We start from the raw sequence: 57671 nt of genomic DNA, 5'->3' as shown, positions 1-57671 counted from the left end.
TTGTCTAAGCCCAAATATTCACGGATATCCATACCGATTGGTGCGTTAGCTGGCAATTCAAGCAAACCGTCTATACTGTCGGTTAAATCAATTTCAGAAGCACCGCAGAGCATACCGTTAGAATCGACACCGCGTAGGTTGCCATTTTTAATTGTGAAGCCTTTTTTGTCATCACTTGGCAAAACTGCACCAACAGTCGCAACAGGCACTTTCATACCAATAGTCACATTGGGTGCACCGCAAACGATTTGTAACGGCTCAGCTGCACCAATATTGACCTGTGTGACGCGTAGTTTATCGGCATCTGGATGCTGCTCAACGCTGATAACTTCACCAACGACCACACCACTAAAGGCACGGGCGACCGCAAAGCGATCATCAATCTCTAGCCCTGCCATCGTGAGTTGTTCGGCCAATTGCTCACTGCTATTGTTTGGGTTTACCCATTGACGTAGCCACTGTTCGCTAATTTTCATAAGTATCTCGGATCAGAATTTTATAATAAATATTTTGAAGTAAAGGTTGGCACATTAACTTGTTATATTAACAAGGAGCACTTTTTATATAAACAAAGAGCACTCTAGCCAAACTGCTTTAAGAAGCGTACGTCGTTTTGGAAAAACAGGCGCAAATCATCGATACCGTAGTACAGCATCGCAAAGCGCTCAATACCCATACCAAAGGCAAAACCAGTATACTTTTCGGCATCAATACCGCAGTTGGTCAGCACTTGTGGATGCACCATACCGCAGCCCATGACTTCAAGCCATTTACCATTATCATCTAGGATATCGACTTCAGCAGAAGGTTCGGTAAATGGGAAAAATGACGGGCGGAAACGTACGGTCAGCTCTTTGGCAAAAAACGCTTCCAAGAACTCACTAATCAAGCCTTTTAGCTCAGCAAAAGTGCTCGACTCGGTAACCATTAAACCTTCTAGCTGATGGAACATCGGCGAATGGGTTTGGTCCGAGTCATTACGATAGACGCGACCGGGACAAATAATACGAATCGGCGGCTCATTCTTTTCCATGGTGCGAATTTGCACGGGGCTGGTATGCGTACGCAGTAAATAATGCGCATCAAAATAGAAGGTATCGTGCATCGCCCGTGCTGGATGATGCGACGGAATATTGAGCGCTTCAAAGTTATAGTAATCGCTCTCAACTTCAGGACCAGTGGCTACATTAAAACCCGCTTGTATAAAATACTGCTGCATACGCTGGGTAATCATGGTCACGGGATGCAAATGACCTTTTTGACCACCGCGAGCAGGCAAGGTGATATCAATGCTTTCGCTTGCAAGCTTAGCATTTAGTGCAGCCACTTCTAGCTGCTGCTGCTGCTCTGTCAACGCATCTTGAATACGGCTACGGACTTGATGCAACCAGCCGCCGTAGGTTTTTTTATCGTCGCTGCTGAGTTTGCCCATCTGCTTTGACCAGCCAGTTAAGGGACTCTTTTTACCGGTCAATTGCACCCGCAAATCTTGCAACGCACGCACATTGGTTACTTGTAGAATCAAGGCTTCAGCGGCACTGGCCAACTCATTTAGCTGAGCTTCATTAAGCTCGCTTAGCTCTGTGGACAAGGTCGGTAGCGCCGACAAATCGGTGGTAGCAGCAGGGGTAGTCATAAGACGCATTCTTCCTGATTTAAACGGACTATTAATAATAGTGATAGGTAATTGTAGGGATTTGACCAAATATTGCAAATCATTTACCCATTCATGTGACGATAATTTCAATGATATGAATGGCTTGAATATTTAGACGATGATAAACGCTATCCTATAACAGCGTATGTGATTCTGGTACTAAAAGTGGGCAGTCAGACAATGTGATATAAAAAAAGCCACCGACCAGCGGTAGCTTTTATTAATATCAACCTATTAATCAATATTATTCCTATCCATGTAGATAACTACTTATCAATAATGATTTAAAAAGCAGCCTACCTAAAGGAAGGTTAATATTTATGCCAGTTCCGCTTTAGCTTTTTCGACCAACGCTGTGAAAGTCGCTGCATCATGCATAGCGATGTCAGCAAGTACGCGACGATCGATTGCAATGTTAGCTTTTTTCATGCCATTGATAAAGCGGCTATAGCTTAAGCCGTTTAAGCGTGCACCAGCATTGATACGTGCAATCCAAAGACGACGGAAAGTACGTTTTTTGTTGCGACGGTCACGATAAGCATATTGACCAGCTTTGGTCACTGCCTGTACCGCTACGCGGTAAACACGTGAACGGGCACCGTAGTAGCCTTTTGCACGCTTTAAGATTTTTTTGTGACGACGATTCGCCTGTACACCACGTTTTACACGGGCCATAAATTACTCCAAGATATTTTTAATCATTATTAAACGAATCACGATGTCATCAGATAATAGACATCGTTATCAAATTGCAAAGTCATATACTTTTAATTCAGTAGCTATTCATTAAACAGCGCTTAATTAAAGATAAATGACGATAGCCTATTAAATGTATGGGCACATACGACGAACTGCTGCTTCGTCAGACTTGTGCACCAATTTAAGACCACGCAACTGGCGAATACGCTTAGGTGATTTCTTGGTCAAAATATGGCTTTTGAATGCTTGCTTACGCTTAAAGCCGTTCGCTGTTTTTTTGAAGCGTTTAGCTGCACCGCTTCTGGTTTTCATCTTATTTTTCATGATGATTTGCCTCTTTTTCTGTTTTAGAACCTGGTCGTCAAATAGTCAATAATGATTAGTGGCTGTAAAAACAGGCACCAAACCTCTATTTGCCTCGAGGTGGGAGGCGACATTTTAACAGATCGTGCGCTATTTTGCCAAGGAAAGTTTTAACGCTGTTTAGCGTATGTTGTTCTTTCTAATCACAAATACCTTGCTGCTTATTTTCGTCTTCCAAACCTTGATTATTAGCCACTTAAAGCACACGCTTAGCAGCAAAAATTGAGCAGCCACAAGCGATAGCTAGCTGAAAACAAACTAGGCGAATTAAAAACACTGTTAATTTACAATTCTTGCTGTATCAAAATTCAGCTCGAGTATAATTGTGCTGTATTTACTGATTTAACATATTGAATGTCAGCTTAAGCTGTGTTTAAGTAGAGACTGCGTATTGATAAAGCGCTCGCATAAATGACAGATAGGCTGAATAACTATTATTTAGCGAATACTTAGCGACTTTTTATTATTTTCTACCTATAAGATGGCAACAAGATTATGACTTCACCTGCTTGGCTGGCTGCCGTAAATTTTAATGCAGATGGTTTGATTCCTGCAATTGCTCAAGATCATAAGTCTGGGCGTATTTTGATGATGGCGTGGATGAATGACGAATCCCTACAATTAACCGCACAAACGCAGACAGCGGTTTATTTTTCGCGCTCACGTGCCAAATTGTGGCATAAAGGCGAGTCATCGGGTCATACTCAGACCGTACATGATATTCGCTTGGACTGTGATGCAGATGTGATTGTACTTAGTGTCACTCAGGCTGGCGGTATCGCTTGCCATACTGGTCGCGAGTCTTGCTTCTATCAGCGTTTGGATTTATCAGGGCAAACGCCTGAGTGGCAAACGGTTGATAAAGTATTGAAGGATCCTGCTGATATTTATCATTCAAATACAGTAACACAAGCCACGCCTGAAATTAATGAAGCGGCGGCGGAAAATATAGACCATTCACACAGCCATCAAAATAACAGCCTTGCTACCACTCATTCCATTTTGCAGCAGCTTGATAAAGTATTAGGAGAACGCAAACAAGCGGATGCCGATAGCTCATATGTAGCAAGCTTATACGCCAAGGGTTTGAATAAAATATTAGAAAAAGTCGGTGAAGAAAGTACTGAAAGTATCATCGCTGCTAAAGACTTTGCCAATTGCAATGAAAATACGGATAAAGCCCAATATGACGAAGCGCGTCATGAGCTGATCTATGAAGTCGCTGATGTTTGGTTCCATACCTTAGTAGGTTTGGCTTGGTTCGATATCGAGTCAGAGGCAGTATTAAATGAGCTAGGTCGACGCTTTGGTCTCTCAGGTATTGATGAAAAATCCGCTCGATAGCGTTTTATAAGATTAGCCATTACCCTGTTTGATTATTGTTGCTTTCACCTTTTTGTCATAACAGCAGGTTATAATATAGTGACGTGTTACTTCGCATAAGCGGTCGATAGCTTTTGTGTACGATCACAATACTCTATACACTCAACATATTCCTATAAAGACTGAAAACCAAGATATAAGGATAGCATTATGGGCAGTTTTTCCATTACGCATTGGCTGATTTTATTGGTGGTGGTGGTTGTCGTATTTGGCACCTCCAAACTGAGAAATGCTGGTAAAGATTTGGGCGGTGCGGTCAAAGGTTTTAAAGAAGCCGTCAAAGATGAAAATACTGAACATGCCAAAAAGCAAGTGGTGCTTGACCATGATGGCAACGCACACACTGAAGAGCGCCCAACAACCAGTAAGGTTGATGACACGCATAATGTATAGCATCTAGACAGTGACATCGAAACATTATGTTTGATATTGGGTTTTCTGAATTATTGCTTTTTGGCGTCATTGCCTTAATCGTCTTGGGGCCAGAAAAGCTGCCCCAAGCGGCGCGTACCGCTGGGCAATGGTATGCCAAAATTCGCCGCACGGTTTCTACTTTACAATCTGAAATCGAAGCAGAACTTGACTTAGCTGAGACGCGCCAGCAAATGCAAAAAGAGCTGGCCAAAATTCGCCAGACTGAAGCAGAAATGCGCCGTGAAATGGCAGAAATGCGCGGCAGTATGCAAGAGTTTGAATCCTCGAAAAACCAGCATTTAAAGGTATCGCGTGATCTAGTCGATGACGCTAAGCCAAGACAAAGTAGCCAAGCCAGTAGTGAGAATGATGATAATCGACCAGTGAGCCCAAAATCCTTTGACTATGCCTACGATAGTAATAGACAGGCTGAGAAACCAGAAAGCTCTGAGCAGCCATCGGCACAAGGTGATAACGACAGTCTAAAAACTGACTTTAATGATAACGCCAATCCAGTGATTCAAACCATCATAACTAGACCGTGGGAAAACATGTGGTTTCGTCTTGGTGCTTATGATAAAGCGCGTCGTTTGCCGCAACCGCCTTACTTACCAAACTATAAAGCCGATATCTTACTCAACAGCCATCTAGACAGTCCTTTACCCAAACAGACTTCTGTTAATAAGCAGGAGAGTAATTAGTGGGCTTATTTAAACGTAAAAAAAGCCGTCAAGAAAAAGTCGCGGATTCAGATATCGAGACCTCAACAGCTACCATTAATGATAATGTCGACAGCAATACTGACGACTCTGGCGATATCCTAAACTCACTTGGCGATATGCCGATTACCGAGCATTTGATTGAGCTGCGTCGTCATTTGATTAAGATATGTGTTGCCGTACTGGTAATATTCTTAGCATTGGTCGGATTTTCCCGCGAGCTGTATGATTTTTTGTCCGACCCATTGGTTGCCCAGTTGCCTGCCAACTCAACGATGATCGCGACGGATATCACTTCCAACTTTATGGCACCGATACGCCTGACTGTTTTTGTCGCTGCATTCTTTGCAATGCCCTACATTTTGTATCAAATCTGGTCGTTTGTCGCACCCGGTTTATATAAGAAAGAGAAAAAAATCGCGATTCCCGTTTTGATGTCCTCTATATTTTTATTTTATGCGGGTGTGGCTTTCTCTTATTTTATTGTCCTTAAAGGGGTTCTCAAGTTCTTTATTATGTTCGCGCCGCAGAACGTCTTGCCGATGACAGATATCGACAGTTATTTAAGTTTTGCACTTAAACTCTTTATGGTCTTTGGTTTAACCTTTGAGATTCCAGTCGTCACCTTGCTATTGATATTGACTGGCGTCGTCTCCATTCAGAGCTTAGAAGATAAACGTCGTTATATTATTGTCGGCTGTTTTGCCGTTGCTGCGGTCGTTACACCGCCTGATGGGGTGTCGATGTTGATGCTCGCCATTCCGATGTGGTTACTATTTGAGCTAGGATTATTTTTAGCGAAAATATTAATTAAAGAAGAGCACAGTCCTGCTTTAGCAAGCAATACAGGGTTAAATAAAGAATAACATCACTTGTCAGACACTTATTCCAAAAACAGCCAACGCGCTAATCTGTTAATATAACCTACTTATTTCTACCTTTATTTTCTATGAGTTTTTGTATTATTGTCATGTGCACTTGCAAGTATTTTGCAATTTCATATGACGAGCCAGCCATTGTCTATACAGTGGCTTTTTTTACCCCCGTCATTTTTGATCCGTTTTACTCTTTTAGGTAATTTTTTATGTCCACATCTATGCCAGCTTATATGAGCGATCCCACTGATGAGCAACTGAGCGCTCTCAACATGGCGATGGATCACAAGTCATTTAAAGTGGTGGCTTATGCGGGTGCTGGTAAGACGACGACCTTAAAACTGATTGGTGAGCGTTTGCGTGGCCGCGGCTTATATTTAGCTTTTAACAAGACGATTGCCAATGATGCACGCTCAAAGTTTCCACCGCATGTGGAATGTCGCACTTTTCATTCGCTTGCTTATCGGCATGTCGCCCGTGATATCACTGCTAAGCTGTCGTTGCCGCGTTTTTCACCCAAACGTCTGGGTGATGATTTGGGCTTGCAACCCGTCCAAGTACGTCGGCAAATGGATGGTATAAATAAATACATTACGCTCACCCCAGCCCGATTATCGCGTTTTGTCAGTGATGCTGTCAGCAATTTTTGTAGCACCCATGCCAGCTACCCTGCACCAAGGCATATTGAATTTCCCAGCTGGCTCGATGATTCAGATGCAGAGCAATTACGTGAGATGCTCTATCCAGCCGTCGAGCAGCGTTGGCTACAGTCGATTGATGCGCGCCATCCAGCTGGTATCGGGCATGATATTTATCTTAAATTATGGGCACTGTCTAAACCCAGTATTCCAGCTGATTTTATTTTGTTTGATGAAGCCCAAGATGCCGATCCATTGATGATGGGAATTTTAACCCAGCAGCCACGGCAAGTAATTTATGTGGGTGACGCTCATCAGCAGATTTATGAATGGCGCGGCGCAGTCAATGCGATGAAAAAACTACCCTTACCACAAACCTTATTGACCCAGTCGTTTCGTTTTGGCGAACCGATTGCTGAAATTGCCAATACTTTGCTCAAAGCATTGCAAGAAGATGTCCCGTTAAAAGGCAATCCTAATAAGCAATCTTCTACTGATAAGGGTATGGTACACAGTAAAAAAGATGCCATCCTTTGCCGCACCAATGCGGCAGCAATGTCGCAACTATTGACTGGACTCAAGCTCGGTCACCGCGTGGCGCTACAAGCTGATACCGATCGTATGCTTAAATTTTGTCAGGCCGCCGAAAACTTAAAAAATGGCAAGTCTGCTTATGGCGTGCCTGAACTGGCATACTTTTATAATTGGGGCGATGTACAAGAGTACTCTGAAACCAATGAAGGCAGCGATCTAAAAACACTGGTGAAATTGGTCGATGATCATGGCACCAATGTCCTGAGCCAAGCTGTCAATAGTCTTACCAGTATCGAAAATGCTAACTATGTTATCTCCACTGCCCATAAGGCGAAAGGGCTTGAATGGGGAAAAGTACAGCTCGATGATGACTTCTATTATGATGTGACGACCAATGCCGTCAAGATAAGTCCAGAAGAGTTGCGTTTACTATACGTCGCTTGCACGCGTGCCCAGAGCAATTTGGACATCCATAATATCAAAGACTTGATATCAGGCTTACAGACAGGCAAAAAAGTGATTTTTGGTAATACTTAATCTTCCTAACTTCATCAATCTTTGTATTTGCCACTCTAAACCTCTAGCCTACCTTTCTTTATGTCAACCTTTTAATAGCAACCTTTTAGCAGTGAACAACAAGCATGAATACTAATCAGCAACTTCAAATACGTCAAAACACCATCCGTCAGTTATTTGCCAATCCTGTCCGCTTACTTGCGCCAATGGAAGGCCTAACCGATCCATTGATGCGGCAAATCCTCACGCAAATTGCATCAGACTTGGGTCGCCCTTATGATTGGTCGGTTAGCGAATTTATCCGTGTGACTCAGCATGTCTTACCCGCGCATGTATTCTATAAATACGTTCCAGAATTGCGTCATGATGCCAAGACTGCTTGTGGCACACCTATTCATATCCAGTTGCTTGGCAGTGAAGCGCAACTCATGGCAGAAAATGCCGCTTATGCTGCCGAGCTTGGTGCGCCAGCGATTGACATCAACTTTGGTTGTCCTGCCAAGACTGTCAATAGCCACCGTGGTGGTTCGGTATTATTGGATGAGCCCGAAACTATGTATCAGATTATCAGCGCGGTGCGGCAAGCTGTTCCCGCTCATATTCCAGTCTCGGCCAAAATACGTTTAGGCTATACCGATACCAGTCGCATGGATGATATCAAAGCTGCGATTAACGACAGTGGTGCTGATTGGCTAACTGTTCATGCACGAACCAAAACCCAAGGCTATAAGCCGCCAGCCTATTGGGACAAGATTCAAAGCTTTAATGCGCTTGATATTCCCGTCATTGCCAATGGCGAAATATGGAATGCAGAGCACGCACAAAATTGTATGACGCAATCGGGTACAGAGCATTTGATGTTGGGTCGCGGTGCAGTTACCCGTCCCGACTTAATTGCACAGGTTGATAGAGAACATAGTCAGACTTTAAATAATGAAACAACATTGTTATGGCAAGAACTGATTGCGCATCAGATTAAATTTCTGCAAGGCACGGCAAAAAGCGATATTGTATTGGTCGGTCGTTATAAACAATGGTTAGCGATGCTCACCAAAGGCTATAGCGAGGCGAAGATATTATGGGACAGTATTAAAAGAGAGAAAAATAAAGCAGCTATCATTAGCGCACTACAAATGAGTGCACAGTAACGTTAGCTGCTTTTATCTTATAAGCATTAGTTTTTTCAATCAGCTGCTACTATACACTGACTCGAATAGCTAAATAAAAGAGCATGAGACAGCAGGCAATAGAAAGACCCCAAAGGATAGAGCGGAACATCGCCAAATTAGTGATGTAAGCCACGCAAAAACCGATACGAATCAGCACGTATAGCCAAGCCAATGTATTTACAATCAGCTGTGGCACAAAAAACAGCATCGCTGCTAAGACTGCAGCTAAGAATACCGGTAAAGTCTCATAGCTATTCTGCTGCGCGGCATTAGCACGTGCAGCAGCGCCCGTCGTACCCTGTAAAAAATCTCGTGGATGGGAATTGTCAGCCAAATTAAAGCCGCCGAGCATTTTTGCAGTCAATGCCATTGTTAATGGCAGCAAACTGGCTACCACCATTGCCCAAATGGCTGACGATGCGGTATCAGAGACCAATCCTAAGAATAAATTCATCAATATACTCGCCTTTATCCTGCGATAACTTCAAAGTCATGCGTCACATTGACCCCGCCTTGTACCAACATACGACTGGCTGAGCAGTATTTTTCTGCGGATAATTTAATGGCTTTTTCTACTTGGCTGTCTTTGACATCTTGACCGGTCACGACAAAATGCATATGAATATCAGTATAGACAGCCGGTACGGTTTCGGCACGTTGAGCAGTCAGCTCACAACGTACGTCAGTCACATTTTGACGCGATTTCTGCAAAATCGCCACCACATCATAGCTAGCACAACCTCCAAGCCCTAGTAGAATCAGCTCCATTGGACTGGCGCCTTTTTCTTTATCAGCATCGATTTGTACATTATGCCCTGATGGCGATACACCCATAAAGGCTTTGTTCTCTTGCCATGTAACGCTTGCTTTAGATTCTGACATTTTTAATATTCCTAGTTTTATTTAATAATAGGTTCTTATTTGTTCGATATTATTGGTTCAATATATAAGAATAACTTTATCGATTTAATACTTTATCGTTGATTAAGATAAGCAAAATATGACTAGTGTAGCATAAGCTAAAACCCGCATTAATGAATCAAAAACTCGTATTATTACTTATATTATTAAGTAAGCACTTATAACGATAAGACACTAAAGCAAAAACTTTGACAACAAAATAACTTAGCCAAAAAATATACAAAAGTCTGCTTAAATATCTTTATATAACCCCTTGATTTTAAATCATTAAAGCTGTGAAACATTTTATAGCAAAATACTGTTACACATTTTGTTCTTTTCTTGGTTTAATGATGGTAATGAATCTTATTTTGCCAAAGTATCGATAGCAATCACCCTATAATAATTATGATTGCTGTCACTGTGCCTTGTTGAAATAAGCTATTTTTAAACATTTTAAAAGGTTACGTCATGATAGATGCAGACGGCTTTCGCGCCAATGTCGGCATCATCTTGGCAAATACACAAGGGCAAGTTCTGTGGGCAAAACGTATTGGTCACAACGCTTGGCAGTTCCCTCAAGGCGGTATCGACCGTGGGGAGACGCCGATGGATGCGATGTATCGTGAGCTCTGGGAAGAGGTCGGTCTACATCCGCGTCATGTCGATTTGCTAGCGGTGACGCAAGATTGGTTGCGTTATCGTCTGCCAAAACGCTATGTGCGTCATGGACAGTACCCTTTATGTATTGGGCAAAAACAGAAATGGTTTTTGCTACGCTTAGATGAGCCAAATACCCAACACATCCGCTTTGATGAGGGAAAACCAGAGTTTGATAACTGGCAATGGGTCAGCTACTGGTATCCACTTGGACAAGTGATTCACTTTAAACGCAGCGTATATCGTCGCGCCTTGCAAGAATTGGTGCCCGAGCTACCGCTTCAACAAGGGCTTATTATTCCGGAACAAAACAACCATTTGTTGGTGGAATAAAGTCACTAATTTTTAATGCAATTAGCACAATAATGAATACCGTTAGTGATATCTAATATCATTAGCGGTATTTTTTTCACTGGATTTTTATAAAAAGCTAATGAGAGCATTCACGGCTGACGATTTCAGCTTGAATGCCTGAATCTTTAATAGTATTTCGTCGTAACGTTAAAATACTTTGTGTCCTTGTACCGTAGCTTGGCACGGCATTATTGGCAGCCTCCTTACTAGCAATGCCAGTAAGATTGGCGCCTTCAATATAAATCGAAGACAGCGCTTGCTCTATTTTGATATCGATACCAGTATCTGGTAACTCTTCTTCTGGTGCTTGAGTATTATCGGACAATACCTTAAAAGCAGCGTCTTGCCAGTATTCAAAATCACTATTTTCGCTAATTAATGGCAATATTTCTTGACGTAACCTGCCACGCAAACGCTCTGTCTTAAACCAACCCTCTTCTGGCTGACCATTAGAGAATACGTGCAAGCCTCCATATAAGGATGTTGGTGCATGACCACGGTTATTAACGACAACCGCTTGTTTGCTATCGCCGATAATCAGATTAAACCCAGCATATTCTTGCAGACTGATTTTCCGTGCAAATTCCATCGGGCTTAAGCAACTGGTCAAAAAACCAGCGACCAATTCACCACGTGAGCGCTCATCATTACTTGCCTGCACACCATCGCGAAAGTTCAATACTGCCGCCCAGCGACCATTTTGCTTATAAAATTCAGCATGCTGCTCTTGGTGAATTCCTAACCACGTACCGCCACTTTGCGCATCACGCCCTGCAAAAATAGGCTTATCTTCCCATTGATGTAGTGGTTCTGTGGGGCGCTGTAAAAACTCATCGCGATTGGACAATAAAACCAAAGGCAGCTCATCAAATAACTGCCAAGCAATGGCGACAATACACATAGAATTCCTTTTATATGATTGTTATATAGTCATTTCAATATAAAATAGGCTCGTTCAAAATAGGGTTATGCTGGGATAAATTTTCCTCGCTTGCTGTGCGCTTCGCACTCCAGAGGCTTCATAAAATTTATCCCAGCAGCATTCCCATCAGGATTGTATTTTTTAAATTGAATCGATTATATGGTTCTGATTTAACATTAATTCGTGTTTAATTTTTTATCCGCAGGATAGCTAATTTGATAGATCGACTGCACAACTTGAGATTGTTGACTCGGTAAATCGAACTCCCACGCTACCATTCCTTTGTTATCATTCCAATCTTTTTTGCTAATCGCTGGTGTATGCGTCGCGGTTACTTTAATGCTGTCATCGCTACTCAAGGGTTCTGCGCCTAACACTTGCATGCGCATACTACGATTGTGCTGATTGGTAAATTGATACGCCTGAGTGATGGTCTTGGTTTGTTGACGATTAAATACGCCTTTATCGCCTTTTTTGTTTTCATCAGTCAGCGGTTTCACAAGTAAGCTCGGATCAACACCAAAACCAATCCCCTGCTCTTTTAGACTCTGATAATCATAGTGCGACTGACCAACATAGTTATCGTCGCGATACAGTTGCAATGAACCATCTGCCCAAGCTGGCGTCAAAAATGGCGCAGACGCATACCAGTAAGCGGCAGCTTCTACGCTCGGTGTACTCCGTAGCCACAGCTTACTGATGCCGGATTGTTCATCAATAATAGTGCGTACGCGTCTGCCATCACTTGGAATACTGACGCGCTGCGGCAGGCGATACTCGGTAATACCATTTTTATTTTGACTACTAACCGTAAAGCTCGGTAGCGGCGCCATACCACCTGCACCGCCATAACTGTCGCTGGCAGAAACAACAACCACTGGAGCAGCTTCCATCATTGGTTGTGCATAACGGCTCAACTTAGCTTGCTCTTCTTCATATAATGACAAACGTTCAACTCTTGGTAGCTGGCTGGTCGTCGTTTGATTGGGATTAACGGTACTTAAGATAACCGGCACGTTGTTCCAATTCTCGCCTGTTTGTTGGGCGATGATGGCAGAGGCGGTGATATTGAGTTGTTTATTATCGGTATTTAAACGCGCTTGATAAGTCGGCTCCCAGCTGGCACCGCGTACTTGATAATGCAATTTCACACTACTGGCAGAACGGCTGGCGGTACGCACACTGACTTGGGTAACATTATTTTGTACCGAGGTGGTACTGCCAGCAACCAGCTGATTTAAATCATCTTTAGCACGGGCTTCTCGTTTTTGTAGCTCTACTATTTTTTTGTTAATACTGGCGGCTTGCGTTTCTAAGTCGCGTGCATTATTGGCAAGGGTGCCAGCAGTAGTGATTTGCGTGACTTTGGTTAGGTTTTGCAAATAGGCTTTGGTCAGGCGTGCCGCTTCCAATTCGGCACTGATATCCGCTAGATTATTCTGCTGAGTCTGTACATTAGCTGCCCCTTGATACTGGCACTGCGCTGCTTGCTCGCCACTCAAGGTTTGAATACTGACTTCACCGATATTAACATTGCCCAGTGCTTGCACATTAATACTGTCGGGTTCAATCGCAGGCGAAAGACAGGAAAAAACCAGAGTCTGCTCACCTGTGCCACTGATGGGCAGTACACGCGTGACACTGGCTAAGCCTTGATAAATGGTAATTTGTTCGATACTACTGGTTGCTGCTTGCGCCGTCATTGGCACGAAAAAACTGAAGGTTGATGCGACTATACACAATAAAGATAATGACAATCTGTTTCGCTGAAGGTTTGGCGATTGCACATCAACTGCGGTAGTTAACCGTTTATCGTGCAAAAATGATCGTGATGATACGGTAGCAGACATGATAATTCCTTAGAAGTTGATGCGCTTTTTTTCATCTTATCGGTTTTTTTAGCGCTTTGCTATTCATTCAATAAACCATACATTTATCATAGTGTTCGCAAGGGATGAATTTTGCTATTATAGACAGCATTTAATTACCAATAATGATGATGCCCTTATGATAATTCATCCTCAGTATAATCCTGTAGCGCTGTCCTTGGGTCCAGTAGAAGTACACTGGTATGGCTTGATGTATTTGCTCGCATTTGCTGCAGCTTTTGGTCTGGCTTGGTATCGCAGCAGCAAACGTGACAATTGGACCACCGATATGGTGTCCGATTTGGTCTTTTATGGTGCGCTTGGTGTCATTTTGGGCGGTCGTATTGGCTATGTGCTGTTTTATCAATTTAGCGAGCTATTACAAAACCCGGCTTATCTATTAAAAGTTTGGGAAGGCGGTATGTCTTTCCACGGCGGTTTTATTGGTGTCATGGTAGGCATGTGGTTTTTTGCTCGTAAATATAAAAAAACAGCCTTCCAAGTATTCGATTTTATCGTGCCTTGCGTGCCGACTGGCTTATTATTTGGTCGCATCGGTAACTATATCAATGGTGAGCTGTGGGGGCGCGTCTCAGACGGTGGCTACAACTGGCTGACTTATTTCCCGCAAGCCGCTGCCTTTGATATGGAGCAATTACAGAGTAATCCACAATTGCAAGAGCTAATGATTGAGGTTAATGGTCAGTATGTGCTGCCGCGTCACCCATCGCAGCTATATGAAGCCTTTGCCGAAGGTCTGCTGCTATTTATCTTCTTATGGTGGTATTCATCAAAGCCGCGTCCACGTATGGCCGCCTCTGCTGTGTTCTTACTGGGTTATGGTATCAGCCGATTTATCATCGAATTCTTCCGCCAGCCTGATGTTGACCAAGGTTTTATTTTATTAGGTTGGATGACCAAAGGACAGCTATTGAGTGCACCGATGATTATCGCTGGTTTGATTATGCTGATTTATGCTTATAAGCGCGGTATTTATGACTGGGGTAAGCAAGCCGCTTATTAAGCTTTATCTTCTTCATGCACCACGTTAAGAACTATATTAAAGATGCGTTTTAATAGCGCAGAAGAGTAATTTTATGACCATGAACAGCTCTATCATTAAAAACGAGCAAGCCTATTTAGACCTGCTACGCCTTGTCCTTAACGAAGGCACGGAAAAAGGTGATCGTACTGGTACTGGTACGCTAAGCCACTTTGGCGCGCAGCTACGTTTTAATTTAGCCGATGGCTTTCCATTGTTAACCACCAAAAAAGTTCATCTTAAGTCTATCACTTATGAGCTCCTATGGTTTTTAAGTGGCAGTACCCACGTTGATTATTTGCAACAAAACGGTGTACGCATTTGGAATGAATGGGCAACTACAGAGCAAACTGCGCGTTTTAATCGTCCTGCTGGCGATTTGGGCCCTGTCTATGGTCATCAATGGCGCAATTATGGCGCAACCACAACTGCAGATGGACAGTATAACTCTGACGGTGTCGATCAAATCGCACAAGTGGTTGAACAAATAAAGACTAATCCTAACTCGCGGCGCTTGATTGTCTCTGGCTGGAATCCGGGTGAAGCAGATCAAGTTGCGCTGCCACCTTGTCATACGTTATTCCAGTTTTTTGTTGCGGATAATAAACTCTCCTGCCAACTCTATCAGCGCTCAGCGGATTTATTTTTGGGCGTACCGTTTAATATCGCAAGTTATGCCATGTTGACTCATATGGTGGCACAAGTTTGTAATCTAGAAGTTGGTGAATTTATTTGGACCGGTGGCGATTGCCATATTTATCAAAACCACCGTGAGCAAGTGGAGCTGCAGCTGACCCGCTCGCTTTATACGCTGCCGACATTAGCGCTTAACCCTAATGTAAAAGATATTTTTGCTTTTAATTATGATGATATCAGCGTTGATGGCTATGAGTCGCATCCAGCGATTAAGGCGCAAGTGGCGGTATAGCGCCTGTTTATTCGATTGTATTTAAATATATTTAAACATTAGCAAAGGATAATTTATGAGTTATGCCAACACCGAAGTTGCCCAAATCGCGGCTATCAGTAGCAATCGCTGTATTGGTAAAGACAATGAGCTACCGTGGCATATCTCAGCCGATTTGCAGCATTTTAAAAATAGGACAACCAAACCAAATGACGGTGCGATACAAGGTATCGTGATTATGGGTCGTAAGACCTTTGAGTCAATGGGCAGCAAGCCGTTACCTAAACGTGTGAGCTTTATTATCAGTAGCCAAATAGATTATGCTGAGCAAAAAGGCTTAGTCGGCAGTGATAAAGCTTATGTAATGCATAATTTAGACGATGCCTTAACCCAAGCAGCTAGCCTAGCGCATGGTGCGCATCTTGATACGATTTGGGTAATTGGTGGCGAGCGCGTGTTTAGCGATGCATTGCTGTACACCGACCGTATCGAACTAACTCACGTTGACACTGAAATCGTTGATGGCGATGCCTTTTATCCTGAGCTGCCAAGTGAGTTTGAAGTTGCGGAAGAATCTGAGCAGATGCATGATGAAAAAAGCGCGTTAGATTTTAGATTTGTAACTTATAAAATAAAAAGCGCTGAATAATAGTAAAATTTTAAACAAAACGTAAAAAGAGGCTATCCTAAATAACTCTAGGACAGCCTCTTTTTTCATGTTCAAATTTTATGAACATAAACCTAAATTTGACGAACATTACCTAGACTACTCATGCAGCACTTTATAAACAGTTTTCGCTAATACCGGACCAATTCCCTGCACACCTGCCAATTCTTGCTGCGAGGCACCAAGCAATTGCTGCATGCCGCCAAAGTGATTGAGCAAATCGCGGCGACGCTTTTCACCCAGCCCCGGAATCACTTCTAGCACCGACGATGAACGACGTTTATCACGCTTCTTACGGTGCGCTGTAATCGCAAAACGATGCGCCTCATCGCGGATATGCATTAATAAATGCAGCGCCTTGCTATCCATAGGCAAGTCAAGTGGCTCATGGTCAATAAAGTGCAGAACTTCAAGTCCAGCCTTACGACCTTCACCTTTTGCCACACTGATAAGCAAAGTATCACCAAGGATACCCAACTCAGTCAGCACTTCTTTAGCGATACCGAGCTGCCCTTTACCACCATCAATCAGCAATAAATCAGGCAATGGCTGCTTCTTATAACGCCGTGTTAACACCTGCTTCATCGCTGCATAGTCATCACCGCCGACAATGTCATGGATAGCATACTGACGATAATCACGACGACGCGAGCCACCTTGATCAAAGACCACACAGCTACCAATCGTCGCCTCGCCCATCGTATGTGAGATATCAAAACACTCGATACGGTCAATGGTACGATCCGTGACTTCGGTCAAGACATCTTTTAACGCCCCAAAGCGTGCATGTAACTCTAAATAATCACCAAGTTTGGTTTTTAGTGCATTATTAGTATTGAGTTTTGCTAAGTCTAACCATTCAGCACGGTGCTCACGTACGCTGGTTTTGATAACGACCTTACTACCAAAGTGTGTTGCCAACGCTTCACTCACTGCTAGCTGATCTGGTAATTCATCGCTCAATATAATCTCTGCTGGCAAATCATCCGTCACCTGAAAATAAAATGAGGTGATAAACGCTGATAAATTGTCTGCAAGAGGCTCACTGCTATCGACATCAGGGAAGTAGTTCTTACCGCCAAGCACGCGCCCACCACGTACCGTCAATACGTTGACACAGGTCATGCCTGCTTGACTGGCAATAGCAATCACATCTGCCTCACCCTGCACTGTATAAACGGCTTGCTTGGCTTGTACTTCACGCAGCATAGACAGCTGATCGCGATAAAAAACTGCCTTTTCAAAGTCTAGCTCTTCAGCAGAAGCTTCCATTTTTTCAATCAAAGCAGTATGGATATCACTAGAGTCACCTTTTAAGAAACGAATAGTATTATTGACGTCCTCGCTATATTCTTCTGGCGATACTAAGCCCACACAAGGAGCACGGCAACGCTTAATTTGGTATTCAAGACACGGACGCTTACGTTGCTTAAAAAAGGTATTGGTACATTGGCGCATTTGAAACATTTTTTGCATGAGCACCAGTGTTTCTTTTGCCGCATGCGCAGAAGGAAAAGGACCGAAAAAGCGACCCTTTTGGTGATTGCCTTTACCGCGACCATAAGCCAATCTTGGATAAGGCTTATCTGCTGAAATAAACACATAGAGATAGGATTTATCATCGCGCAGTAGCACGTTATAAGGCGGACGATATTCTTTAATCAGATTTTGCTCAAGTAACAGCGCTTCCGTCTCACTGCGGGTAATGATGGTTTCAATATTATGTATCCGTGCCACCAGTGCTCGTGTCTTAGGATGATCAATGGTTTTCGCAAAGTAGCTGTTCACACGGCTCTTGAGTGATTTAGCTTTGCCGACATATAAAATATCACCATTTTTACCCAGCATTTTATACACTCCCGGCAAGTTTGGCAGGCGCTGGATTAAATGTTTAAGACGGGCTTTCTTGTCATCGATGGGACTCGATTCTGAGACATTGACCATAGAATTTATTGCTCTCAAGATACTGATATACAGATGTTTATGGGGCGATGGTATCGGTTTTACAAGAACCCTTATCAGCTTAGCAATAACCATAAAAAAAGCCAGCACCAAGGCTGACTTTTTGCAGAAAAACAACCCTACAGTGCGACTAGTGACGGAAATTTGGTAATAGTGCTGGGATACCTGGCAACATACCGACGATAGCCATAACCCCGGTCAGTATCACAAAGGTGATCACAGGAATAATCCAGCGGCTCATTTTGGTTAGACTGGCACTACGCTCTTTAGAGCCAATTAATCCTAAATTATCAAGCACCAAAGTAATAGACCAACCGAAGGCAGGATTCACCAACGCAGATGCAAAGACGACAATGGCGGCAGACTGAGTAGTTTTACCCTCACGCGTCATCTCCATCCCAGCTTCAAGCAATGGAATGAATACCCCAACAATCAGTGCCACACACATCACTGGCTCCCAGATTGCCAAGTCCATAGGGTAACCCCAAACACCTGCAATAAGGCAGAATACTCCTGTCAAAATCGCACCAGCTGGAATGGGACGTTTGGCAATTGCTGCAGGTACGATATAAGTACCCCATGACGACGCAAAGTTCGCGCCACCGAGCACAGAACCTACGACCTGACGAAACGATGCACTGGTCATCGTATCATCAATATCCATCAGTACACGTTCAGTACGTTTGGGATAGCTGATTTTCTGGAAGACCTGATGACCTAAAAAATCTGGCGACCACATCGCCACTGCTAATACCGCAAAAGGTAATACCACGATAAAGCTCTCAACCGTCGGCAGTCCTAACATCCAACCAGTATTTTCGCCCCACCAATACATAGGGCTCATATGCGGTAGACCGGGTGCGGTTTTAAAGGCAAAAGGCGCGCCCATAGCGAACGCCACGCCACCACCTAACAAACAGCTCAGCGGCACAGCCAGCCAGCGCTTTTGAAAATTTTCTAACACAGCATACAAGATAATCGTCAGCAAAATTACCACAAAAGCAATATGCGCCATGCCAATGCCCTCTGCCCATGCAAACAAGTTTTTAACTTGTGATATCGTACCAATAAAGCCCAAGTAGAGCAGCAAACCACCGCACACGCCTTTACTGGTCAAATTTGCTAGTAAGCTGCCCCCTTTACTGATTGCCAATAATAACCCAAAGGCACCGATGAGCAGACCAAAGGCCATCGGGTGACCACCAGCTGCGACCACAATAGGAATAAGCGGAATTAAAGGCCCATGAGTACCCGCAAGGTTGGCGGTCGGTAGTAGAAAACCTGAGAATAAAATGACAAAAAACGAAACAATCAATAATTCATAACGGACGTTTTCTAAGATAAAAGCATCACCCAAACCGAGTGGCCCTGCAAAAGTCGCCGCAATAGCACCCACCATCACAACTTTACCAATGGTCGCAGCCATTGCTGGAATGGTATCTTCGTACTCAAAACGATAATCACGGAACGGTAGGTTGGCGCGCCAGCGTTTCGGCTGCATGATTTGTAATTCATGCTTGAGATAGGCATCACGATTTTTAAAACTTGAATAGGGCTTATGTAATTCTACATAACTACTTTGAACATCATTATCAGAAGGGGTTGGCTGCTGCGGATTGGCATCTAAAGGGGGAAGCTGCGTGTTACTCATCACATTTCCTTGTGTCGACCGACGTTTTAGTGACTGCTTATTCACTTACTACTCTTGCGATAAGTGTTAAGCCACTGAAGAAAAAATGCAGTCATTGTATGTCATGAGACTTTAGAACGCGAATGTATAACGATTCGAATAAACTATAAATATAGCGGCCATTAATAACATAAAGTTTCCTTTTAAAATAAATACAAACTTATTAACTACTTAGTTGCTAATAAAATAGTAGATTGTAGTCATTATGATGATGGTTCCTATAATTAATAATGCGTTATGGTACATAAACCATCGACAATCACGCATAGTCAAAAACAAAGCGCTAAGATTTGAATGAAGTTACGCTTTAGCTCTAGCGCCTTTATAAGTTTTTCACTATGATAAATACCTTTTTACCCATAACGATTGAATAATAGCAGTCTAAAAATCAAGAAGTACCCTAGGATAAGTTTATGAGTTTACTACCCAAAAATCTTGAGACGCTAAAACGTAATGCTAAAAAAAATATTATGCCATTGCTCACGCCTTATCTGCTCAAGCTACGTATCAACACTTATGCACCTTATATCGGTGCCGGCATCAAGATTGAGCACATAAACCTTGACCAAGGTTTATGTGTGGTCAATATGGGACTAAATAGTCTAAATAAGAACATTGTAGGGACACAGTTTGGCGGCAGCTTATATTCAATGGTTGATCCATTTTATATGCTCATGCTCATGCATCAACTGGGTAGCAGTTACGTCGTTTGGGATAAAAGCTCACATATTGAATTTATCGCGCCGGGTAATAGCAAAGTCACTGCTCGCATGAAAATCCCTAGCAGTGAGATTAAAGCTATTCAAGAGCTGGCAAAAGAGGGTGAACCCGTCTTTCGTGAATACCAAGTAGATATCGTGGACGATCAGCAAAAGACCATCGCTATCGTCACCAAGACGCTATACATACGCTTGCGTAAGTACAGCAAATCTAAAGACCAAAACAGCCGTATTGAAAATCTCGATGATTAAAGGCAACGTTTAAAGCCTTAATTTAATTCTGTGATTTAAAGTGCCAGAAACAAAAACCCCAATCTGGCATTCGCACAGATTGGGGTTTTGTCTTTTTTGGTATGACCCGCTTATTTATATGATAAACCTATGAATAAGGGTTTGTATCTACTATCGCCTTACTTTAATCGACTGTAAATCATACAGCTAACTAAAGATGGCAAACTTTTGCTTAAATACCAGGTGCAGTTTCAACTGCATCAGGAACGCGAGCATCAGTTTTTGCCTTAACAACTTTAGGCGCACGCGGAGCAAGCTTCTCGCGGATACGTGCTGATTTACCAGAGCGTTCACGTAAGTAGTATAGTTTCGCACGGCGAACAGCGCCACGGCGTTTCACTTCGATGCTATCGATAATTGGTGAATGCAATTGGAATGCACGCTCAACACCAACGCCACTTGAGATTTTACGTACGGTAAACGCTGAGTTTAAACCGCGGTTACGCTTAGCAATTACAACGCCTTCAAAAGCCTGTAAACGCTCACGCTCACCTTCACGTACTTTTACTTGAACCACAACGGTATCGCCGGGTGCAAAGCTTGGGCGCTCAATCAATTGAGCATTTTCGATGACCTGAACCAATGGATGCTTGTTGCTCATGAGAGTTATCTCCTCACATTAGATAATAGAGGCTTGACGCATATCACCTGTTTGTAATAATTAATTATATCTCTTTTTAATAAGACACAACGTAAGTAGGTTATGACAAACGGCCATTATGCTATGACTCGTTTTGTTATTGCTCAAAATTTTATTACTTAACTGTTTATCTTTTTAACCGCTATTTTTTATCAGCTTTTGCTAATGCCTTTAGCCACTTTGCTTGCTCTACCGTTGGCGTAAACGCCTGCCATAAGTCTGGACGACGCGCTTGCGTACGTTCGACTTGCTGACTAAAGCGCCACTTCGCGATATTGGCATGGTGACCTGAAAGTAACACTTCAGGCACTGCCATACCCGCAAACTCATGCGGCTTAGTATAATGTGGACAATCAAGCAAGCCATCGACGAACGAGTCTTGCTCAGCTGACTTATCATCACCCATAATATCAGGCAAACGACGTATCACACTATCCATTAGCACCATTGCCGGTAGCTCACCACCAGTAAGCACGTAATCACCAAGCGATATTTCCATATCGACATACTGCGACAGTAAGCGCTCGTCAATGCCTTCGTAACGACCGCATAATATAATCATGCCGTCATACTCGGTCATATCGACCACACTACTCTCACTCAGCGTCTGTCCTTGTGGCGACATATAAATCACCGGACAGTGCGCTTTGTCGACACGGCAGCCATGCTGACTTGCTCGTAGGCGCGCATCCTCAATCGCTTGGGATAATGGCTCAGCCATCATCACCATGCCAGGACCGCCACCATACGGACGTTCATCAATACGGCGATAGTTATCACTGGTAAAATCACGCGGGTTAATGCATTCTATCGTTACTTGCTTCTGAGTAACTGCCCGACCTGTGATTCCAAACTCACGAATCGTGGCAAACATTTCAGGAAAAATACTAATAACGGCAAAATACATCAGATGTCTACTTGCGCAGTGGCTAATATTGGCTAAATAAATCGGTGTTATTACTGATAAAGCTTAACCGCAAAGTTAAGATTATTATCAATAATCACTCGGCCATGCAACCAGCACTGTCTTTTCAGTCAGATCGACTTTCACTACAGTTTGCTTGTGCCATGGAATCAGGCGCTCATCGGCATCTAAGCTGTCTGTCGTTGCCGCAACCCGCATGATAGCGTGAGCGCCAGTTTCAAACATCTCAGTAATATCGCCTAGATATTCATCCTGCTCGTTCATTACGCGCAGGCTGACCAAATCCGACCAATAGTATTCATCTTCAGCAGGTTCTGGCAAGATGTCTTGCTCGACCCAAAGAGTTACCCCATTCATGGTCTCAGCAACATTGCGATCAGGAATCTGCTCAAACTGAGCCACAATTCCTGTGCCTTGCTCACGCCAAGCCTTTACTGTCAAAGGTTTCATACCGGTAGCGGTTTTCATCCACCAAGGCTTGATGTCAAATATCGCCGTACGATCGTCTGTTTCACTAAATACCCAAAGCCAACCTTTGATGCCATAAGGCTTTTTGAGCTGACCAATTTTCATAAGGGCACTAGCGTTTGGAGCAGACGACATAACGGCTAACCTAACAATGATAAAAACAGCGATGATAAATAAAAAGCCATTAAAAACGATAAACGTCGTTAAAAGCGATAAACAGTTAATGGCGTACCCTGGTTAGACCAGTTACGCTAGGTATTCTTAAGCCAACTGATGGATGCATAAATGCACTATCAGTCTATTGCAGCCAAAACTTAAGCAGTAGCTTCAGTTTGAGCAGCAGACTTATTATAAGCTTTTGCTAATGAAGCAACGCGATCAGAAGGTTGTGCACCTTTTGCGACCCACGCATTATACGCTTCCATGTTCAAGCGCACTGCTTCTTCAGAATCTTTAGCGAGTGGGTTAAAAAAGCCGATGTTTTCAATATAGCGACCGTCACGCGCGCGGCGTTGATCAGCAACAACTACTTGATAAAATGGGCGTTTCTTGGCACCGCCCCGTGCTAAACGAATAACAACCATGTGAATTCTCTCTTTCGCAGGTATACCAAAAAGGGCATAATTATACCACAGTCTTATTTTATTGAAAACATAAACTGTGCTTATTTAATTATTTATTAACAATAGCTTAAATCGTTCTGACTGTAAATAAGATTCATCATTCACGCTGCTAATATGATGGATACTCCTCTATCATATGCCTTTATCTTAAGCGGATGATATTGCCAGCGTTGTCGATGAAAGCTGGCAGCGTTATTAATGGGTTATGCTATCCTAACAATAGCATCTGTCACTGCCTCATTATAATTTGGATTCCTATGACCACGCCAAACCCACCATTGCCTCATAAAAGCTGGTTACCCCGCTCTTACTCTAATAGTCTGCTAACCACTCTAATGGTGGCTTTTATTGTTCTCATTAGCGTCGGGGTATCAATTTTGTTTTTTTGGCGCAGTCTATATTTACCCGAGCTCAAAAGCCATGCGCGCTATTTGACCAGCGAGCTTCGGCTGATGAACAGCGCCAATCGAGATTGGCGGGACAATCCTGAAGTCCGTCAGTGGATTTACCAGCACTCACATGTAGTAGTGGTGGATAATCCAAGTGACTTTCCAGAGGTTGCGGACAAAGCTTTTGTCAGTGTTTTTACGAATGTATTACAGCGAGAAATCAGTGCACAATTGGGGCGACCAGTTGAAGTATATTTTAAATTTAAACCAACCCCTCAGCTTTGGGTACAAGACAGTCGTGATAGCAGTTTTTGGATACGCGAACCTGTGGTCTATTACTCGCAGTACAGCCCTACTTTATTGATCTTGTTTTTGTTTGGGCTACCCATTTTGACACTGTTGACGATTATTTTATTAGCCCGTCAATTAAATCGTCCTCTACGTTATCTTCAACGTGCTGCTACCAACTATATTCAGTTGGGTCATGCAACAACGCTACCGACCCGTCATGGTCCTACCGAGATTCGCCAAGTAAATATGGCTTTTAACCGTCTGTTTACTACTCTCAACCAAGCGCAAAAAGAGCGCACGATAATGTTAGCCGGCATCTCACACGATTTGCGTACCCCGCTGACTCGTATGCGCTTAACTGCTGAAATGCTGCCCGATGATTTTTTTCGTGAAGGATTGATTTACGATATCGAAGATATGGATGCTATTTTAGAGCAATTTATCTCATTTATGAAAGATGGCTCCGATGAGCCTGTACGCCTTACCAATTTAGATACCATATTTAATGAGATTATGGTGCAATTTGCGCCACTAGAGTTTATTTATCAGTCAGAATGCAGCAAGCTTGTGCCCGTACGTCCTATGTCGATTAAGCGCCTGATTATCAATCTGGTGAATAATGCCAAGCGTTATGGTGAACCGCCTATTTATCTGTCTGCTGTTGTCATGCCAACCTTTGTAGAAAAAGAGGTAATAGAATACAGCGATGTCGTGACCGAAAATACCGTCAATAAAGAAGCAAAAGAGCAGTTAATTATATGTGTGCGAGACTGCGGCGATGGGGTGGCAGAAGACCAACTCGAGCGTGTCATGCAGCCGTTTGAGCGTGGCGAATCAGCGCGTACTACTCAGGGTAGTGGACTCGGCTTGGCGATTGTTGACCGTATCGCGCGCTTGCATCATGGAACAGTTGAGGCTATTAATCATCCAGATGGTGGTCTGCAAGTCTGTATTCGCATCCCTCTCATTTCAGAAGTTGCCGGAGAGCAGCGTTTGGATGTCGATCCCGCTACAAAGCCATTTATTGAGACAGTTGATATTAAATAAAATAGATACGTGATTTTATGGGGCGAGACTGGGACGAATTTTTCTCGCTTAATCATTTTTATATTGAACTGATCATAATAGTGCCAATCAATAATACTAAAAAAGCAACGACTGGCTATCGTTGCTTTTTTGTTATTTTTCTTTAGATATAAAAACTTCAACGGTTATAAAACTTATTACTTGTTGCCAATAGCAGGCGGAATATACTCAGCACTGTTAGTGAACGCTAAAGGCTGGGTAATCTCATCCTGCGCTACCTTTAGCGTCTGAGTAGTACTCGGCTGCTGTAAGAATAAATAATATCCTAGTGTCACAGCATTTAATACCACCAAACCCCCAAATAAATACGGCATCCGTTGCCCTCCTCCATTAAAGACTAAATAACTGATCATAAATAACTTGTTAGCGTCATTTATGATCAGTTAGAAATAACATAGCTACAAGTGAAATAGTATTTCGATAGGCGTTTTTATACCTTTGTAAAAGTCATCTTAACAGCACTGTTTTATTTCAAAAGTATATTAACGATGCTTATGCATCAAACTCACGCTCACTCTTATCTTGGGTTAATTCATCGGCTGCTAGAATTTGTGTCAGTGGCTTGATAGGCCATGTCATCACAAACCGCGCGCCACCAAGATCTCGGCTCTCATCAACCTTCATACGACCATTAAACCAAAAAGCAATGCGTGATACGATAGACAAGCCCAAACCATAGCCACCTGAGGCACGCGTCCGACTATCGTCTAAGCGGGAGAATGGAATAAAGACCTTTTCGCGATCTGCTTCTGGAATACCGTGACCATCATCTTCAACGCTGACAAAAGCATTGCCCTTTTTGACCCCAGCACTAATGATAATCGTAGTCTCCGCATAACGCAGAGCATTACCAGCCAAATTTTGAATCACGCGATGTAAGTAGCGTCTATCTGCTATCGCCTCTACTTTAGCATTTGGCAGTTTGGTGACAATTTTAATCGGTTTACCCAAGGCATTGGTTTCACGCTCAATCTGCTCAAGCAGCTCTCGAAGATTGACTGGTTCCAAATCTAGTTTGGGCGAGCCTTCTTCAAGTTTCGCATAGGTGAGAATTTCATCAATCAAGCCATTAAGCGCTTCGATATCTTCATCAATAAAGTCACGCTGCATAAAACGCGAATCTTCATCATCAGTATCTGCCAGCATATCAACAGCAAAGCGAATACGTGCAACGGGCGTACGTAGCTCATGTGACACCGCTCGCGTTAGCTCTCGCTGCGACTCAATCAAACGCTTAATATGAGAAGTCATGGCATTAAAGGTTGCAGCTAAACGGGCGATTTCATCTTGACCAATCACCTGTACTTGACTTTCAAGATTACCTTTACTGACCTCATTCACCCCGACCTGTATCAGTTGTAACTTGCGCTCAAGCGGGAAAATCAGTGCATATACTCCCAAACTGATTAAAAACATACTGATCAAAATCATACTGACGATCAAGTTTAGTGGGAACCAATTAAACAAAGGTACTGGACCGATCAAAATTGCCATATCACTAATTTCAGAGGGCACAATGACTTTGATAGATGAGTTACTTTTACTGGTATTGGTATCTTGCAACAAGATAACCACCTCATCACGGCGCAAGCGCGCCATCTGATCAGGATCCAAATTGAGCGCCGCTACTGCTTTAAATGCTAAAGGAAATGAAAACTTTTCTTCTAACTGTGCCAAACGTGCACGTTTATCAGACAAAGTAATATAATAGGACAAATCATCTAGCAAAAACACGGCGATGGCTCTGACTTGCTGTTCAGTCACTTGTGAGATACGCGCAGTCAAAACACCTTGATTGTCTGGTAGGCGATAATAGACATCGGCAGTGGTCAGTTGACTGATATAGCGTACGACCGTGTTTTCTTTCTCAAAACGGCGCAGCTCGCTGGCATTAAAATCCACCTCATCGATAGACACAATCTTAAATTCTGAGCCAAACAAACTACTGGCATCAGACAACCAATAATCACGTTGCGCCTCGTTTTCTTGGTGAGCCAACCCCTCACTCACGATATGAAACGCCCCTGTCGCCATATTTTCACGATAAGATTGGACGCGCTCTTTATTGATGGTATCCATCAATAGCTGGGCAAATAGTGCCACACACAAGCAGACTATCAATAGCCCTGCATAAATACGAACAAAAATACTGTGTTTAAGAGAAGAGACTAATGACATACGTGCCGTGACCAACCTGATGAATAAGCGTTATCAATAGAATAATACCTATTATAACCACTATAGGATAATATTTGCTGTGATATATATTTAATGATAATTAAACTGGTACATAAAATTATTGCTTAATTAAACCACATAACGCAGCAATTAAGGTTAAAAACTTAATATTTAAACCCTAAAAAACCAGCTTTACGCTGGTTTCTTATTGCATAACGAGGAACAATCAAGACTTATAGCAAAAGTCGGCGATTAGTTGCCTTCTTTTACGAACAGATAGCCTTTACTACGTACGGTTTTGATACGTTTTGGGTTTTCTGGATCATCACCGATTTTTGGACGAATGCGTGAGATACGGACGTCAATAGAGCGATCTTGACCATCATACTCAATACCACGTAGACGCTCAAAGATATCTTCACGTGACAAGATACGTCCAGCATTAGAAGCAAGCAACCATAGTAGATCATATTCTGCACTGGTGAAATCTACTAACTCATCACCTAGATTCACTGAACGACCACCATTATCGATAACCAATTCACCAAACTCTAGACGCTGTGGCACATCTTCTGACGGGGCGTTTTCTGAACGGCGCAATAACGCACGAATACGCGCTAATAAAACACGTGGCTGAGCAGGCTTAGCAACATAATCGTCGGCGCCCATCTCAAGACCCAATACTTGATCCATATCTTCAGTACGAGCCGTCAGCATTAAGATAGGGTTTTGGTAATGTGGACGTACTTCACGACAGACTGTCAAGCCATCGCTACCTGGAAGCATGACATCAAGTACAACCAAATCTGGCTGCTCACTGACAATACGACGAATGGCGCGATTACCATCCGTTTCAATCGCCACTTCTAGACCGTTTTTGACCAAATAATCTTGGGTCAACATGGCCAGACGCTCATCGTCCTCAACAATCAAAATTCGGGGGGTGTTGTCATCATCATTCGTTGTCATTGTTATATCCTCTAATACATCTCATTTAAAAGTAGTCAAAATAAGAGCAGTAAAATGAATAGCACTACAAAATAGTGCAACTGCTGTTTATATAGCTGTTACAAACTTGGCAGCACAGTATACTATTAATCCTGCAGCTTCTTATACTATAGCTTATAGTCGTTAACAAAACCTATAAACTACGACCATTAAAACTTTATTTTACGTGCAAAAATCATACCGTTTATCATATTCAAAAAGCGTCAAATAACTTTATTTGCTGATAACCGTTTCGCTATGTCTAAAGCTTTCAATCATAAGCCTGATCACTAAGTAAAGCGCATAAAACAACTCAACTCTATAAGTTAGCAAACTATTTTCCAACCCTTAATATAACCATATATTGCCGTTGTTGCTAGTAGCTTTTTGGCTAAAAGCTAAAAACCATCACTATCCAATAAAACTAACAGCCATAAAAAAACAGCCCATAAATGACTGTTTTTTTATGATTGCTTACAAGAGTAAATACTTACCCTTACAAGTAAAAAATATTAAGCACGGTTTTTATACTTACGGATGGTCTGTAGCTGAGCAACAGATTCCGCCAATGACGCCAAGGCAGCATTAGTTTGTACGGTATCAGACTGGTTGACCAGCATTTGCTCCGCTTTCTTACGTGCTTCAACGATTTTACTTTCGTCAAGATTGTGTGCACGCATGGCAGTATCAGCAAGTACGGTAACCATTTTTGGCTGTACTTCTAGTACGCCACCTGAGACGTAAATCACTTCTTCTTCGCCATTTGGCGTTTGTACGCGCATTGCACCTGGCTTTAGCAAAGTAATAAGCGGAGTGTGACCTGGCAATATACCAATCTCGCCTTCGGTACCACTAGCTATTAACATGCTAATTTCGCCTGAATACAACTCTTCACGAGCACTTACGACGCGACATTGTAACGTTGCCATACTTAATTCCTTACTATCAAAGCGCGATCAAAAACGCAACACGTTACTAAAGAGTAGATATAAAGTTTATATTACACCTACTTTTTAGCGAATACTAATACCACTTACGCAGCAGAAGACTTCATTTTTTCAGCTTTAGCAACGACTTCGTCGATACCGCCAGCCATATAGAAGGCTTGCTCTGGTAAGCTGTCATATTCACCTGCGATGATTGCTTTAAAGCTAGCAATGGTATCGCGTAATGGTACATATTTACCAGGTGCGCCAGTGAAGACTTCAGCGACATGGAATGGCTGTGATAAGAAGCGCTGAATTTTACGAGCGCGATAAACAACCAGTTTATCTTCTTCTGATAACTCATCCATACCCAAGATGGCGATGATGTCTTTTAGTTCTTTATAGCGCTGTAGAACTTCCTGAACACCACGAGCCACGTTGTAATGCTCTTCACCGATAACCAATGGATCAAGCTGACGTGACGTTGAATCTAGTGGATCAACCGCAGGGTAGATACCTTGTGAAGCGATATCACGGCTTAGTACCACAGTTGCATCCAAGTGAGCAAACGTCGTTGCTGGTGATGGATCCGTCAAATCATCTGCAGGGACATATACTGCTTGTACAGAAGTAATAGAGCCTGATTGCGTAGACGTAATACGCTCTTGCAGCATACCCATCTCTTCAGCAAGTGTTGGCTGATAACCAACCGCTGATGGCATACGACCAAGCAATGCTGATACTTCAGTACCGGCTAGTGTATAACGGTAGATGTTATCAACAAATAACAATACGTCACGACCTTTGCCAGTAGCAGGATCTTTCGTATCACGGAAATACTCAGCCATGGTCAAACCAGACAGTGCAACACGTAAACGGTTACCCGGTGGCTCATTCATCTGACCGTATACCATTGCTACTTTAGATTTGCTAAAGTCTTCGGTGTTTACAACGCCAGCTTCTTGCATTTCGTGATAGAAGTCATTACCTTCACGCGTACGCTCACCAACACCCGCAAATACTGATAGACCTTCGTGCTTAAGCGCGATGTTATTGATTAATTCCATCATGTTGACGGTTTTACCAACACCAGCACCACCAAACAGACCAACTTTACCACCTTTAGCAAACGGGCAAAGTAAATCGATTACTTTAATACCAGTCTCTAACAGCTCAGTACTGTTTGATTGTTCTGCATAGCTTGGCGCTTCACGGTGAATTGACCAGCGCTCATCTGCTTGTACTGGACCTTCTTCATCGATAGGACGACCAAGAACATCCATGATGCGACCTAGCGTACCGATACCAACTGGCACAGAAATTGGGCCACCAGTATTGGTAACTGGAAGGTTGCGCTTGAGTCCTTCAGTAGAACCCATAGCAATCGTACGTACGATGCCATCACCCAGCTGTTGCTGTACTTCTAAAGTAGTTTCGGTGCCATCAACTAGCAAAGCATCAAAAATCTTAGGTACTTCATTACGGTTGAACTCAACGTCAAGAACCGCGCCAATAATCTGTACAATACGACCGCTACTCATTGCGTTCTCCTGGAAATTCTGTATATATTGGGTTTTATAAAGGGTTTCAATTATGAAACAGCAGCAGCACCGCCAACGATTTCCGATATTTCTCGGGTAATCGCCGCTTGACGCAGCTTGTTATAAACCAACTGTAAATCGTTAATTAGGTCGCCAGCATTATCTGTCGCCGCTTTCATCGCAACCATACGTGAGGACTGCTCAGAGGCAATGTTTTCCATTACCGCTTGATAGACGATAGACTCAATGTAACGTCCAAGCAATTCATCAATCAATGTTTTAATATCAGGCTCGTAGATATAATCCCAACTAAGTTCTGTCTGAATGCCACTCTCTTCTTCACCAAATGCACTCTCTGGTAAAGGTACCAACTGATTGACCGTTGGCTTTTGGGTCATTGCATTGACAAACTTATTATAAACCACATAAATGCGGTCTATTTTACCGTTAGTATAATCGTCAAGCATTGCTTGAACTGGCGCATTTATCTGCTCAAAAGTAGGTTTATCACCATAATCAGTTACGGCTGAGGTGACTTTACCACCAAAGCTTTTAAAGAAGCTGACACCTTTAGCGCCAATGACAGCAAATTCAGCTTGTACAGACTGCTCTTGGTATTTCTGGATATTCTTAGATAAGGCTTTGAATAAGTTGATATTCAAACCACCCGCTAGACCACGGTCAGATGTGATGACAATATAGCCAACTCTATTGACTGGACGGCTTACCATATACGGATGTTTATAATCGGATGAGGCATGCACCAAATGCGAAATAACCCGGCGCATACTATCAGCATACGGGCGACCCACTTCCATGCGCTCTTGGGCACGGCGCATTTTACTGGCGGCTACCATTTGCATAGCGCGAGTAATTTTCTGGGTGCTTTGAATACTGGTGACTTTGGCACGTATTTCTTTTAAGTTTGCCATAATGATTCCAATATAAGAGGGTTAAAAAAGCATTGGCGCATGCAACAATATTTCAATATAAAACGGTATTCTCATTCACAATGTACCATTTAGCATTGCATCATTGTTTAAATGTTTTAATATCTTGTGGCATGACGCAACCATATACCATGAGTTGTGACTAAAGTGGCGCTGCTGTCTTAATAAAAAGCTTATCAGACAACGCGCCACTCCATAAGCTCTAACACTAAAGCCACAACAAAACTGGCTTAACCCGTTAAATTAATAACTGTGATTTTGTTTAAAAGTCTCTAAAGACGATTTTAAACGACCTGCGATATCATCGTTATAATTCGCAGTGTCATCAATCTCTTTCATTAAGTCAGCTTGCTCATCATGCATGTAGCGTAAGTAAGCTTCTTCAAAAGAACCGATTTTTTCAACTGGTACGTCTGCTAAGAAACCTTCGTTTGACGCATAGATAACAGCGGCTTGCTCAGAGATTGACATTGGCTGATACTGTTTTTGCTTCATCAATTCAGTCACACGCTCACCGTGGTCAAGCTGTTCACGAGTTACATCATCAAGATCTGATGCAAACTGAGCGAATGCTGCAAGTTCACGATACTGAGCCAGTGCGGTACGGATACCACCAGACAGTTTCTTAATAATCTTAGTCTGAGCCGCACCACCAACACGTGATACCGAAATACCAGCGTTCACAGCCGGACGGATACCTGAGTTGAATAGGCTTGACTCTAAGAAAATCTGACCATCAGTGATTGAAATCACGTTAGTCGGTACAAATGCAGATACGTCACCTGCTTGGGTTTCAATGATAGGTAGAGCAGTTAAAGAACCTGTTTTACCGACCACTTCACCATTGGTGAATTTTTCTACATACGCCGCATTTACGCGTGATGCACGCTCAAGTAAACGTGAGTGTAAATAGAATACATCACCAGGATACGCTTCACGACCTGGCGGACGGCGTAATAGTAGTGAGATCTGACGATACGCTACTGCTTGCTTTGATAAATCATCAAATACAATCAGTGCATCTTCGCCGCGGTCACGGAAGTATTCACCCATCGTACAACCTGAGTACGGTGCGATATATTGTAGTGCTGCTGGCTCTGATGCTGACGCTACTACAACAGTCGTATATTCAAGGGCGCCAGTTTGCTCAAGCTTACGTACAACGTTGGCAATGGTAGAACGTTTCTGACCGATTGCAACATAGACACACTTAATACCAGATGATTTCTGTGCAATGATCGCATCGATAGCCATCGCGGTTTTACCCGTCTGACGATCACCAATGATAAGCTCACGCTGACCACGACCGATTGGAATCATAGTATCAACAGACTTATAACCTGTCATTACTGGCTGATCAACTGACTGACGATCGATAACGCCTGGGGCGATCTTCTCAACTTTGTCAGTCATTTTGGCATTAATAGGACCTTTGCCATCAATAGGGTTACCTAAAGCATCAACAACACGGCCTAGCAACTCAGGACCTACCGGAACTTCAAGGATACGACCAGTACAATAGGCTTTTTGACCTTCTTGTAGTTTTAGGAAGTCACCCAGTACTACTGCGCCAACAGAATCACGCTCTAAGTTGAGCGCCATTCCATAGACTTCACCTTCAAACTCAATCATTTCGCCGTACATGGCATCTTCAAGACCATGAATCTGCACGATACCGTCAGATACTTTGACAATCGTGCCTTCATTCTTTGCAGTTGCACCCGCATCAAGGTCTTGAATGCGCTGCTTAATCAGGTTACTGATTTCCGCTGGATTCAATTGTTGCATTGCCTTGTTTCCTTTAATTTATGATAACCCGCCACTGACGTAAATGCTCTTATATCACGCATGCTTACTTAAGCTACGTTAATGATTGGCATTAGGCCGTTAGCTGTGTTTTTAACTGTTGTAACTTGCCGCGCATCGAATCATCGATGACTTTGTCACCGACTTTGATCGTAACGCCTGCCAAAAGACTGGCATCCACCGATTCATGAATCACTACGCTAGCATTTAGCGAAGCAGCAAGACGTGCTTGTAGCATATCACGCTGATCATCGGTTAATGGATAAGCAGAGGTCACATAAGCGTCAAGCTGCTTTAAGCTTACTGCCTTGTGACGGCGATAATGCTCATAAACTTCAGGAAGCAGCGCCAGACGCTCTTGTTCTGATAACTGTTTAACGAAGTTACTAAATGCTACTGATACTTTTGGATAGCTGGCGTTGCTGTCAGGGCGAACCCCTTTATTTGCATCTAATAACTGCTTAAAAGCAGAATCATTAGCGCTAGCTACTTGCGTATCATAAAGATCGACCAAAGCAGCTGACTTATGCTCAGCAGAAACAGCTGGATTGTCTAGCCAAGTACTGAACGACTTGTCATTGACAACGGTGGCGGCAACAAATAAGAAGTCTTCCCACTCATTTACTGCCCCGTTTTCATTGGCATAGTCAAACGCGGCTTTAGCGTACGGTCGTGCTAAGGTTGATAAGTCAGCCATTATATCCTCACAATTACAGCTTCGCCGCCAGTTGGTCTAACATGCTGGCATGTTTTTGCACATCGACTTTGTCTTGCAAAATCTTTTCTGCACCAAGTACCGCCAATTCAGCAACTTGGGCACGTAATGATTCACGTGCTTGATTGATTTCTTGGTCGATAGAGGCTTGCGCTTGTTGACGAATGCGCTCGCCTTCCACTTGGGCTTGCGATTTTGCATCTTCAACAAGTTGATTGGCGCTTTTATTTGCTTGCTCGATCAGAGCAGCAGCTTTAGTCTTTGCAAGATCAAGCTCCTGCTGTACATCTCGCTCCGCGGTCGCCAAATCTGCTTTTGCTTTTTCTGCGGCATTTAAGCCTTCAGCAATTTTACGCTGACGGTCATTAATTGCGCCGATAAGTGGTGGCCACACGAATTTCATGCAGAACATCACAAAGATTGCAAAAGCAATGGCTTGACCGATGAGGGTAGAATTGATATTCACGTGATCACCTCTTTGTTAATGAAAAATCAGTTTCATTGATCATATTTGATAGCCAAACTTTGGCTATGGTTAAGATACAAAATTTGACTACCAAACATTTACAACTGAGCTTTCTGATTAACCTGCTAGAGGGTTAGCGAACAACAATAGCATAGCAATACCAACACCGATCATCGGAATAGCATCAAGAAGACCTGCTACGATGAACATACGAGTTTGCAACTGTGAACCAAGTTCTGGCTGACGCGCAACACCTTCTAGGAATTTACCACCTAGAATAGCAAAACCAATACCTGTACCTAGTGCACCTAAACCGATAAGTAGTGCTACTGCGATAACTGTGTAACCACCTAATACTGGATCCATGGATGTATCCTCATTTACCTATTGAATGTCTAATTAATGTTCAGTTGATGATGCAAGTGACATATAAACTATCGTCAGCATCATAAATACGAACGCTTGAAGTGTAATAATTAAGATGTGGAAAATAGCCCACGGTACTGATAACGCCCATTGAATCCAAAACGGCATTAAGGCAATCAGTATGAAAATCAACTCACCAGCATACATGTTACCGAATAGTCGTAAACCTAAAGAGATAGGTTTCGCTATCAAAGTAACAAACTCTAAGATAAAGTTGATGGGTATTAAAATAATTTGTACGATAGGGTTTTTGGCACTAAACGGATGCAGTGTTAGCTCGCCAACAAAGCCGCCCAAACCTTTTTCTTTGATACTATAAAATAGAATCAGTATAAAGACAGAAAAAGACATGCCAAGCGTGATATTAGGATCCGTGGTTGGAACAATCTTAAAGTACACATGATGTGGATCATGTCCCATCAGTGCGCCGATTTGGCCAGCAATCATAGGGATAAAGTCGACGGGTAGTAAATCCATCAAGTTCATTAAGAATATCCATACAAAGATAGTCAACGCCAGAGGCGCAATCAGCTTTGAGGTACCGCTATACGAATCACGAACGTTGTTATCAACGAACTCAACGATCATCTCAACCGCAGCCTGAGTTTTACCCGGCACGCCTGAAGTGACTTTCCTAGCGACCATCCAAAAGATGGCACAGAAAACAATGCCTAGACCAATTGACCAAAGCATAGAATCAAGGTGGATAGCTTTAAAGCCCATTGCACTAGCTTCTTCAGCATTATAAGCAACTTTCCAACCTTCGCCCGGCAGATAGCCGTACGTCCAGTTCGTTAAGTGGTGAGAGATATATTCTGTTGTTGTTTGCTCGCCTGCCATAATGTCAGCTTCTTATTAATCAACGATTTAATCAACTACCAAAAATATGGTTGTCATCTGATGAGATTTTAGTATGTTTATCTGCCTTGCAACAAAGCAAGCAAATGACTCATGCTAACACGCTCATGTAACCAATAACATCCAACCCATAGTTCTATGACTCATGCTGATTTGATAGCGTAAGATAAATTTTAGCTATCAAAAAAGGGCTTATGATAGTTCAGTAATAGCCCTTTACATGTGTACGCAAAATTCTTATGTATATGTTTACTTATTATCACTGTGTTTTGACAGTCGACGCTTAATACAGCGCTGTTAAGTAAAATATTTAGCTGCATATATTAATGCAGGGTTGTATTCGTGTAAAGTCAATTGTGACTTTTTTATCCGCTGTATGAATAAGTTAGCTGCTAGTGGCGTTTAACACCGTTGCTTCGCATCTATAATTAAATTGTAAGAATTTAATTATAAATAGTAGTAAACGCTCATTTCGCGTTCCCCTACCCGCACATTACTGCACGCTACCTTATATCAAACGCTCATATCACGATAGTTGGTACTGTCCTAAGACAATTATTATGCTTCGACTTTCTAAAATCAGTCATAGAGAAGCTGGACGGCAGGGTGACTTGCTAAGCGCAATGAATACTGTAACTATGTATATAGTTATCATTTATTAACACTAGCGTATATGCCACAACATCCAACTGTGACTAATTTGCATTACCATAAAACCGATAAACAGCGCTGGCGCAGATAGGGGTTGTACGGTAATAAAAATTAGTGCGAAACCAAACACAGTCAATAGCCATTTGGCCATCTGACCCCGATAAAGCTGGCTAACAATATGTAAGCGCGCGCGATAACCGGTATACCAAAAGATAAAAAAGGCAAAGACCGCTTGTGTGGCAAAACTTAGCAAGGCACCAATAGCGGTGCTTTTTGCAACGGTTAGCGCACTGTGCAGCCACATCGTATCTACAAGCCAAGCAATAATAATAAGGATAAACAGTATCCATGCTTGACGTTTGATATAAATACCAATTTTATCTTTTTGTGTGCGTTTGGCAGGCTTGGTCATCGGTATTCCTATAGCCTTAAACATTTGGATTATATCGCTATCTAATATCATCGCGACACTATTATCCGTGAATGGCTCACTCTACAGATGTTACCTTTTAACCAAAATTAAACGCCACTTATTATAGGGAGCGAGCCCCTTTTAAGCAAGTAAAATATACCTTTTATCAGTCACCTAGCTCAATCATCAATAATTCAGATACTTAAGCGTAGATAACCAGTCTTTGACCGGCACTATATCACAGTCTTTAGGGATTCTTAATTAACAGTTTCAATCACTTATTCTAATAAGTCCATTATGATATACATTGGCGAATTTGCTGTGCCATCGTTTGCCACCCACTGACAAAGTCTTTACTATTACTCATATCTTCTGCCTGAACGGTGTCTTGAACGGGCTGTAACTTGGCAAGTAAACCTTTGGCAGGCGCACTTGGACTGACCAGACACATTTTCTTAGCGGGGCGCTGCTCGTTAAGCCAGAGTAATTGACTGGCTTTTGGTGCTAAATGATCGTCAGTACTTAAGCTGCCGATGAGCTGTAGGTTGATGCTGTTTTCCATATATTGATAAGCATCATGATAAGCCCAATACGGCAAAGGTTTTTGTTTAGCACTACTGTTTGCCACTGCTGCATCCATACGCTGGGCAAATTTTTGTGCATTGGCATGATAAAGTTTTTTATATTGCGGATTGGCATGACTATGTATGACGGCAAGCGCACGGGTAATGGCTTTGGCGTTGTTAGGATCCAACCAAATATGTGGATCAAGCGTGCCAGCGATAGGCTTGCCTTTGATATCACGCAAAGGATGGCGATTAAAAGCATCAAACTTAAATAAAGCGATAGAGTTAGGCGCGTCGTTTAAATTTGCTGCCAAGTTATTTTCTAGTGACTCACCAAACCAAACCACAAAGGTACTGTCCTGAATCGCTTTGATATCGCCGGGGCTGATACTACCATGATGCCCAACCTCCCCTGCTTGTAATAATTGCTTGGCAGGGGGTGCGCCTTCAGTAACTGCTTGGCTTAACAAAAATAATGGATAATTACTCACACTCACCGTTGCCGCTTGAGCTGGTAACGCCAAAAACCCTAACATCAACAAGCTACCTATTAAGAAGTACTGCTGTGTTAATTGCTGCATCTTATGCAAAAGGTTCTTTTCTTGAACGTTTAAGCTGTTATCTACAATCGGCGTGGCTTTATGAGCATTGGCAATCATGCGTTATTGATCCTATTAAGTCATTGAACTGCAATATCTTTAATATATTAAATTTCCAATCATTATGTTATACTATAACATAATGAAATCCTACTTTTATTTTGCATTTCAGCTATTCTGTTTTTGCTAACCGCAGTCCAACCTACAAAAGCGATGTTGACTAAAAGTAATAGTAAGGTTTGGCAAATCTACGTATTGCTATAGCCATTTACCGTTATACTGTGCGGAATTTAATTAAAACCGAATGCTTTCTGCATTTCTTGAAAATGCTTTTGGGAGTTTGTGCTATGCCGACCACTTCATCGAACTGTGAGCATGCCCATGACGTGCAAGATTTTACGCCACAGGATGTGACCGAGCGTCTAGAAGCAGCAAAAGAGCAGTCTCGTATGCGAGGTGTGCGTTTTACCCTCTTACGGCAGCAGATATATACGCTGGTATTGCAAGCCAATAAACCAGTGGGCGCTTATGATTTAATCACTCAGTTACAGCAAATGCGACTCTTAGATAATGACAGTGAGCTTGAGGGCACGAAAAATGTCGCACCGCCAACTGTATATCGCAGTTTAGAGTTTTTATTGAGCGAAGGTTTGATTCATCAACTGACCTCTATCAATGCTTATGTACCTTGCTGTCATCCACGCGCTCATCATACGGCAGCCTTTTTAATTTGTGAGCAGTGTCAACGCGTACAAGAGTGTAGCAGCTTACCTGTGCAAGAGATGATGAGCTTTGCTGAAGAAGATATCGGCTTTACCGTTGCTCGTAGTGTGATTGAGCTGAGCGGTCGTTGCCAAGCCTGTCAGTAAAAATTTAAATTACTGTTATATTTAAACCTATTCCCTATCCATATGCGCGGTCATCTGATGAATAATACAAGTAAGCTGCTGAACCTAAGCAATGTCAGCTACTATATTGGTCAACAACGTTTACTGTCTGATATTAATATTGACATTGCAGTCAATGAGACGGTAAGCGTTATTGGTCCCAATGGTGCGGGCAAGTCGACGCTGGTTAAGCTTATTTTGGGACTGATTGTACCAACATCTGGACAGGTCACGCCTTCTGAGCCTTTACAGATAGGCTATGTGCCGCAGCGATTTTCTGTGCCACCAATACTGCCATTACGTGTCAGCGACCTTTTAGCGCAAGCCCGTAAAAAACGCCTTACGGCAGAGCAGCGGCAGTTTATATTTGATAAATTATCATTGACCCATTTACTCTCGCGGCAGATGCTGCACCTCTCTGGCGGTGAAACTCAACGGGTATTATTGGCACGGGCGTTATTAGATAAGCCCAACTTATTGATTTTAGATGAGCCGATGCAAGGTCTTGATCCTGAAACGGAGGTTTGGTTGTATCAATTTATTGATGAACTACCGGAATTTTTACGCTGTGCTATGTTAGTAGTCTCGCATGATTTGCACTGGGTCATGAAAGGCAGTCGAAGAGTGATTTGCTTGAATAAGCATATTTGCTGTGAAGGTCAACCGAGTGAGCTTGCCATCAGCAGTGAGTTTCAAAAGCTATTCGGTCATCATTACGAGCAACCGTATGTCCATCAGCCGCATGCCTGCGAGCATCACGCACCAAGCTAGATATAATAAAAATCAAATGACTTAAATCAAAAACGACCTGACACCCTTTTTTATAAAAATTTACGGATATGTATTATGAGTGCTTGGTTAGCCATTATTGCGCCTGCTTGGATTGCCGGTAGTATTTTAGCATTGCTTTCAGCACCTTTAGGATGTTTGGTGTTGTGGCGACGTATGGCTTTTTTCGCTGATGCATTAGCACATGGGACATTACTAGGTGTGGCACTGGCGGTATGGTGGCAGATGCCAATGGGTATCGGTATTGCATTGGTCAGCGTGCTGGTGGTATTGGGACTGGTATTTATGGATGATGAACGCTTACCAGCCGATGCTGTACTAGCAGTGGTTGCCGTATCCTTACTGTGTCTGGGACTATTAACTTTAACCCAACTAACCGATCAGCAAGCAAACGTCTTAGGGTTCTTGTTTGGTAACTTGCTTGAGCTTGATTGGGCAGATTTGCCCTTAATTGCTGGCAGCGTATTGGTCGGTTTGGCATTGCTTATTTACATATGGCCTGCCCAAATTAAATTGGCAACCCATGAAGCTTTGGCACGTATACAAGGCATTAACCCTACTCGCCAACGTCTGTTTTTTATGGGCGTATTAGCAGGGTTCTGTGCCATCGCTTTGCAAGCTGTTGGCAGCTTATTGATCAGCGGCTTATTGGTATTGCCAGCTCTTACTGCCCGCCTGTGGTCAGCATCACCAAAACAGATGGTGATTATCGCCCTATTTACAGCACAACTTGGTGTGACACTCGGTGTATGGGGTAGTATTTGGCTTGATATCCAAACTGGACTCTCTATCGTCTTGGTCTTAGCCAGTTTGTTCTTTACCGCTTTAATCATCTCAAAACTGACCACATCAAAATCCATATTGGCAAAGTTTTGGTCGTCACGCCGTTAGAAGGTAGGCTATTTGCCATAACACACTATAGCCATTAGTAATGCTCTCAAATATCTCTTTCCCTTGCACAACTTTATTTCATTAAAATTGCTAAAGCTTTCATACGTTTAATGTTGTAAAATTTCACTAATGCTATCAATATGATAGTTAATGGCGCTTTACGCAAGAGGGAACACCCTTCTTATCAGCAGTCTAAAATGCGCTCTATAAAAACGACATTGAGAAATCAGGTGAGCTGCCATAGTGCATTTAATTATCTGAATATCCTAAAAGTGTTCATTGTTAGTCTTCGATAAGGGACAAAATTTAATGCCAAGCTATCCTGTGAGTGCCGTCAGCACGCCAGACGGACAGGTGAATGTATTGCAAATCACTGATTTGCATCTATCATCACATGTGCCGGCTTCTGCTGATGAAACCAGTAGTGAAGTCGCTGTTTGCCAATATAGTTTTGAGGCAATTATCAAGCAAGCATTGAGCAAAGAGATACGGTGTGATTTAATTATTGTAACAGGCGATTTGGTCAATAAAGTAGAGCCTGCTATTTATGACCATATTTTTACAGTATTGAAGGAGACGGGCATTCCTTTTGCCTGTATTGCTGGCAATCATGACGTGACTGATGAGATGGGTGAGGATTTACCTTTTTACCAACGGACGCTGATTGCGAGGGCTTCTGACCCACGTTTGCTTAGCCGTCATTTGATTGAATCTGAGCATTGGCAGCTGCTTTTACTAGACTCATCGATTACTGGCAAAGTAGAAGGCGAGATTACAGCGACCGACATTGATTGGGTACGTGAGCAGCTAGCATCTTGTGCTAAGCCCGCGCTCATCGCGCTCCATCATCATGTATTGCCCGTAGATTCCGAATGGATTGATAGCCATATGGCAGAGAATGCAAAGGAGTTCTGGCAGCATATAACCCCTTTTGAAAATCTTAGCGTTATTATCAATGGACATACCCATCAAGAGCAAACACGCCATCATCAAGGTGTTACTGTATATAGCACTCCTTCTACCTGCTATCAATTTAAGCCGTTTGAAGACAATTTTGCCTACGATAAAAATATGCGCCCAGGGTACCGTTGGTTGCAATTAGCCAACAATGGAAAGGTTGCAAGCTGGGTTGAAAGACTAGATACTTGACGACCAGTTTTATTGACTAGAATTGTTTACTTGTCTGACTATAATGGTGCTTTGAGCCTGTCGGCTATATTGTTCGCTGATTTTGCTTGATTCGTTATAGAATGGCTGGCACAGTATAGGTTGATATCAATATAACTAATCGCCTTTTTGTCTTGAGAGCTATATTTTGAAGACAGCATTACAAACGATAAATAGTGATAAAAATCACAACAGTTTAATATATCATTAGGCAATATTATAATAGCTAGGATGGCTACATCGACCACAATTTAAGTGTTCACAGTCAGTGACTTATTATTTTATTTAGGCATAACCATTTAAATATAAATATTTATGACAATATACTTGACCATTGATACGTCATTATCAGCATATTGAGACAAACATTTTAATCAGATCAGCTGTGTTACTAAGTGGTAAAACGTTTTATAAAGGGAAAATTTATAGCGTTTGGTAAATTGATAACGTCTGGTCTTTTGACAGCACGTTTTATTGAATTAATTTGAAAAAGTAGGATACCCATATGAGCACCCTGACCACGAATCCAAGTGATGTTAAGTTTACGCCTTATGCACCTGCCAAAGACGAAGAGTATATGTCTGATGAGCAGTTGGCACATTTTAAGGCAATGTTATTAGACTGGAAGCATCAGCTTATCGGTGAAGCGGATCGCACTAAGACTTATATTCAAGATGAGTCGAGCGCCATGCCAGACATCAATGATCGCGCCACTCAAGAAGAAGAGTTTGCGCTAACTTTGCGTACACGTGACCGCGAACGTAAGCTTATTCGCAAAATCGACAAGTCTATCTCAGAAATAGAAAATGATGATTATGGCTTTTGTGAAACCTGTGGCGTAGAGATTGGTTTGCGTCGTCTTGAAGCACGTCCAACAGCAACTCAGTGTATTGATTGCAAAACATTGTCTGAGATTAAAGAACGCCAAAACCAAGGTCATACCTAAAAGCGCTTAGGTTTGCTAAATACAAGATATAGTGAACTGAAGCCATTTTGATTAAGCATGACAATAACGACGAGCGACCATTGATTGGTCGCTCGTTGCGTTTTATAAATATGCTTTACGCAGGTTGACGAGTCACCAACAAAATAAGCGTATTTGTTAAATATCTTTTTATAATGGGATTGTTTATTCTATTTATCTCTCCAGTCATTTTACAATAACTGTCTATGTTGAAAACGTTTACCCCGTCTAAGTCAGAAAAACCTATGCCAACCAATATTGAATTGACGCAGCCTATCGGCCGTTTTGCGCCTTCACCCACAGGTGAGCTGCATCTAGGTTCGTTAACGACCGCGCTTGCTAGCTTTTGTCATATCAAATCACTCGGTGGCAAATGGTTATTACGTATCGAAGATACGGACACCGAACGTTGTGACAGACAGTTTACCGAGCAAATTTTGATAGATTTAGAGGCGCTTGGGCTCAACTGGGATGACGATGTTATTTTTCAATCTGAGCGCATTGATATTTATAATGATTATGTCTGTTCAGTATTAAGTCCTTTGACTTATGGCTGTCAGTGCTCACGTAAGCGTTTAGAGCATTATTGGACACAGCAAGAACAACAAATAGCGCTTAATGATGTAAAATTATCCACTGACTTGTCTATTAACGATAATAGAAAAGCAGATAGTGATCTACAGCCCAATAGGCAACGCTATCCACGTTTTTGTATTGAGGAGGATTTAAGTCCTACACAACATAAACTGCGTATACAGCTGCCAGATTACTGTATTGGATTTAATGATGGTATCCAGGGCATACAGTGGGATAATCCGCAGCAAACTTTAGGGGACATGGTGGCTCGACGTCAAGATGGCATGATTAATTATATTTTGGCGGCAAGTCTTGATGATGGACTACAGCAAGTCACCCATATCATGCGTGGTTTGGACATCTTACCGATGACGACTGCTCAAATCAGTATCATGCAAGCAGCACGCTTACCGACGATCAGTCATTGGTATCATCTGCCCTTGATATGCAATTCAGATGGTCAAAAACTTTCCAAGCAAAATCTTGCGCAGCCTATCGATACTCGTCATCCAAGTAAATTACTTGCGTATGCGTTAAAGCTATTAGGGCAGTTACCAGTCGAGCATGACTCGCCAGAGCGTATGCTAAATCAAGCAATTGCTCAATGGGATAACACGCCATTACAAGGTAGGCAGTCTTTAAATATGCCCACTATTTAACAAAAAAACGCCGCTATAAGCGACGCTTCTTTAAATCAAAAATACCAATTAGTAATAGCGACATTGGCTTTTTTCAATCTCAGGACTTTCTTTATAAATCTTTAGTAGTACCGCCACCATCACTAAGCTAATCAGCATTGATGAGCCACCATAACTAAAGAAAGGCATTGTCAAACCTTTAGTCGGAATTGCACCCATATTCATTGCAGCATTGATAATGGTCTGTGCAATAAATACCACTGCAATGCCAAAAGCAGTATAGCTCATGCGCATCTGCCGACGCTTTAGAGCGGTATAACTGATACGCATGGCACTACCGATAATCAACGCTTCAAGTATTAGAATCATCGTCACCCCAACGAAACCCAATTCTTCACCCGTAATGGCTAATAAAAAATCGGTATGCGCTTCCGGCAAATGCGACAGTTTTTGCACGCTTTCACCATACCCAACACCAGTAAACTGTCCACGGCCAAAGGCAATTAAACTGCGTGCCAACTGATAATCCGTATCTTGCACATCATCAAATGGGTCTAGAAAAGACATCACTCGTACCAATCGGTACTGTACCGTCGCAACCATTAATACTGCGCCGCCGACAGCGACCGCACCCAAAGCGATAAATTGTTTATAAGGAGCACCAGCAATATAAAAAATCGCAAAGACCATACCAATAATAACCACAAAGGAGCCAAAATCTGGCTGCGCTAATAATAGGAAGGTTATCATCCCAACCACTAACGCAATCCTTAAAAAGCCATCCCAACCGTTACGAACTTCGAATGAGCGCCGTACGACAAAATCTGAGACAAATATAATCATTACAAGCTTTGCAAGCTCTGCTACCTGGAAGTTGAATCCTGCTAAGGTTAACCAGCGCTTCGAGCCATTAATGGGCGTGCTAAATAAGGTCGCAAATAGCAAGGCTCCCGTAATGGCTAAGAGTATAAATTGGGTTTCGGTCTTATATAAGGTCTTTAAGGATACAACCCGATAAGAAACCGCTGCGATAGCCAGTCCAATGCCCATGTATAGAAGCTGATTATAAAAAAATTTTAGCTCTGTCATGCCGCGACTGAGCGCAAAGGGAATAGACGCCGAAGCCACCATTAATAGGCTCAGCACCAACATACAGCCAACACTAGATAATAAAATCGCACGCGCAGATGGCATAGATAAAACGCCATCTGAACCGTTAGGTTGTCGAGATTGAAAAGAAGAACGAAAGAGAGAAGAGAGCGCCATAATTTTATATACACTAGCAAACGAAAAAACACGGCGTTTATGCAACGCCACCGTTTAAAAATTAAAAAGAGATATTGTTAAATAGACTTGACTAAAAAGTTGCGCATAAGCAACACAGTGTCGTTTAGAAAACCTTCAATGAATACTCATCAAAGTATTCACTGTCTCTGCTACAGCCTGTAATTCCTGACCATAATGCTTGTCTTTGACAGTAGCAGCAATTTATAAGCAAAACAATCATTTATCCAGAAAATGCTTGTCGTGTTTACGATTATAAAGCGCAGGTCACATAATATTGTAACAAGGCGCTTTATAAGACTAAATACGACGATATAGATGCTTGGGTTTTGCCGTTTATGATCGAAACCTTTAAGACACAACATCCAATTGTTTAACGAGCCGACTAAAGTGCTCGCCGCGCGCGACAAACCCATCAAACTGATCGAAGCTTGCACAAGCAGGTGACAATAATACCGCCTGTACTTGCGACAAACTACTTGCTGTTACTTGCTCAATCGTCGCAAAAGCATTTTCTAATGTCTGACATTGATGCAGGCTGACCTCATCGCTGAGACCCGCTGCGCGTAAATGCTGCTCAATCTGCTTACCGTCTTCACCAATAAAAAGCACTTGACTCACATATTGATTGATAAAGGGCGAAAGTTCACCAAACTGCTGACCTTTACCTTGACCGCCCAATATTAATAGCAGCTTACCGTCTTTTGGCGCATAGACTGCACCTAAACCTTCAACAGCCGCCATAGTTGAGCCAATATTAGTGCCTTTAGAGTCATTAAAATAATCAATACCAGCGACTGTAGAGACATATTGGCAGCGATGTTCAAGCCCTGCAAACTGCTGCAAAGTAATGAGCATACTTTCAAGCGGCAAACCAGCAAGCTCGCCCAATGCCAACGCTGCTTGGGCATTGAGCAGGTTATGACGCCCTTTTATCTTGAGTTTGTCTGCCGATATTAGACGCTCTGTGCCGCGTGCCAAATAAGTCTGTCCGGCGGTATCCGTAATAAGTCCATAATGTCCCTTGTTAGGCGCATGGATACCAGTACTCAATCTTGGCAAACTGTCTGATACCAGTGGCCGCGTCAAGGCATCTTCTCGATTAATCACTACTGATTTGGCGCCTTGAAAGATACGATGTTTGGCTTGGTGATAGCCGAGCATATCGCCATGACGATCTAAGTGATCAGGCGACATATTGAGGACTGTCGCGACCTGCGCTCCTAAGTTGGTGACCGTTTCTAACTGAAAGCTGGATAACTCTATAACCGCCAGCTCCATCTCTTTATTACTCAGTAGGCTCAGCGCTGGCACACCAATATTACCGCCTACGCCAACATTGATGCCTGCATCTGCCGCCATTTGTCCGACCAGTGTCGTAACGGTGCTCTTGGCATTTGAACCTGTAATCGCAACGATTGGTACCGTACAAGCCTCACAAAATAGCTGAATATCACTGACCACTGGAATATTTTCAGCTCGTGCCGCGGCAATGGCGACATTATCTAAAGAGATACCAGGGCTGATAATAATCCGTGCCGCTTGTTGTAATAATTCGGCATCGATCGCACCAAACTGCCTGATATCAATAGTAGCAGGTAGCTTATCCGCTAACGCAGGATTTTCCTGATTGTCAGTGACGGCAACTTGGTAGCCTTGCTCGGCCAAATAATGCGCGACCGATAACCCCGACTGCCCCAAACCGACCACGACTTGTAAACCACTGCCTTTATGAAGTAAGGTTTCTGTTGCGGTGCTAGCGGTCATGGCTTTTCCTTTTATGAAACGAATAAATAAACGAACAAAATGATATCAAGAAAACAGACAATCAATGTACTGCACATATCGCCTGAACCATTTGCTTAAAATGAATAGCATGATAACGGTATCAACCATATTTCGGTACTGATTTTTCAATACTTTATACAATGAGACGGCGGTTTTTATATTGAGTGGCTAATGCTATAATAGCGACCTTAGTAAGAGCGACTATATTGACGACAACTTCAGCATAGCATTTTAGTTTAGCATGTTGTCACGATTATCGTGCGACTGTCGCCTCTTATTGGCAATGTTTCATATTACGCTAATAGTATGATAGGCATGTTCTCCCTTATTTTTCATCATATGTATTTTTATAATTTTTCTGACGGTTTATCTGTCTTCTTCTACCGCAGACCATGATTGCGGACACAGTTTTATCATTCTAGAAATGCTCATCACAATGCAATCATTCTGTCACTGAGTAATGATTGCTTTTTTTGTCCCCAACTATATGCAGTTTACTTATGACATCTTTTTTTGGTAATTTACGTGAAGAGTGGTTTTCCAATATTCGTGGCGATACCTTATCGGGTTTAGTCGTTGCTCTGGCACTGATTCCAGAGGCCATTGCCTTTTCTATCATCGCCGGTGTCGACCCAAAAGTTGGTTTATATGCCTCATTTTGCATCGCAGTAGTCATCAGTTTCGTTGGTGGACGTCCGGGTATGATTTCGGCAGCTACAGGAGCCATGGCACTGGTCATGGTTGACTTGGTTGCCGACCACGGTCTGCAATACCTACTTGCTGCAACCTTATTGTGCGGTGGTATTCAAGTCGTTATGGGCATCTTAAAGCTGGGTAATCTGATGCGTTTTGTATCGCGCTCAGTCGTTATCGGTTTTGTGAATGCACTGGCAATTTTGATATTTGCCGCGCAGTTGCCTGAGCTTAACCCTGCCACTGAACGCGTTGGTCTGACGGTTTATATAATGACTGCCGCAGGTTTGGCGATTATTTATTTATTTCCCCTTATTCCTAAAATTGGTCGCGTTATTCCATCGCCGCTGATTTGTATTGTAGGTTTGACAGCTGTTGCCATGTATATGAATCTTGATATTCGTAACGTTGGTAGTATGGGCGACTTGCCAGATTCATTACCGATGTTTTTGCTTCCTGATATTCCCCTAAACTTGACTACCTTACTTATTATCGCGCCTTACTCTATCGCGCTTGCCATCGTAGGTTTGTTGGAATCTATGATGACAGCAACCATTGTCGATGAGCTGACCGATACGCCAAGCGATAAAAACCGTGAATGCCGTGGTCAAGGTATCGCTAACGTCGTATCAGGATTCTTTGGCGGTATGGCTGGCTGTGCAATGATTGGGCAATCAATGATTAACGTAAAATCTGGTGGGCGTACCCGTTTATCATCGCTCATCGCTGGTGTCGTACTACTGATTATGGTGGTGTTTTTAAATGATTGGGTCAGCTTGATACCGATGGCGGCGCTGGTAGCTGTGATGATTATGGTATCTATTGGTACCTTTAACTGGCAGTCTATTCGTGAATTTAAGACCCATCCTATGTCATTTAATATTGTCATGCTAGCGACAGTTTTGACCACTGTCTTTACTCACAACTTAGCATACGGCGTGGGTGTTGGCGTACTATTATCTGCTTTAGCTTTTGCTAACAAAATTGGTCAATTCTTAACCGTATTTAGCGAATATGATGACAGTAGCAATACGCGTTATTATTACGTTCAAGGACAAGTATTCTTTGCATCTACCACGCAGTTTTTGCAAAGCTTTGATACCAAAGAGGCATTAGATAATGTTCATATCGATGTGAGCCAAGCGCATTTTTGGGATATCAGCGCAGTAGATACCTTGGATAAGCTGGTGATACGCTTGCAGCGCGAAGGTATTGAGGTAAAAGTCGTTGGATTGAACAGTGCCAGCCGTACGCTTATCGATCGTTTTTCGATTCATGATCGCCGAGATATTGGCTTATTAGATTAGCACTGTATGTATGTTATCAAGCTGATATAAACGAGTGGTTTATTGATCAGTAATTATATTGGTATATAAATCAGGTTGGGCAGTTGAGCGCCATATCTCGACTGCCTAGCTTGCATTTAAGTTATTGAAATGATGTGATGCCTCTATGAGTAATTTGAAGCCAGATAGCGTGATTGCCTGCTTAGACTGCCCAAACCATGTGCAAGCTGTATTGGAAGCAAGCATGTGGGCGTCTATCCGCTTGCAAGCCCCTATTGGACTGCTGTATTCAGTGCCAAGCTTACAGCAGAAGGCAGCCGTTGATTATTCGGGCTGCCTCAATATTGATGATGAAAATACCTTACTAGATCAATTCACTATAAAAGAGCACTTGAGTAATTGCGAGTTAAAAGCGCAAGGTAAGCTTCTTTTACATCAAGCAAGCAGCTATTGCGAGCAGCAGCGTCACAAAATTAAGACTTATACGCTGCATCGGCATGAAAAGCTCGATGACAGTATTAATTATGTTGATGACCAAGCCCAACTTATCGTGATTGGTCATCATGTCACTTGTAAATCGACTCTAAGCCAGCTTATCCGCTCAAGTCACTGCCCCATTTTGGTGACTCATGCACCATTTTTGCCCCCTACCAGTGCTTTATTTGCGTTTGATAATAGTCCTACTTCGCACAAAATGCTGAATTGGCTATGTAAAACACCTTTAGTGCGCGCCTTGATGATCCATATCGTCATGGTCGGCAAAGAGAACTCTGAAAACTGCGATGCATTACGTGAAGCCTACGCGTGCCTAAAACAAGCTGGTATTAAATGCAAAAAAACCTTGCTCGACTGCCGTGATGTCACTGCAGCGCTAACCTACTATCAACGTGACAACGATATTGGTCTACTGATGACAGGTGCTTTTGCCCAGCCGCGTTTGATTGAGCTACTCAAAGGCAGTGACACCAAAAAGCTATTAGGTAGCACCACTACTCCGTACTTATTGTTCCCCAAGGCCTAAAGACAGCCTCTTAGCTTATTCTTTTTGACACTCAGGCTACCTGTTTATCGATATAGAGACTACTCTTTATATCGATAAACAGGTAGCCTGAGTGTTTTCTAGCTGTTTTTATATCCTACAATCATTTAGCAAATCATCACAGGAAATAAAGCCATATCCTCCCCCAAGTGATTAAAAAGTTAGTTATAATAAAGTTTGTATTCATGTAACGTTACAGGTTAATTGTCTATTTATACACAGTAAAATGAGGATTATATTTGCTGTATAGACGCCATTTTTGTCATTATGCTAATGATTTTGAGTAAATGCGCCTTATTTTACCTTCCCCCTTGAGTAAGTTTGGCACAATTCTTGAATCATTTAATATAAGCATGATTATAATATGTTGCATCAAATGGCATCTATTGACCTGCGACATCACCCATATAAGGATTTTTTTATGAAGCTAATCACTGCGATCTTAAAACCGTTTAAGCTCGATGATGTGCGTGAAGCGCTTTCTGACATTGGTGTAAAAGGCGTTACCGTCACTGAAGTCAAAGGTTTCGGTCGTCAAAAAGGTCATACTGAGCTCTATCGCGGCGCCGAGTACGTGGTGGATTTTTTGCCTAAAGTAAAAGTGGAAGTGGCGGTGATGGATGAGATGGTTGAGCCAGCTATTGAAGCTATCACGCGTATCGCTAGTACCGGTAAAATCGGAGACGGTAAGATATTTGTGACCAATCTCGAGCAAGTCATTCGTATTCGTACGGGTGAGACAGGTCCTGACGCTATCTAAGCGCAAGACTTACCTATAAATATCTCTTTATAGGTCATACCGATCTCTGTATTGCATATATTCAAGGGGGAATTAACATGCAAAATCAAATCTTTGAGCTCCAGTACGCGCTAGATACGTTTTACTTTTTAATGTGTGGCGCGCTTGTCATGTGGATGGCTGCGGGCTTCACAATGTTAGAGGCAGGGCTGGTTCGCTCAAAAAATACTGTCGAAATCCTAACAAAAAATATCGCGCTTTTTGCGACTGCCTGTACCATGTATATGATATGCGGTTATGCCATCATGTATGACGGCAATCTGTTTTTGAGTGGTATTGCAGGTACCGAAAGTTTGGTCACTGATGCATTAGCTACCTCAGCTGAAAACGGCTTTAATGGCGATGCCGTTTACTCCAGCGCGTCCGACTTTTTCTTTCAAGTGGTCTTTGTAGCCACCTGTATGTCTATCGTCTCAGGCGCGGTCGCTGAACGTATGAAACTATGGGCATTCTTACTGTTTGCCGTGGTGATGACTGGTGTCATTTATCCATTAGAAGGCAGCTGGACATGGGGTGGCAAGGAAGTCTTTGGCTTATATAGTCTAGGCGACTTGGGTTTCTCTGATTTTGCAGGCTCTGGCATCGTACATATGGCAGGTGCGGCGGCGGCGTTATCAGGTGTACTACTCTTAGGAGCGCGCCTCGGTAAATACGGCATTAAAGGCGAGATACGCGCTATTCCTGGTGCAAACTTACCACTGGCAGCGCTTGGTACCTTAATCTTATGGATGGGCTGGTTTGGCTTTAACGGTGGTTCAGTATTAAAACTGGGTGATATCGCTAGCGCCAATTCTGTCGCTGTCGTGTTTTTGAATACCAATGCCGCCGCTGCTGGTGGAGCGATTGGTGCCTTGCTCATCGCACGCCTTATATTTGGTAAAGCCGATTTAACCATGCTCTTAAATGGTGCATTGGCAGGTTTGGTTGCCATCACTGCAGAACCTTTAACGCCGTCAGCACTACAAGCTACCTTATTTGGTATGACTGCTGGTGTCATCGTTGTCTTATCGATTTTACTACTAGACAAAATAAAAATTGACGATCCGGTAGGCGCTATTTCTGTCCATGGTGTGGTGGGTTTATTTGGTCTGCTTATTGTACCGCTGACCAATCCGGCAGCGTCATTGCTTGGTCAATTAGTCGGTGCTGCGACTATTTTTGCATGGGTCTTTATAAGCAGCTTAATCGTTTGGAGCATTATTAAGTTTGTCATCGGTCTGCGTATCTCTGAAGAAGAAGAATATCAAGGTGCTGATATTGCCGAATGTGGTATGGAAGCCTATCCAGAATTTATAAGATAGTGGATATATTAATAACTCTGCTTTAAGAATGCTGTAGTGCTGCTAGCAGGGATTTCAAAGTCTCTGCCACGCATTGCTCACAGTTTACGATGAACATCTATCCTAGCAAAGCTATAGTTAGCTTATACCGCTTTTGTTTTGAGATGAATATCTAATCAGGATCTTAATTTTACTTTAAACAGAGATATAACAACAGATACCACTAAAAATCCCGCAAAACCTTTCGGCAATGCGGGATTTTTTTATTCTTTATTAAGACTTAGCTTAATAAAGAGAGTTACAGTAACTCAGAATTATTTCTTTTTCCACGTTTGACTACGTGAGAATGGCCCTAAATGACCTTTTAGATCAAGATTGCTACCATTCAAGTTAGCAGTCAATTTATAAGTCTTGTTCTTTTCAGGGTCAGTAATCTTACCACCACTGTATTTACCATTACCATCAGCTTTTAGTCCAGAGATAATCGTCATACCAACGTGCTTCTGACCTTTCTCTGACACGGTGCTGATAAGCTTACCAGTCAACACGCCATTTGACTCGGTGATTTTAACCACGCCTTTTGGCTTGCCTTCGTCATAAGTCTGCCAAGTAGTATTGGCTAATGGATCAGCAGCGAATGCCATGCTTGCTAAACTGATACCAGCAATTGCTAATGTAGTTTTTGCGAATAGTTTCATAAATAGACTCCCTTCATTCAATGATTATTAGAAACGATATGTTTCTATGTCCTTAGCTCATCCTTTGCCAACAATTTTTTATTACAGCTCAGTGGTACTATATTCAGTTTTCACTCATTAGTACAGCAAATACCAAATGACCAATTTACTCTTAATAAAAAATCTGGACAGCATAAGCGTTGTCTTGACCCATTATAAGCAATTTTAAGAATTTGCCTAGTAATTTTTTTATAGTTTATTATTTCTATAAAATCAAAACTATATCAATAAGTTACAAGAAAGGATTGTCTATAATTTTGCCCGATTGGTCATCTTTTTCTTTTGACTTAGCCTCATCATTGCTATAAAGACTTTTACTTTCGAAGGCGCTTAAAATTTTACCGCTAAGCTCATGCAGCTGCTTTGCCTGCTCATATCCAGTGTCATTTAAGACCAGATTAATGTCCCCATAAATAATAATTTTATCTTCTTGATTTTCAATCACTAGCTCACCAATTTGCATGCTTTGGTGGTTATTAGCAAATGGGTCAATCATTTAATCCCCCTTTTTTCATGAGTAGCATATTACAGGATGTATCAGAATCACACAGGTTTAGCAATATTTAAACGACCTATGTTTGCAATTGTGTCATGAGCCATTCAAAGATTGCTACTACGAATAATATCCAAGCAGGCTCTTCTACCTCTGTGGTTGGTAGATCTATCGCTTCGCCAGCCTTTAGCGGTAAATCCAGAGCTTGTACTTTAGTCTTTGCATCAAGTACCGGCAAGACGTCAATACCAATTTTAGACGTCAATTCGTCAATACTAATGATTTCTATACGCTCAGATTCGTCGTTTGGCGCATAGTAAACACCTGCTTGATTGATCGCTGGAATATAAACGGCTTTAAAAAAATGACTGGGCACCAGTACCCGCCCTGCTAGTTGCTTAGCTTTTTTATCAGTAAATGCAACCCCTGTGACAGTATAGACTTCACCATATTGCTGCGTTAAATAGCGAGTCGCCGATTCAATATTGCGCCAGATATAGCGATTATTACGTGGTGATTGCGGGGCTATATTAGCAAGGCTAAAGCTATCATACTGCTGACTTCGATTGGCCATGTCACCATTAGGCGCTAAATGTCCACGGTCATAACCTGAGCCTGAATAGTCAGAGAGCTTCGCACGCATGGACTGTGGCAATCGACTTTCTTCATGAAAGCTGTCTTCACGGTCGATTTGTTTGGCCTGCTGTAAACGCTTACGATCCAGATATTCTGCTGACCATAATGGCGTACGTGATATACCAGAATACATGACAGCAAAACCGTCCATACATAGTGCTTGGGTATTATTACTGAGCTTCGTATTGCTGAATTCAGGATAGACACCGCCATAAAATGATTGGCTGCATTGTGTGAAATCATCAGCATGTGCCGCTGATATGCTCAGAATAGTAGCAGTTACTATCATTATCATGGTATTTTTCAGATTAAATCTATATTTAAAAACACTTCTCATGTAACTTTCAACCATTTATGCTTACTATTACGTATGCTCTATCCTAGCAGGCGTCTACCAATAAAGAAAGATACTGCGCACACCGTGACATTTTAAATGCTATCCGCTATACTAGGTCCTGCAAAAATCAGTGCCTGTATATCATATACAGTATCTAAAAGCTTGGAGTCCTAATCAGATTGTCAATGGTCTGTGCAGTATTTAAGTGAGTATGACTCAAAACGGTGAAGTGGGTGAGTGGCTGAAACCGCACGCCTGGAAAGTGTGTATACGTTAATAGCGTATCGAGGGTTCGAATCCCTCCTTCACCGCCAATCTTATAAAATATTAGTTTTCCCACCTTTCCCTAATTCGACCCATATACCAATCAAACCCTTTATAAATAACGCGTCTAGCGTTTTTTTTATGCCTGCTATTTTCCCAATTCAACCCAACGTGACACACCTATCCCGTCGCTTGTGTTGGTCTATTCGTTGGTCTATTATTCATATACGCCGTAATTAGACCAACATTCGATCTAGATTTATATGCTGTAGACCAACATAACCCTCTTAACGCTTTAAGCATATAGCTCGTAGGTATAGGAATAGACCAACATGTTAAGTGATGCCAAAATTCGTAAGCTCAAACCAACTGATAATTGTACCCCTGCCCGTCCAGATAAATATAGCGATCAGCAAGGGCTACAGCTATTAGTACGTAGCTCAGGAACGAAGACTTGGATAAGCGCATATCGTTTTGATGGTAAGCAGCAGAAAACTACTTTAGGTGCATACCCACAGATAAGCTTAGCAGAAGCAAGAATAGCGAACTCTGATATCAAAGCTTTAGTAACTAGTGGGATCAATCCCAAGAATAAAAAACGTCAAGATAAGCTTGCAAATGAGCAAGCTAAAATGTTCAATGATTATGCGCTTGAATGGCTAGAGGAGCGTGAGCGCAACGTAAAGCCTCGCACCTACCAGCAAGACTACAACCGTATGCACAAAGACGTCATTGAGCTATGCTGAAGAAACCGTATAACTAAACTTGGTAAACTAAGCATATTAATCGGAGTTTACCATGACCAAAAAAATCAGAACTTATAGCACAGAATTTAAAGCTGAAGCCGTTAAGAAGATAGCAGACAATAACGGCAACATCTCATCGACCGCAAAGCAGCTTGGCATCGCCATGCAAACCTTATCTAATTGGCATAACAAAGCCAATCAAGGCAAGCTTGTCGGCACAGAGCAATATGATCCTGATCTTATGAGTGCTCTTCAAGAAATAAAGCAGCTCAAGCGGCAGATCAAAGTTGCCGAAGAGGAACGAGAGATACTAAAAAAGGCGACGGCGTACTTCGCGAAAAACAGCCCGTAAAGTACGCCTTTATCAAAGACAATCAGCAGATATTTAGCATCACTACTATGTGCCGTGTATTAAAGATTAAGCCATCGAGCTACTATGACTGGATTAGTCGTGACATCAGTGATCAGCAGATACATCGCAACCAGTCTGAATTACTGGTTAAAGCGGCTCACAGTGAAACGAAAGAACGTTATGGCGTAGATCGACTGCATGCTCATCTAAGCGAGCAAGGCCACAACATTAGCCTGTATATGGTCAGAAGCATTAAAGAAGAACATGGCATTAAATGCCGTCGCCACAAGCGCTTTAAAGTGACCACCGACTCTAATCACAACAAGCTGGTTTATCCAAACGTGCTGGATCAGAAGTTTGATGCCAATCGTCCTAATGAGTCTTGGGTCAGTGACATTACGTATATCTGGACCAATGAGGGCTGGTTGTATTTAGCTGGAGTCAAAGATTTGTACACCAAAGAGCTGGTCGGGTATGCGATCAATAAGCGAATGACAGCAGATCTAGTATGCCGTGCACTCAATATGGCAATCAAGAACAAACGACCTAGCAAAGGGCTAATAGTTCACTCTGACAGAGGCAGCCAATATTGCAGTCATGCCTACCACAAGATCATCAAGCGACATCAGTTTGCAGGCTCAATGAGCGCTAAAGGTAACTGCTTTGATAACGCACCTATAGAGAGTTTCTGGGGCGTATTAAAGAATGAATTAGTATATCACCAAGACTATAAAACAAGATTTGCAGCTATCAGCGATATCATTGGATATATTGAGTTGTACTACAACCAAACTAGGATTCAAAAGAGCTTGGGCCATAAATCGCCAAGACAGGTGTGGTTTGATTATTATCGTCAAGCTGCGTAATTAAATTTCCCAAGTTTAATTGTACGGATTTGACGGCAGGGGTCACGTTCTTTATCCAGCGTTTTGTTCAACTGTCCTATCTGCTGCTGATAATTTTCAATTAACTTCTTTTGATCGTTTACCTGTTCGCTAAGATGTTCATTCTTGAGCTTTTCAAGTGCTAATAGGTGTTCAATGTCTGTATTATACTGAACACTTTGACTGTTCAGTGGTGTACTTTGAACAGTGTCCACTGAACGTTCAGTACGTTTTTTAGAAATTGGCTCACCAAACACGCGCAACATTTCTGAAACGTCTATTTTCTTGTCTGTTGTTCTGGATAGCTCACCATCATTGACTTTCTGATAGATAGTGGTTCTTGATACACCCCATTCCTTTGCCGCTTTTGTCACCGATATGTTCATTATTCACCTAGTGTTCAAGTACGTTTTTAAAGACTGTACAGTACAACTGTACAGTACAACTGTCCAGAACGTTCAGTGAACAACTATGGCACTAATCTACCTATGAGGCAAATCATAATTCCCTGTAAGAGATTAAGCTCAAAACTACTAGGGGTCTCATCGAACTCTATTGATGATACAAGTCTAAAAAAATGAAAAATCTATCTACATTGAAAAACAGGTATAAGAAATAGGTGGTGTGTCAAACAGTATGCTGATTTAAATTTGAACAATTTTTGAAGCCTTGAAAGGACTGTAGAATCA

General features: G+C 42.4%; 57 protein-coding genes and 1 tRNA gene (1 of these 58 cut by a window edge). 25 read left to right on the top strand and 33 right to left on the bottom strand.

Going from position 1 to position 57671, the window contains the following annotated elements:
• From pheT to rpmI, 4 genes are all read right to left on the bottom strand, one after another.
• Nucleotides 1-476: the start of a phenylalanine--tRNA ligase subunit beta gene (gene pheT, locus OEG80_RS01020; RefSeq protein ID WP_263241329.1), read on the bottom strand. It extends 1930 nt beyond the left edge of the window; only the first 476 of its 2406 coding nucleotides appear in the window; the start codon lies at nt 474-476; its stop codon lies beyond the left edge, outside the window.
• Nucleotides 477-580: 104 nt separating this feature from the next.
• Nucleotides 581-1636 carry a phenylalanine--tRNA ligase subunit alpha gene (gene pheS, locus OEG80_RS01015; RefSeq protein WP_263241327.1) on the bottom strand — a complete coding sequence of 352 codons (1056 nt, stop codon included), beginning with the start codon at nt 1634-1636 and terminating at the stop codon, nt 581-583.
• A 339-nt stretch (nt 1637-1975) separates the two neighbouring features.
• Nucleotides 1976-2332, bottom strand: a complete 357-nt coding sequence (gene rplT / locus OEG80_RS01010; protein WP_011281252.1) for a 50S ribosomal protein L20 — start codon at nt 2330-2332, stop codon at nt 1976-1978.
• A gap of 150 nt (nt 2333-2482) precedes the next feature.
• Nucleotides 2483-2680, bottom strand: a complete 198-nt coding sequence (gene rpmI, locus OEG80_RS01005; RefSeq protein ID WP_011514608.1) for a 50S ribosomal protein L35 — start codon at nt 2678-2680, stop codon at nt 2483-2485.
• Between the two features lie 534 nt (nt 2681-3214).
• Here rpmI and hisIE point away from each other — a divergent pair.
• The 6 genes from hisIE (at nt 3215) to OEG80_RS00975 (ending at nt 8946) form a co-directional block, all read left to right on the top strand.
• Nucleotides 3215-4063, top strand: coding sequence for a bifunctional phosphoribosyl-AMP cyclohydrolase/phosphoribosyl-ATP diphosphatase HisIE (gene hisIE, locus OEG80_RS01000; protein ID WP_263241326.1), 849 nt, complete (start codon nt 3215-3217; stop codon nt 4061-4063).
• Nucleotides 4064-4252: 189 nt separating this feature from the next.
• Nucleotides 4253-4495: a Sec-independent protein translocase subunit TatA gene (gene tatA / locus OEG80_RS00995; protein ID WP_263241325.1), complete on the top strand. Its 243-nt coding sequence runs from the start codon at nt 4253-4255 to the stop codon at nt 4493-4495.
• Nucleotides 4496-4521: 26 nt separating this feature from the next.
• Nucleotides 4522-5217, top strand: a complete 696-nt coding sequence (tatB, locus tag OEG80_RS00990) for a Sec-independent protein translocase protein TatB (RefSeq protein ID WP_263241324.1) — start codon at nt 4522-4524, stop codon at nt 5215-5217.
• Complete coding sequence (gene tatC / locus OEG80_RS00985; RefSeq protein ID WP_263241322.1) at nt 5217-6101, top strand: twin-arginine translocase subunit TatC; 885 nt, start codon at nt 5217-5219, stop codon at nt 6099-6101. The genes tatB and tatC overlap by 1 nt, the downstream gene beginning before the upstream one ends.
• 218 nt (nt 6102-6319) lie before the next feature.
• Nucleotides 6320-7819 carry a UvrD-helicase domain-containing protein gene (locus tag OEG80_RS00980; RefSeq protein ID WP_263241320.1) on the top strand — a complete coding sequence of 500 codons (1500 nt, stop codon included), beginning with the start codon at nt 6320-6322 and terminating at the stop codon, nt 7817-7819.
• 104 nt (nt 7820-7923) lie between these two features.
• Nucleotides 7924-8946 (top strand): tRNA dihydrouridine synthase, encoded by a 1023-nt coding sequence (locus tag OEG80_RS00975; protein WP_263241318.1) that lies wholly within the window; start codon nt 7924-7926, stop codon nt 8944-8946.
• Between the two features lie 49 nt (nt 8947-8995).
• Here the strand turns inward: OEG80_RS00975 and OEG80_RS00970 are convergent, their stop codons facing one another.
• Entirely contained in the window at nt 8996-9421 is a 426-nt protein-coding gene (locus OEG80_RS00970) for an MAPEG family protein (RefSeq protein WP_263241317.1), read from the bottom strand.
• Nucleotides 9422-9435: 14 nt separating this feature from the next.
• Nucleotides 9436-9849 (bottom strand): OsmC family protein, encoded by a 414-nt coding sequence (locus OEG80_RS00965; RefSeq protein WP_011514616.1) that lies wholly within the window; start codon nt 9847-9849, stop codon nt 9436-9438.
• A gap of 489 nt (nt 9850-10338) precedes the next feature.
• Between OEG80_RS00965 and OEG80_RS00960 the strand changes: the two genes are divergently transcribed.
• Nucleotides 10339-10860, top strand: a complete 522-nt coding sequence (locus OEG80_RS00960; protein ID WP_011514617.1) for an RNA pyrophosphohydrolase — start codon at nt 10339-10341, stop codon at nt 10858-10860.
• Nucleotides 10861-10957: 97 nt separating this feature from the next.
• On the opposite strand, the gene OEG80_RS00955 is transcribed toward OEG80_RS00960, so the two are convergent.
• Entirely contained in the window at nt 10958-11782 is an 825-nt protein-coding gene (locus OEG80_RS00955; RefSeq protein WP_263241316.1) for an NRDE family protein, read from the bottom strand.
• 197 nt (nt 11783-11979) lie between these two features.
• Entirely contained in the window at nt 11980-13653 is a 1674-nt protein-coding gene (locus OEG80_RS00950; RefSeq protein WP_263241314.1) for a DUF4139 domain-containing protein, read from the bottom strand.
• A gap of 157 nt (nt 13654-13810) precedes the next feature.
• Here OEG80_RS00950 and lgt point away from each other — a divergent pair, with 157 nt between their 5' ends.
• The 3 genes from lgt (at nt 13811) to OEG80_RS00935 (ending at nt 16269) form a co-directional block, all read left to right on the top strand.
• Nucleotides 13811-14695 (top strand): prolipoprotein diacylglyceryl transferase, encoded by an 885-nt coding sequence (gene lgt, locus OEG80_RS00945; protein ID WP_263241312.1) that lies wholly within the window; start codon nt 13811-13813, stop codon nt 14693-14695.
• A gap of 73 nt (nt 14696-14768) precedes the next feature.
• The gene (locus OEG80_RS00940; RefSeq protein WP_263241311.1) at nt 14769-15641 is read left to right on the top strand and encodes a thymidylate synthase; all 873 of its coding nucleotides are present in this window, start codon (nt 14769-14771) and stop codon (nt 15639-15641) included.
• A 55-nt stretch (nt 15642-15696) separates the two neighbouring features.
• On the top strand, nt 15697-16269 hold the full coding sequence (locus OEG80_RS00935; RefSeq protein WP_263241310.1) for a dihydrofolate reductase: 573 nt from the start codon (nt 15697-15699) through the stop codon (nt 16267-16269).
• Nucleotides 16270-16386: 117 nt separating this feature from the next.
• On the opposite strand, the gene uvrC is transcribed toward OEG80_RS00935, so the two are convergent.
• Both uvrC and OEG80_RS00925 read right to left on the bottom strand, forming a co-directional pair.
• Nucleotides 16387-18231: an excinuclease ABC subunit UvrC gene (gene uvrC, locus OEG80_RS00930; protein ID WP_020444423.1), complete on the bottom strand. Its 1845-nt coding sequence runs from the start codon at nt 18229-18231 to the stop codon at nt 16387-16389.
• A 148-nt stretch (nt 18232-18379) separates the two neighbouring features.
• Nucleotides 18380-19900, bottom strand: a complete 1521-nt coding sequence (locus OEG80_RS00925) for a DUF3360 domain-containing protein (protein ID WP_263241308.1) — start codon at nt 19898-19900, stop codon at nt 18380-18382.
• Nucleotides 19901-20352: 452 nt separating this feature from the next.
• Between OEG80_RS00925 and OEG80_RS00920 the strand changes: the two genes are divergently transcribed.
• The gene (locus OEG80_RS00920; protein WP_149409727.1) at nt 20353-20910 is read left to right on the top strand and encodes a DUF4442 domain-containing protein; all 558 of its coding nucleotides are present in this window, start codon (nt 20353-20355) and stop codon (nt 20908-20910) included.
• A gap of 211 nt (nt 20911-21121) precedes the next feature.
• Here the strand turns inward: OEG80_RS00920 and rplS are convergent, their stop codons facing one another.
• From rplS to rpsP, 4 genes are all read right to left on the bottom strand, one after another.
• On the bottom strand, nt 21122-21550 hold the full coding sequence (gene rplS / locus OEG80_RS00915) for a 50S ribosomal protein L19 (RefSeq protein ID WP_011514626.1): 429 nt from the start codon (nt 21548-21550) through the stop codon (nt 21122-21124).
• Nucleotides 21551-21731: 181 nt separating this feature from the next.
• The gene (gene trmD, locus OEG80_RS00910) at nt 21732-22496 is read right to left on the bottom strand and encodes a tRNA (guanosine(37)-N1)-methyltransferase TrmD (protein WP_011514627.1); all 765 of its coding nucleotides are present in this window, start codon (nt 22494-22496) and stop codon (nt 21732-21734) included.
• Nucleotides 22497-22583: 87 nt separating this feature from the next.
• Nucleotides 22584-23117: a ribosome maturation factor RimM gene (gene rimM, locus OEG80_RS00905; RefSeq protein ID WP_133104946.1), complete on the bottom strand. Its 534-nt coding sequence runs from the start codon at nt 23115-23117 to the stop codon at nt 22584-22586.
• Between the two features lie 179 nt (nt 23118-23296).
• On the bottom strand, nt 23297-23566 hold the full coding sequence (gene rpsP / locus OEG80_RS00900; RefSeq protein ID WP_011281274.1) for a 30S ribosomal protein S16: 270 nt from the start codon (nt 23564-23566) through the stop codon (nt 23297-23299).
• A gap of 296 nt (nt 23567-23862) precedes the next feature.
• On the opposite strand from rpsP, the gene OEG80_RS00895 reads away from it, so the two are divergent.
• Nucleotides 23863-25332 (top strand): ATP-binding protein, encoded by a 1470-nt coding sequence (locus OEG80_RS00895; protein ID WP_263241306.1) that lies wholly within the window; start codon nt 23863-23865, stop codon nt 25330-25332.
• Nucleotides 25333-25508: 176 nt separating this feature from the next.
• Here the strand turns inward: OEG80_RS00895 and OEG80_RS00890 are convergent, their stop codons facing one another.
• From OEG80_RS00890 to OEG80_RS00830, 13 genes are all read right to left on the bottom strand, one after another.
• Nucleotides 25509-25685 (bottom strand): hypothetical protein, encoded by a 177-nt coding sequence (locus tag OEG80_RS00890; RefSeq protein ID WP_181210644.1) that lies wholly within the window; start codon nt 25683-25685, stop codon nt 25509-25511.
• 178 nt (nt 25686-25863) lie between these two features.
• Nucleotides 25864-27549, bottom strand: a complete 1686-nt coding sequence (locus tag OEG80_RS00885) for an ATP-binding protein (RefSeq protein ID WP_020444431.1) — start codon at nt 27547-27549, stop codon at nt 25864-25866.
• A 252-nt stretch (nt 27550-27801) separates the two neighbouring features.
• Complete coding sequence (locus OEG80_RS00880) at nt 27802-28518, bottom strand: response regulator (protein WP_011514631.1); 717 nt, start codon at nt 28516-28518, stop codon at nt 27802-27804.
• 530 nt (nt 28519-29048) lie between these two features.
• Entirely contained in the window at nt 29049-29465 is a 417-nt protein-coding gene (locus OEG80_RS00875; RefSeq protein ID WP_149493092.1) for a F0F1 ATP synthase subunit epsilon, read from the bottom strand.
• Between the two features lie 104 nt (nt 29466-29569).
• Nucleotides 29570-31003 (bottom strand): F0F1 ATP synthase subunit beta, encoded by a 1434-nt coding sequence (atpD, locus tag OEG80_RS00870; protein WP_011514633.1) that lies wholly within the window; start codon nt 31001-31003, stop codon nt 29570-29572.
• 50 nt (nt 31004-31053) lie between these two features.
• Complete coding sequence (gene atpG / locus OEG80_RS00865; protein WP_011514634.1) at nt 31054-31935, bottom strand: F0F1 ATP synthase subunit gamma; 882 nt, start codon at nt 31933-31935, stop codon at nt 31054-31056.
• A 261-nt stretch (nt 31936-32196) separates the two neighbouring features.
• Nucleotides 32197-33741 (bottom strand): F0F1 ATP synthase subunit alpha, encoded by a 1545-nt coding sequence (gene atpA / locus OEG80_RS00860; protein ID WP_011514635.1) that lies wholly within the window; start codon nt 33739-33741, stop codon nt 32197-32199.
• A 91-nt stretch (nt 33742-33832) separates the two neighbouring features.
• Nucleotides 33833-34456, bottom strand: coding sequence for a F0F1 ATP synthase subunit delta (locus OEG80_RS00855; protein WP_020444434.1), 624 nt, complete (start codon nt 34454-34456; stop codon nt 33833-33835).
• 13 nt (nt 34457-34469) lie between these two features.
• Complete coding sequence (locus OEG80_RS00850) at nt 34470-34940, bottom strand: F0F1 ATP synthase subunit B (RefSeq protein WP_011514637.1); 471 nt, start codon at nt 34938-34940, stop codon at nt 34470-34472.
• Nucleotides 34941-35057: 117 nt separating this feature from the next.
• Complete coding sequence (atpE, locus tag OEG80_RS00845) at nt 35058-35306, bottom strand: F0F1 ATP synthase subunit C (RefSeq protein ID WP_010197960.1); 249 nt, start codon at nt 35304-35306, stop codon at nt 35058-35060.
• Between the two features lie 33 nt (nt 35307-35339).
• Nucleotides 35340-36206: a F0F1 ATP synthase subunit A gene (gene atpB / locus OEG80_RS00840; protein WP_011514638.1), complete on the bottom strand. Its 867-nt coding sequence runs from the start codon at nt 36204-36206 to the stop codon at nt 35340-35342.
• A gap of 682 nt (nt 36207-36888) precedes the next feature.
• Nucleotides 36889-37287 carry an ATP synthase subunit I gene (locus OEG80_RS00835; protein WP_011514639.1) on the bottom strand — a complete coding sequence of 133 codons (399 nt, stop codon included), beginning with the start codon at nt 37285-37287 and terminating at the stop codon, nt 36889-36891.
• Between the two features lie 295 nt (nt 37288-37582).
• A complete protein-coding gene (locus tag OEG80_RS00830; RefSeq protein ID WP_263241300.1) occupies nt 37583-38512 on the bottom strand; it encodes a metal ABC transporter solute-binding protein, Zn/Mn family in 930 nt (309 codons plus the stop codon).
• Nucleotides 38513-38799: 287 nt separating this feature from the next.
• Between OEG80_RS00830 and OEG80_RS00825 the strand changes: the two genes are divergently transcribed.
• From OEG80_RS00825 to gluQRS, 6 genes are all read left to right on the top strand, one after another.
• The gene (locus OEG80_RS00825) at nt 38800-39321 is read left to right on the top strand and encodes a Fur family transcriptional regulator (protein ID WP_263241299.1); all 522 of its coding nucleotides are present in this window, start codon (nt 38800-38802) and stop codon (nt 39319-39321) included.
• Nucleotides 39322-39378: 57 nt separating this feature from the next.
• Nucleotides 39379-40110 carry a metal ABC transporter ATP-binding protein gene (locus OEG80_RS00820; protein WP_263241298.1) on the top strand — a complete coding sequence of 244 codons (732 nt, stop codon included), beginning with the start codon at nt 39379-39381 and terminating at the stop codon, nt 40108-40110.
• Between the two features lie 75 nt (nt 40111-40185).
• A complete protein-coding gene (locus tag OEG80_RS00815) occupies nt 40186-41019 on the top strand; it encodes a metal ABC transporter permease (RefSeq protein ID WP_263241297.1) in 834 nt (277 codons plus the stop codon).
• Nucleotides 41020-41328: 309 nt separating this feature from the next.
• The gene (locus OEG80_RS00810) at nt 41329-42168 is read left to right on the top strand and encodes a metallophosphoesterase (RefSeq protein ID WP_263241296.1); all 840 of its coding nucleotides are present in this window, start codon (nt 41329-41331) and stop codon (nt 42166-42168) included.
• Nucleotides 42169-42691: 523 nt separating this feature from the next.
• Entirely contained in the window at nt 42692-43132 is a 441-nt protein-coding gene (gene dksA / locus OEG80_RS00805; RefSeq protein ID WP_011514645.1) for an RNA polymerase-binding protein DksA, read from the top strand.
• 263 nt (nt 43133-43395) lie between these two features.
• Nucleotides 43396-44385 (top strand): tRNA glutamyl-Q(34) synthetase GluQRS, encoded by a 990-nt coding sequence (gene gluQRS, locus OEG80_RS00800; protein ID WP_263241294.1) that lies wholly within the window; start codon nt 43396-43398, stop codon nt 44383-44385.
• A 48-nt stretch (nt 44386-44433) separates the two neighbouring features.
• Here the strand turns inward: gluQRS and OEG80_RS00795 are convergent, their stop codons facing one another.
• Both OEG80_RS00795 and murD read right to left on the bottom strand, forming a co-directional pair.
• A complete protein-coding gene (locus OEG80_RS00795; protein WP_149493099.1) occupies nt 44434-45558 on the bottom strand; it encodes an FtsW/RodA/SpoVE family cell cycle protein in 1125 nt (374 codons plus the stop codon).
• Between the two features lie 441 nt (nt 45559-45999).
• Entirely contained in the window at nt 46000-47415 is a 1416-nt protein-coding gene (gene murD / locus OEG80_RS00790) for a UDP-N-acetylmuramoyl-L-alanine--D-glutamate ligase (protein ID WP_263241293.1), read from the bottom strand.
• A gap of 521 nt (nt 47416-47936) precedes the next feature.
• Between murD and OEG80_RS00785 the strand changes: the two genes are divergently transcribed.
• From OEG80_RS00785 to OEG80_RS00770, 4 genes are all read left to right on the top strand, one after another.
• Nucleotides 47937-49436, top strand: a complete 1500-nt coding sequence (locus OEG80_RS00785; protein ID WP_011514649.1) for a SulP family inorganic anion transporter — start codon at nt 47937-47939, stop codon at nt 49434-49436.
• A 145-nt stretch (nt 49437-49581) separates the two neighbouring features.
• Nucleotides 49582-50436 carry a universal stress protein gene (locus tag OEG80_RS00780; RefSeq protein WP_263241292.1) on the top strand — a complete coding sequence of 285 codons (855 nt, stop codon included), beginning with the start codon at nt 49582-49584 and terminating at the stop codon, nt 50434-50436.
• A gap of 439 nt (nt 50437-50875) precedes the next feature.
• Nucleotides 50876-51214 (top strand): P-II family nitrogen regulator, encoded by a 339-nt coding sequence (locus OEG80_RS00775; RefSeq protein WP_011514651.1) that lies wholly within the window; start codon nt 50876-50878, stop codon nt 51212-51214.
• 77 nt (nt 51215-51291) lie between these two features.
• Nucleotides 51292-52554 carry an ammonium transporter gene (locus OEG80_RS00770; protein WP_263241290.1) on the top strand — a complete coding sequence of 421 codons (1263 nt, stop codon included), beginning with the start codon at nt 51292-51294 and terminating at the stop codon, nt 52552-52554.
• 293 nt (nt 52555-52847) lie between these two features.
• Here OEG80_RS00770 and OEG80_RS00765 read toward each other — a convergent pair whose 3' ends face one another.
• The 3 genes from OEG80_RS00765 to OEG80_RS00755 all read right to left on the bottom strand — a co-directional run bounded on the left by OEG80_RS00765 (nt 52848) and on the right by OEG80_RS00755 (nt 54694).
• Nucleotides 52848-53231 carry a DUF2147 domain-containing protein gene (locus OEG80_RS00765; protein ID WP_133104958.1) on the bottom strand — a complete coding sequence of 128 codons (384 nt, stop codon included), beginning with the start codon at nt 53229-53231 and terminating at the stop codon, nt 52848-52850.
• 271 nt (nt 53232-53502) lie between these two features.
• On the bottom strand, nt 53503-53766 hold the full coding sequence (locus OEG80_RS00760) for a hypothetical protein (protein WP_020444445.1): 264 nt from the start codon (nt 53764-53766) through the stop codon (nt 53503-53505).
• Nucleotides 53767-53842: 76 nt separating this feature from the next.
• Entirely contained in the window at nt 53843-54694 is an 852-nt protein-coding gene (locus OEG80_RS00755; protein WP_263241289.1) for a DNA/RNA non-specific endonuclease, read from the bottom strand.
• Nucleotides 54695-54959: 265 nt separating this feature from the next.
• On the opposite strand from OEG80_RS00755, the gene OEG80_RS00750 reads away from it, so the two are divergent.
• The 3 genes from OEG80_RS00750 to OEG80_RS00740 all read left to right on the top strand — a co-directional run bounded on the left by OEG80_RS00750 (nt 54960) and on the right by OEG80_RS00740 (nt 56964).
• A tRNA-Ser gene (locus OEG80_RS00750) sits at nt 54960-55050 on the top strand.
• A gap of 282 nt (nt 55051-55332) precedes the next feature.
• A complete protein-coding gene (locus OEG80_RS00745) occupies nt 55333-55746 on the top strand; it encodes an Arm DNA-binding domain-containing protein (protein ID WP_263241288.1) in 414 nt (137 codons plus the stop codon).
• A gap of 52 nt (nt 55747-55798) precedes the next feature.
• Nucleotides 55799-56964, top strand: a protein-coding gene (locus OEG80_RS00740) for an IS3 family transposase (protein WP_263241287.1) whose coding sequence is annotated in 2 segments (ribosomal slippage) — nt 55799-56057 and nt 56057-56964 — 1167 coding nt in all. Because the reading frame shifts where the segments join, the coding sequence is not laid out codon by codon here.
• Here the strand turns inward: OEG80_RS00740 and OEG80_RS00735 are convergent.
• Nucleotides 56952-57356 carry a hypothetical protein gene (locus OEG80_RS00735; protein WP_263241285.1) on the bottom strand — a complete coding sequence of 135 codons (405 nt, stop codon included), beginning with the start codon at nt 57354-57356 and terminating at the stop codon, nt 56952-56954. The two genes, OEG80_RS00740 and OEG80_RS00735, sit on opposite strands and share 13 nt — an antisense overlap.
• Nucleotides 57357-57671: the final 315 nt, after the last annotated feature.

The sequence above is a fragment of the Psychrobacter sp. SC65A.3 genome, assembly GCF_025642195.1.
Classification (GTDB): domain Bacteria; phylum Pseudomonadota; class Gammaproteobacteria; order Pseudomonadales; family Moraxellaceae; genus Psychrobacter; species Psychrobacter cryohalolentis.
Note: the sequence above shows the minus strand (reverse complement) of the source record. Positions and strands in the feature narration are given on the sequence as shown.

What these genes read in the sequence shown, in the direction of transcription:
- OEG80_RS00830 (WP_263241300.1), bottom strand. Translation starts at nt 38,512, where the DNA reads ATGATTGCCAATGCTCATAAAGCCACGCCGATTGTAGATAACAGCTTA.
- murD (WP_263241293.1), bottom strand. Translation starts at nt 47,415, where the DNA reads ATGACCGCTAGCACCGCAACAGAAACCTTACTTCATAAAGGCAGTGGT.
- atpA (WP_011514635.1), bottom strand. Translation starts at nt 33,741, where the DNA reads ATGCAACAATTGAATCCAGCGGAAATCAGTAACCTGATTAAGCAGCGC.
- OEG80_RS00775 (WP_011514651.1), top strand. Translation starts at nt 50,876, where the DNA reads ATGAAGCTAATCACTGCGATCTTAAAACCGTTTAAGCTCGATGATGTG.
- OEG80_RS00745 (WP_263241288.1), top strand. Translation starts at nt 55,333, where the DNA reads ATGTTAAGTGATGCCAAAATTCGTAAGCTCAAACCAACTGATAATTGT.
- OEG80_RS00925 (WP_263241308.1), bottom strand. Translation starts at nt 19,900, where the DNA reads ATGAGTAACACGCAGCTTCCCCCTTTAGATGCCAATCCGCAGCAGCCA.
- rplT (WP_011281252.1), bottom strand. Translation starts at nt 2,332, where the DNA reads ATGGCCCGTGTAAAACGTGGTGTACAGGCGAATCGTCGTCACAAAAAA.
- OEG80_RS00965 (WP_011514616.1), bottom strand. Translation starts at nt 9,849, where the DNA reads ATGTCAGAATCTAAAGCAAGCGTTACATGGCAAGAGAACAAAGCCTTT.
- OEG80_RS00970 (WP_263241317.1), bottom strand. Translation starts at nt 9,421, where the DNA reads ATGAATTTATTCTTAGGATTGGTCTCTGATACCGCATCGTCAGCCATT.
- pheS (WP_263241327.1), bottom strand. Translation starts at nt 1,636, where the DNA reads ATGACTACCCCTGCTGCTACCACCGATTTGTCGGCGCTACCGACCTTG.
- OEG80_RS00785 (WP_011514649.1), top strand. Translation starts at nt 47,937, where the DNA reads ATGACATCTTTTTTTGGTAATTTACGTGAAGAGTGGTTTTCCAATATT.
- OEG80_RS00880 (WP_011514631.1), bottom strand. Translation starts at nt 28,518, where the DNA reads ATGACAACGAATGATGATGACAACACCCCCCGAATTTTGATTGTTGAG.
- tatA (WP_263241325.1), top strand. Translation starts at nt 4,253, where the DNA reads ATGGGCAGTTTTTCCATTACGCATTGGCTGATTTTATTGGTGGTGGTG.
- OEG80_RS00895 (WP_263241306.1), top strand. Translation starts at nt 23,863, where the DNA reads ATGACCACGCCAAACCCACCATTGCCTCATAAAAGCTGGTTACCCCGC.
- atpE (WP_010197960.1), bottom strand. Translation starts at nt 35,306, where the DNA reads ATGGATCCAGTATTAGGTGGTTACACAGTTATCGCAGTAGCACTACTT.
- OEG80_RS00960 (WP_011514617.1), top strand. Translation starts at nt 10,339, where the DNA reads ATGATAGATGCAGACGGCTTTCGCGCCAATGTCGGCATCATCTTGGCA.
- OEG80_RS00810 (WP_263241296.1), top strand. Translation starts at nt 41,329, where the DNA reads ATGCCAAGCTATCCTGTGAGTGCCGTCAGCACGCCAGACGGACAGGTG.
- OEG80_RS00890 (WP_181210644.1), bottom strand. Translation starts at nt 25,685, where the DNA reads ATGCCGTATTTATTTGGGGGTTTGGTGGTATTAAATGCTGTGACACTA.
- OEG80_RS00765 (WP_133104958.1), bottom strand. Translation starts at nt 53,231, where the DNA reads ATGAAACTATTCGCAAAAACTACATTAGCAATTGCTGGTATCAGTTTA.
- rpmI (WP_011514608.1), bottom strand. Translation starts at nt 2,680, where the DNA reads ATGAAAAATAAGATGAAAACCAGAAGCGGTGCAGCTAAACGCTTCAAA.
- OEG80_RS00955 (WP_263241316.1), bottom strand. Translation starts at nt 11,782, where the DNA reads ATGTGTATTGTCGCCATTGCTTGGCAGTTATTTGATGAGCTGCCTTTG.
- OEG80_RS00820 (WP_263241298.1), top strand. Translation starts at nt 39,379, where the DNA reads ATGAATAATACAAGTAAGCTGCTGAACCTAAGCAATGTCAGCTACTAT.
- OEG80_RS00815 (WP_263241297.1), top strand. Translation starts at nt 40,186, where the DNA reads ATGAGTGCTTGGTTAGCCATTATTGCGCCTGCTTGGATTGCCGGTAGT.
- hisIE (WP_263241326.1), top strand. Translation starts at nt 3,215, where the DNA reads ATGACTTCACCTGCTTGGCTGGCTGCCGTAAATTTTAATGCAGATGGT.
- atpG (WP_011514634.1), bottom strand. Translation starts at nt 31,935, where the DNA reads ATGGCAAACTTAAAAGAAATACGTGCCAAAGTCACCAGTATTCAAAGC.
- OEG80_RS00885 (WP_020444431.1), bottom strand. Translation starts at nt 27,549, where the DNA reads ATGTCATTAGTCTCTTCTCTTAAACACAGTATTTTTGTTCGTATTTAT.
- OEG80_RS00825 (WP_263241299.1), top strand. Translation starts at nt 38,800, where the DNA reads ATGCCGACCACTTCATCGAACTGTGAGCATGCCCATGACGTGCAAGAT.
- OEG80_RS00980 (WP_263241320.1), top strand. Translation starts at nt 6,320, where the DNA reads ATGTCCACATCTATGCCAGCTTATATGAGCGATCCCACTGATGAGCAA.
- OEG80_RS00975 (WP_263241318.1), top strand. Translation starts at nt 7,924, where the DNA reads ATGAATACTAATCAGCAACTTCAAATACGTCAAAACACCATCCGTCAG.
- rpsP (WP_011281274.1), bottom strand. Translation starts at nt 23,566, where the DNA reads ATGGTTGTTATTCGTTTAGCACGGGGCGGTGCCAAGAAACGCCCATTT.
- atpB (WP_011514638.1), bottom strand. Translation starts at nt 36,206, where the DNA reads ATGGCAGGCGAGCAAACAACAACAGAATATATCTCTCACCACTTAACG.
- OEG80_RS00935 (WP_263241310.1), top strand. Translation starts at nt 15,697, where the DNA reads ATGAGTTATGCCAACACCGAAGTTGCCCAAATCGCGGCTATCAGTAGC.
- OEG80_RS00755 (WP_263241289.1), bottom strand. Translation starts at nt 54,694, where the DNA reads ATGATAATGATAGTAACTGCTACTATTCTGAGCATATCAGCGGCACAT.
- trmD (WP_011514627.1), bottom strand. Translation starts at nt 22,496, where the DNA reads ATGTATTTTGCCGTTATTAGTATTTTTCCTGAAATGTTTGCCACGATT.
- rplS (WP_011514626.1), bottom strand. Translation starts at nt 21,550, where the DNA reads ATGAGCAACAAGCATCCATTGGTTCAGGTCATCGAAAATGCTCAATTG.
- rimM (WP_133104946.1), bottom strand. Translation starts at nt 23,117, where the DNA reads ATGTCGTCTGCTCCAAACGCTAGTGCCCTTATGAAAATTGGTCAGCTC.
- gluQRS (WP_263241294.1), top strand. Translation starts at nt 43,396, where the DNA reads ATGCCAACCAATATTGAATTGACGCAGCCTATCGGCCGTTTTGCGCCT.
- OEG80_RS00940 (WP_263241311.1), top strand. Translation starts at nt 14,769, where the DNA reads ATGACCATGAACAGCTCTATCATTAAAAACGAGCAAGCCTATTTAGAC.
- OEG80_RS00950 (WP_263241314.1), bottom strand. Translation starts at nt 13,653, where the DNA reads ATGTCTGCTACCGTATCATCACGATCATTTTTGCACGATAAACGGTTA.
- OEG80_RS00770 (WP_263241290.1), top strand. Translation starts at nt 51,292, where the DNA reads ATGCAAAATCAAATCTTTGAGCTCCAGTACGCGCTAGATACGTTTTAC.
- OEG80_RS00920 (WP_149409727.1), top strand. Translation starts at nt 20,353, where the DNA reads ATGAGTTTACTACCCAAAAATCTTGAGACGCTAAAACGTAATGCTAAA.
- OEG80_RS00855 (WP_020444434.1), bottom strand. Translation starts at nt 34,456, where the DNA reads ATGGCTGACTTATCAACCTTAGCACGACCGTACGCTAAAGCCGCGTTT.
- dksA (WP_011514645.1), top strand. Translation starts at nt 42,692, where the DNA reads ATGAGCACCCTGACCACGAATCCAAGTGATGTTAAGTTTACGCCTTAT.
- OEG80_RS00875 (WP_149493092.1), bottom strand. Translation starts at nt 29,465, where the DNA reads ATGGCAACGTTACAATGTCGCGTCGTAAGTGCTCGTGAAGAGTTGTAT.
- lgt (WP_263241312.1), top strand. Translation starts at nt 13,811, where the DNA reads ATGATAATTCATCCTCAGTATAATCCTGTAGCGCTGTCCTTGGGTCCA.
- tatB (WP_263241324.1), top strand. Translation starts at nt 4,522, where the DNA reads ATGTTTGATATTGGGTTTTCTGAATTATTGCTTTTTGGCGTCATTGCC.
- OEG80_RS00795 (WP_149493099.1), bottom strand. Translation starts at nt 45,558, where the DNA reads ATGCCATCTGCGCGTGCGATTTTATTATCTAGTGTTGGCTGTATGTTG.
- OEG80_RS00780 (WP_263241292.1), top strand. Translation starts at nt 49,582, where the DNA reads ATGAGTAATTTGAAGCCAGATAGCGTGATTGCCTGCTTAGACTGCCCA.
- OEG80_RS00760 (WP_020444445.1), bottom strand. Translation starts at nt 53,766, where the DNA reads ATGATTGACCCATTTGCTAATAACCACCAAAGCATGCAAATTGGTGAG.
- atpD (WP_011514633.1), bottom strand. Translation starts at nt 31,003, where the DNA reads ATGAGTAGCGGTCGTATTGTACAGATTATTGGCGCGGTTCTTGACGTT.
- uvrC (WP_020444423.1), bottom strand. Translation starts at nt 18,231, where the DNA reads ATGGTCAATGTCTCAGAATCGAGTCCCATCGATGACAAGAAAGCCCGT.
- OEG80_RS00835 (WP_011514639.1), bottom strand. Translation starts at nt 37,287, where the DNA reads ATGACCAAGCCTGCCAAACGCACACAAAAAGATAAAATTGGTATTTAT.